Source organism: Lamprobacter modestohalophilus (assembly GCF_016583905.1).
Taxonomy (GTDB): domain Bacteria; phylum Pseudomonadota; class Gammaproteobacteria; order Chromatiales; family Chromatiaceae; genus Lamprobacter; species Lamprobacter modestohalophilus.
This window is the reverse complement of sequence record NZ_NRRY01000013.1, coordinates 57,672-107,485: the sequence shown is the minus strand read 5'-3', so window position 1 is coordinate 107,485 and position 49,814 is coordinate 57,672. Positions and strand designations below refer to the sequence as shown.

Annotated in this window: 34 protein-coding genes and 1 riboswitch; of the genes, 16 read left to right on the top strand and 18 right to left on the bottom strand. The window is 60.3% G+C overall.

What is annotated here, in order from left to right; genetic code table 11:
* Nucleotides 1–243: 243 nt before the first annotated feature.
* From CKO42_RS10130 to CKO42_RS10120, 3 genes are all read right to left on the bottom strand, one after another.
* Nucleotides 244–1,998 (bottom strand): DNA-binding transcriptional response regulator, encoded by a 1,755-nt coding sequence (locus CKO42_RS10130; RefSeq protein ID WP_200243119.1) that lies wholly within the window; start codon nt 1,996–1,998, stop codon nt 244–246.
* Complete coding sequence (locus tag CKO42_RS10125) at nt 1,982–4,627, bottom strand: reverse transcriptase domain-containing protein (RefSeq protein ID WP_200243116.1); 2,646 nt, start codon at nt 4,625–4,627, stop codon at nt 1,982–1,984. The genes CKO42_RS10130 and CKO42_RS10125 overlap by 17 nt, the downstream gene beginning before the upstream one ends.
* A gap of 302 nt (nt 4,628–4,929) precedes the next feature.
* Nucleotides 4,930–5,979 (bottom strand): PcfJ domain-containing protein, encoded by a 1,050-nt coding sequence (locus CKO42_RS10120; protein ID WP_200243113.1) that lies wholly within the window; start codon nt 5,977–5,979, stop codon nt 4,930–4,932.
* 9 nt (nt 5,980–5,988) lie between these two features.
* On the opposite strand from CKO42_RS10120, the gene CKO42_RS10115 reads away from it, so the two are divergent.
* Together CKO42_RS10115 and CKO42_RS10110 are read left to right on the top strand one after the other, a co-directional pair.
* Complete coding sequence (locus CKO42_RS10115) at nt 5,989–6,417, top strand: hypothetical protein (protein ID WP_207148700.1); 429 nt, start codon at nt 5,989–5,991, stop codon at nt 6,415–6,417.
* A 42-nt stretch (nt 6,418–6,459) separates the two neighbouring features.
* A complete protein-coding gene (locus tag CKO42_RS10110; RefSeq protein WP_200243107.1) occupies nt 6,460–6,819 on the top strand; it encodes a hypothetical protein in 360 nt (119 codons plus the stop codon).
* 15 nt (nt 6,820–6,834) lie between these two features.
* On the opposite strand, the gene CKO42_RS10105 is transcribed toward CKO42_RS10110, so the two are convergent.
* Nucleotides 6,835–8,346, bottom strand: a complete 1,512-nt coding sequence (locus CKO42_RS10105; protein ID WP_200243105.1) for a sigma-54 interaction domain-containing protein — start codon at nt 8,344–8,346, stop codon at nt 6,835–6,837.
* A 191-nt stretch (nt 8,347–8,537) separates the two neighbouring features.
* Between CKO42_RS10105 and CKO42_RS10100 the strand changes: the two genes are divergently transcribed.
* From CKO42_RS10100 to CKO42_RS10080, 5 genes are all read left to right on the top strand, one after another.
* Nucleotides 8,538–8,978 carry a nucleotidyltransferase substrate binding protein gene (locus CKO42_RS10100; protein ID WP_200243102.1) on the top strand — a complete coding sequence of 147 codons (441 nt, stop codon included), beginning with the start codon at nt 8,538–8,540 and terminating at the stop codon, nt 8,976–8,978.
* On the top strand, nt 8,968–9,291 hold the full coding sequence (locus CKO42_RS10095; protein ID WP_200243100.1) for a nucleotidyltransferase family protein: 324 nt from the start codon (nt 8,968–8,970) through the stop codon (nt 9,289–9,291). The genes CKO42_RS10100 and CKO42_RS10095 overlap by 11 nt, the downstream gene beginning before the upstream one ends.
* A gap of 79 nt (nt 9,292–9,370) precedes the next feature.
* Complete coding sequence (ispH, locus tag CKO42_RS10090; RefSeq protein WP_200243098.1) at nt 9,371–10,351, top strand: 4-hydroxy-3-methylbut-2-enyl diphosphate reductase; 981 nt, start codon at nt 9,371–9,373, stop codon at nt 10,349–10,351.
* A 2-nt stretch (nt 10,352–10,353) separates the two neighbouring features.
* Complete coding sequence (thiO, locus tag CKO42_RS10085; RefSeq protein ID WP_200243096.1) at nt 10,354–11,442, top strand: glycine oxidase ThiO; 1,089 nt, start codon at nt 10,354–10,356, stop codon at nt 11,440–11,442.
* A gap of 70 nt (nt 11,443–11,512) precedes the next feature.
* Complete coding sequence (locus CKO42_RS10080) at nt 11,513–13,384, top strand: AlbA family DNA-binding domain-containing protein (protein ID WP_242479270.1); 1,872 nt, start codon at nt 11,513–11,515, stop codon at nt 13,382–13,384.
* A gap of 50 nt (nt 13,385–13,434) precedes the next feature.
* On the opposite strand, the gene CKO42_RS10075 is transcribed toward CKO42_RS10080, so the two are convergent.
* From CKO42_RS10075 to btuB, 10 genes are all read right to left on the bottom strand, one after another.
* Complete coding sequence (locus CKO42_RS10075; RefSeq protein ID WP_200243093.1) at nt 13,435–16,602, bottom strand: efflux RND transporter permease subunit; 3,168 nt, start codon at nt 16,600–16,602, stop codon at nt 13,435–13,437.
* Entirely contained in the window at nt 16,599–18,119 is a 1,521-nt protein-coding gene (locus CKO42_RS10070; protein ID WP_200243091.1) for an efflux RND transporter periplasmic adaptor subunit, read from the bottom strand. Before CKO42_RS10070 ends, CKO42_RS10075 begins: the two co-directional genes overlap by 4 nt.
* A gap of 52 nt (nt 18,120–18,171) precedes the next feature.
* Nucleotides 18,172–18,879, bottom strand: a complete 708-nt coding sequence (locus CKO42_RS10065) for a PqiC family protein (protein WP_200243088.1) — start codon at nt 18,877–18,879, stop codon at nt 18,172–18,174.
* Nucleotides 18,876–20,540, bottom strand: coding sequence for a PqiB family protein (locus tag CKO42_RS10060; RefSeq protein ID WP_338034893.1), 1,665 nt, complete (start codon nt 20,538–20,540; stop codon nt 18,876–18,878). Before CKO42_RS10060 ends, CKO42_RS10065 begins: the two co-directional genes overlap by 4 nt.
* 46 nt (nt 20,541–20,586) lie before the next feature.
* Nucleotides 20,587–21,990 carry a paraquat-inducible protein A gene (locus CKO42_RS10055; protein WP_200243082.1) on the bottom strand — a complete coding sequence of 468 codons (1,404 nt, stop codon included), beginning with the start codon at nt 21,988–21,990 and terminating at the stop codon, nt 20,587–20,589.
* 180 nt (nt 21,991–22,170) lie between these two features.
* Nucleotides 22,171–22,977, bottom strand: a complete 807-nt coding sequence (gene cobS / locus CKO42_RS10050) for an adenosylcobinamide-GDP ribazoletransferase (protein ID WP_338034892.1) — start codon at nt 22,975–22,977, stop codon at nt 22,171–22,173.
* Between the two features lie 222 nt (nt 22,978–23,199).
* The gene (locus tag CKO42_RS10045) at nt 23,200–24,126 is read right to left on the bottom strand and encodes a DUF808 family protein (RefSeq protein WP_200243147.1); all 927 of its coding nucleotides are present in this window, start codon (nt 24,124–24,126) and stop codon (nt 23,200–23,202) included.
* 13 nt (nt 24,127–24,139) lie between these two features.
* Nucleotides 24,140–26,341, bottom strand: coding sequence for a thioredoxin domain-containing protein (locus tag CKO42_RS10040; protein ID WP_200243080.1), 2,202 nt, complete (start codon nt 26,339–26,341; stop codon nt 24,140–24,142).
* 195 nt (nt 26,342–26,536) lie between these two features.
* Nucleotides 26,537–27,106: a bifunctional adenosylcobinamide kinase/adenosylcobinamide-phosphate guanylyltransferase gene (gene cobU / locus CKO42_RS10035; RefSeq protein ID WP_200243078.1), complete on the bottom strand. Its 570-nt coding sequence runs from the start codon at nt 27,104–27,106 to the stop codon at nt 26,537–26,539.
* 95 nt (nt 27,107–27,201) lie between these two features.
* Nucleotides 27,202–29,073, bottom strand: a complete 1,872-nt coding sequence (btuB, locus tag CKO42_RS10030; RefSeq protein ID WP_200243076.1) for a TonB-dependent vitamin B12 receptor — start codon at nt 29,071–29,073, stop codon at nt 27,202–27,204.
* A gap of 123 nt (nt 29,074–29,196) precedes the next feature.
* Nucleotides 29,197–29,440, bottom strand: a riboswitch (cobalamin riboswitch).
* A 163-nt stretch (nt 29,441–29,603) separates the two neighbouring features.
* Here btuB and CKO42_RS10025 point away from each other — a divergent pair.
* The 8 genes from CKO42_RS10025 (at nt 29,604) to CKO42_RS09990 (ending at nt 42,020) form a co-directional block, all read left to right on the top strand.
* A complete protein-coding gene (locus CKO42_RS10025; protein WP_200243074.1) occupies nt 29,604–32,555 on the top strand; it encodes a chemotaxis protein CheB in 2,952 nt (983 codons plus the stop codon).
* Between the two features lie 66 nt (nt 32,556–32,621).
* Nucleotides 32,622–36,089, top strand: a complete 3,468-nt coding sequence (locus CKO42_RS10020) for a sensor domain-containing protein (RefSeq protein WP_200243072.1) — start codon at nt 32,622–32,624, stop codon at nt 36,087–36,089.
* Nucleotides 36,090–36,173: 84 nt separating this feature from the next.
* Nucleotides 36,174–37,943 (top strand): sensor domain-containing diguanylate cyclase, encoded by a 1,770-nt coding sequence (locus CKO42_RS10015; protein WP_200243070.1) that lies wholly within the window; start codon nt 36,174–36,176, stop codon nt 37,941–37,943.
* A 334-nt stretch (nt 37,944–38,277) separates the two neighbouring features.
* Nucleotides 38,278–39,801 carry a fumarate hydratase gene (locus tag CKO42_RS10010; RefSeq protein ID WP_200243057.1) on the top strand — a complete coding sequence of 508 codons (1,524 nt, stop codon included), beginning with the start codon at nt 38,278–38,280 and terminating at the stop codon, nt 39,799–39,801.
* Nucleotides 39,802–39,868: 67 nt separating this feature from the next.
* Entirely contained in the window at nt 39,869–40,858 is a 990-nt protein-coding gene (locus CKO42_RS10005) for an acrylyl-CoA reductase family protein (protein ID WP_200243055.1), read from the top strand.
* A gap of 40 nt (nt 40,859–40,898) precedes the next feature.
* The gene (gene yhbY / locus CKO42_RS10000; protein WP_420844285.1) at nt 40,899–41,210 is read left to right on the top strand and encodes a ribosome assembly RNA-binding protein YhbY; all 312 of its coding nucleotides are present in this window, start codon (nt 40,899–40,901) and stop codon (nt 41,208–41,210) included.
* A gap of 34 nt (nt 41,211–41,244) precedes the next feature.
* A complete protein-coding gene (locus tag CKO42_RS09995; RefSeq protein ID WP_200243053.1) occupies nt 41,245–41,535 on the top strand; it encodes a hypothetical protein in 291 nt (96 codons plus the stop codon).
* 77 nt (nt 41,536–41,612) lie between these two features.
* Entirely contained in the window at nt 41,613–42,020 is a 408-nt protein-coding gene (locus CKO42_RS09990; RefSeq protein WP_200243051.1) for a hypothetical protein, read from the top strand.
* A gap of 115 nt (nt 42,021–42,135) precedes the next feature.
* Here the strand turns inward: CKO42_RS09990 and CKO42_RS09985 are convergent, their stop codons facing one another.
* The 4 genes from CKO42_RS09985 to glgC all read right to left on the bottom strand — a co-directional run bounded on the left by CKO42_RS09985 (nt 42,136) and on the right by glgC (nt 47,144).
* Nucleotides 42,136–42,879, bottom strand: a complete 744-nt coding sequence (locus CKO42_RS09985; RefSeq protein ID WP_200243048.1) for a class I SAM-dependent methyltransferase — start codon at nt 42,877–42,879, stop codon at nt 42,136–42,138.
* Between the two features lie 2 nt (nt 42,880–42,881).
* Entirely contained in the window at nt 42,882–44,084 is a 1,203-nt protein-coding gene (locus CKO42_RS09980) for a BtaA family protein (RefSeq protein WP_200243044.1), read from the bottom strand.
* A gap of 199 nt (nt 44,085–44,283) precedes the next feature.
* On the bottom strand, nt 44,284–45,771 hold the full coding sequence (malQ, locus tag CKO42_RS09975) for a 4-alpha-glucanotransferase (RefSeq protein ID WP_200243041.1): 1,488 nt from the start codon (nt 45,769–45,771) through the stop codon (nt 44,284–44,286).
* Between the two features lie 101 nt (nt 45,772–45,872).
* Entirely contained in the window at nt 45,873–47,144 is a 1,272-nt protein-coding gene (gene glgC, locus CKO42_RS09970) for a glucose-1-phosphate adenylyltransferase (protein ID WP_200243038.1), read from the bottom strand.
* 235 nt (nt 47,145–47,379) lie between these two features.
* On the opposite strand from glgC, the gene glgB reads away from it, so the two are divergent.
* On the top strand, nt 47,380–49,782 hold the full coding sequence (gene glgB / locus CKO42_RS09965) for a 1,4-alpha-glucan branching protein GlgB (protein ID WP_200243026.1): 2,403 nt from the start codon (nt 47,380–47,382) through the stop codon (nt 49,780–49,782).
* Nucleotides 49,783–49,814: the final 32 nt, after the last annotated feature.

Sequence of the window (49,814 nt, the reverse complement as noted above, 5' to 3'; positions counted from 1 at the left end):
GCACAGATGGATATTCGGCATGCACAACGACGTAAAGATATTGAGCGACATTACAGAGAAAATGATCCTGATAGCGCGAATGATACTGGTTGAGTCAGGGGCTCGGAATTAATCTAACAAAGTAGTATTAGGATGCAACAATCTTTTCCATTCCGCGCAAAAGCCTGAATCGCTGCGAGAGTATCGTTTTGATTTGCGCTGAGCATCGGAAGATGAGATATCATACGTCATTCCACCCTGGAATTAGTCCAAAAGATTCTTTGGCAATTGCTCATCAGAGAAATCGCAACGAGAATTAACAACAGCCTGTAAGATTCCAAGCATCTCAGATAAATCAAGATCTGAGGCATTTACCGCGTCTGTCCCTGTCCTTGTCTTTGCATCGCTCAAACCATGTGTCAGCGGAAGCGCATTGCGAACATTGTTCTTTAGTTTACGAAATATCCGTGCTTTTTCTACTAGTCCGAGTTGCATCATCAATTCCAGTGATGCATCAGTATCTGGAAAATGCTCGGACGAACTCTGTCTACCAACACACTCAAAGCTATAGAATGGTTGTCCCTTGCGCATCCCTTTCTTTCTTTTACTTAGCAACAACCCGCCCCCGAGATCATTTACAAGAAGCCAATCTTTTTCACCATCGCCAAGATCTACAACCTTGCAACACCAGACGCGCAGATCGTTCATACAAGAAAAAAGGATTAAAAAAGCGACATTGAGTTGTAAACCATCATCCAATTCTCGACTAAAAGGACTAAAAGCCCGATCAAGAAGTGCATGAAGTGACTTTGCTTTATCGTTAAGGATTTTACCTTGCCTTAGATCGCTGTCCTGCACCTGCCGTGCGATAGAGTATAAGCCTTCTATCCACGGTCGTGTTCGATCAGACCATTCCAGAATCACACGCGTCTTTTGAAACAGATCCAACACATTTTGAGCGGCAAGCCTTAAGTTAACTGCTTGCTCTGGAGATTCCTTCACCCAATATCCCTGAATGCCCTCTCTTAGCAGAGGCTCAAGAATCCATGTCTTGTTAGATGCAGTCGCTGCAAGAATGGGGATTGTTGGGGATTCCCTTCGAAACTGTTGTGCCAAAATCACACCCGTCGGAATATAACTACTACCGGTAGCCATCTGCTCATCTTTGGGATTAAGGCGCACATCCAAGACAATTAGTGCTATCTCCTTTGAAAACCTCTCAATAGCCTCATCTACAGATACGGCCCACAGAAGAGACATACGAGGATGCTTGGAATCAAACATTACCTCATAGACGTCACGCCAACCTTCTTCCAGACGATCCTCTACCACGAGAATCTTTCTCTCAAACTGATGATCAAATAATCTATTCTGTAACCAGGATCGCTCAGACCTGAGTGAATCAAGCATTTTTTTTGGTAATTTATCCTCAATATCATTAGCAAGACGCTTGAGATAGGGCTCTTCAAACATTCTTTTCTCTACAGATTCCCGCCGCGTTGCCAAAGAAGGATCAACCTGTTCGAGCACACGGAGAAATACATAGGGACTCCAACGATTTGCTTGGTCGTGCCTCCCTTCGGTGAACTTTGGCCTGCTCAACTCTTTCGCAAGAAATTCCTGTACAGCAATGTCCTTGGGTGCAACTGAAGTAATCCACCCCGGCATTTTGTCTGGAGGAATTAACACCACTCCAATATTCCTGAGACTCTGATCAGTTACTTCAAATTTATCGCAAAATCGATAGTAACGATCTTCGTCAAAAAACCGTATTTTAATCGGCAGCAAATGCAGGCATTTAGTTTTCTCTAAACGTAACTGTAGGAGTAAGAGCCATACTTCGTACTTCAATCCACTTACAAAATCAGGAACCACGATACCATCAGCATTTGGAAACGACTCAACTAACATTCGACATGTTGCATCGTAATAAACAGGCATACGAAAGCCTTTCTTACCTTTAACAAAACTAACTCGATAACCTGGCTCATCTGGCTCATTCTCAAGATAGATCCACACAGTCTTTCTGCCCCTCCACAACAATTTTATCGATTAACTTTGCTAAATTTTTCTGCAGAAATATTGAAGAAACATAAAAAAGCCCTTCATCCGTTACACAGTCTTCCGTTTTATTACCACTAGAGAAAACGATGATGCGTGTCTGATCATCAAAGACCAATTCGTTTGTTTCAACTTCCGGGTTACTTTCATGAATCAGAACCAAATCAAGATCAAGCTTCTCATAACTAGCTCTATCGATTCTCGCAACAGCTTTTATATCAACATTTTTTAAAGCCCGCCATCGTTTAACATTTTCATCGCGTCTTCGATCGTTGTTGTCGATCAACAACACGCGTATTTTTTGTTGCGGAGCGTTTTCCGGAACAGAGTCTATTACTTCAACGCCATGGATTGACTCATCGATTTCGTCATTGTCGTTTGGAAATACGATGATATGTGAGAAACTCAGCTTATGCTCATTCGATATCAGCGCTGCCTTACCGGTAAGCATATCGATGCGATACTCACGGCCATCTTCAAATGTTGAACAGATCCAATATCCTGCTATTCCGAATAGTTCACGCGCAGCGCGGCTCAGCTTACCATGTGCGAAATTCCGACTCGGACGACACAATAGAGGATGATGAAGAGGCCCTGTTACTCGAATCTGAAAACATCTTCGATGAGTTATCCTTGTATCTACACTGATTCCATCGCTTTCACTATTGACGTACATAGAGTGAAAAATATCAATCAGCGCGATCCTTAAAGAAGGAACGACAGTGTATTGCTTGCTTGGCATCTTTTGGTGCATCACCAAGGATAGCGACTTTATTTCTTTTCTATTTGCCTGGCGTTGGCCAGCCTCATGAGCATCTTTGAGAAGCTGAAAAATATACGTTCCATCTGCCGCTCGATCAGAGTTTGACAGTCGAGTCTCTAGCTTAAATGTCTTAATTACAGGCTCAAGCCGAATATCACCAAAATTGTCTAGCGAAGCATTTTCACCATCTTGTAACACTATGTTTCGAAGCGCATCTGATACTGGATCAATAATTTTCCTAAGCCGTATTGGAAGCCAATAGTAGTAGGGTTCGTAATTCTCTGCCAGAACCTCAAGCAACTTTGCTGGAGTGTTTGCATGTCCATCATCTCCGTAATGTGTTAAAATACCAAGATTCTTGCCTTGCGTATTTTTGATTCCGCACAAGACTTGGCGAGTCCACCGATAATCAACTGGCGGATATGACGCGTATTTCAGAGCCTGCTCTTTATCTGTTACAAAATCTCGGCCGCAAACCCACCAGTAGCGAATATCCCTCTTCGATTCGTTTTCAAGAAACACCTTTAGATCTGATAAATTATTAATTCTATCTAGCGCCTTACAAACTTTCCGTCCATCTCCAGATTGCTGCCATGACTCAAGCTTAGATTTTCTTACTTCTTTTATGCGGCGATCCCATTTTGATTCTTGATCAAAAGATGAATACTGTTTCATCATGCGGACGATTGCTCGCGCGCATTTTTTAGGTCCATTACCAAGTCCGTTGTTACGAGGGTCTATAACACAACTGTGAAAGCGTTTTAGCAACCGCTTGTAGAGAATGACACGCTTGAACTTAATTTGACGTTCTTGCTGCCCATTTGCGTTGACTACTTGCCCCACAAAGGCAAAGCGACCAAGCAAATGCCTGAGGAAAAGATCGACGGCCTCATCCTTACTGTAAGCCCGAGACCCAAGACGATATCCCTCGCCTACCAGTTCGAATTCTAGACGTGAAATTTTCGGATTATTGGCACCAAACAGCTTTCCTTTGACGAGCTGCTTTTCAATCCCCTCTTTTTCCATGTTATGCAGAATTGCTCTAAGGCTATTGATGTATTTGCGCGGAACATTGAGCCCATCGTTTACAACAATTCCAGTTACAATTTGGCGATCAGATGGCCTCAGCACTCGAGTCTTTTCACTGTTTACCTTAAATCCTTCGCTTTCAACAATCCCAGAAACCTCAGTGATTAATTGCGGAATTTCTAGCCGGCGAACATCATTTGTTGAAAATGTCAGGTCATCTGCATATCGCGTGAAATTGCATCGATGATTGCGGGCAACGGAAGCAAGTCGTTTATCCATGCGTCGACAGATCACGTTCGCGATGTAAGGACCCATAGCGCCCCCTTGAGGAAGGATTCCAGCTTCCTCTTGTGACAAACATGAAATCTGCGCAAGTGTTTTCGCTACTTCGTAACCGAAGCTAAACGGAGGCTTCTGAAACATTCCGACAACCCGACCATAATGAATGGTCGGGAAAAAGTCCAGCAGGTCAAGTTTTATTACGAGTTTTTTGTTAGTGTGGTGACGGGCGTTGGTAATAATACTCCGCTCAGGCACAAATCCATGCGCACGAGGGCTTGGTGGATAGTCTGTTTGCAACTTATCTAATGCCATCCTCTGCAGCGATTTTAGTTCACCTGAAATAGCATGCAGTTTGCGCTCGCCCCCCGAAGCCTTCGGAATCATTTTTACCTTGTAAAAGCGGCTGCGATTTCCGGCATAGAGTATGTTATTTAGTTCGCCTAATGGCAACCCGATATAATCTGCGAGATCTTTCCTTGAATTTAGACTGCTTGGTGTAGTGGTGAACTCCATTTTAAATATCGGTTGGATTTCTCTGCGTTGAAAAGGTGGAGCTGACCAGCAAGTACTGCTTTCACTGTCGGATGTGTGCTGTGTTGCTGCTTTTGCAGCTTTGTTTTGCAAGACCTGAGAAAAGGTTAGGCTTGCATAAACCCATGCGTTACGTCATGGGCAAGGTCTACTTTCGCTGGACAGCTCCCAAAGGGTGAGGCGAGATTTTGGCAGTTTTCACCGCGCTGTTTTAGTTTTTCGGTTACATTTTAACTCTCCACGTTACGTCATAGCTTTTTATACGCGATAACAGCAAGATCGGTCTAGGCTGTATGCGCAATCTTGACTTGCTCAGCATCAATTCCCGATGTCCGTATAAACAGATTAAGCAATCCTTTGCGTTCAAGGTACCGGCTTACGTCTCTGCGCTGCACCTCTGCGGGATACGTAAATGCAAGCATCTCCGCCAACCTCTGCTGTTCCTGTGCCGTCAGCTCTGACTCTTGTGAATCCGGCGAATCGAGCCGGTGTACAACAGGCGCCCCAGCACGTCGTCGCGCGTCACGAACCGCTGCGATGCGTTGAATCGGGGTCGGCTCCATTACCCGCTTCACGAAGCGTTCCGCAACAGCCTGCAATGCGGGCTTAGGTGTTTGGTTACCTTGGGCATAGTGCTTCACCAACAGGGGTCTGTCACGGCGAAGGTCGACCTCGAAGGTCGACAATATCTTGCCGGTCGCTCGCTCTCGGATCGAGAACAGCGCACTGTCTCCGGTCAAGCACTTCACGGCATAGCTGGCGACACAGTGCTCCTGCTCGCGCCCTTCTAACTCCAGCGCCTGATGGCTAGTCAACTCGATGACCCTATAGTTGCCGTGACTGTAACCTGCTGCTCCCCCGACAACTGGAAGCCAGTCCAAGCTAGCAGCCGCCTCTGCGCCACGGAGGCCCAACCGCTCCAAACTGAACTGCCGATAGGCATCGCGCCACTGCAAGGCCATTTGCGCTAGACGCCGCAAGCCGACTTGACCAAACCAGGCTGCAAAGAAGGCCAGCGGGGGGTCTTCCGCAACGTCAGCGGGCTGACCGCGCTTCGCCAACTCAGCCTTCAACGCTGGATAGACACTATAGCGATAGGTCGCACGGGCAAATGCGTAGATGGCATCGAAATCCAGCGCTGCGCCTAACTTGTTGGCTAACACTCGTTGACCCTGCCCCCAGCCCTGGGCAAACGGCGCTGCGAGTTCAAGCACATCACGTTGAAGTACGCACGCGAGATCGACTAGTGGCTGCCAAAGTTCCTGGAAGACGCGATGGTCGTCATCGCTCTTTGGGAGATATTCCGCTGGAAGTTGATCGAGCTGGCGCAGCATCGTACTGCGATGATCCTGGCCGATCCTCGCGGGCTCGAAATGACGACAATGCTGGATCGTGCGCGGGCGAATCTGATGGACCTCGGCAAGTGTGCGCAACAGCGGCACACCCCGGTCAACCTCTCGACGCAGCCGCCAATCGTCACGCAGTGCCTGACTGAAGAATGGGAAGCTATGCGCTGCCTGAAGTCGGTTGCGATCAGGGTTGCCCGCAGCGTCCAGATAGAAGTTATAGGTCGTCCAATTGCCATGACCTTCATGTCGCAGAATGGCCAAGGTGTCAGCGTTCAAGCCCTTGGAGAACGCCTCAATAGCGGTTTGCAGAATGGCATGCTCGACCCGCGCCAGAAGGCCGAGCGTGGTGGCTTGATGGGTCGATACAGAAGCTCCGCCCTGTGCCTGAGTTCTGAGCACACGTGCAGCAAGGGAGTTGGCTAAAGCGCTTATCCAGTCGGAGTCAGGCTCAAGCACTGGCTTGCCGTGCAACACCGCTCCACCGACTTGAGCCGGGCTGCAACGACGATCTTGTCCGTACAAGAAGAGTTTTCGGTTGTCTTGCTCGACCAGCCACAGTGCTCGCTGCATCCCCAAGGCATCCGCATCACCAACCGGAGATCCGAGGTTGATCAGGAGTGCCTGGCGCACACCGGGAATATCTCCGTTTCGATACAAGCAAGCACGATACTCGCGCAACAGTCCGCTCTGGAACAAACGGCGAAGCAGCGCCGCAGCCGCGCGGTTGCTGGAATCATCACCGATCACCCGATGCGTCCAATGCGGAAAAACGTCGCCTTGCTGATCCATCCTGCACCCATGTTGCTTGCTGTCGAGCAGACATGAGCAGGGACCGTGCCATCATGGCTTGAGGTCATATTTTTTGAGCCAGTTTGTTAGCGTCGTGGGATTTCCGAAGCCGAGCAGCTGGGCAGCGCGGGTCTTATTGCCCTGCGCTACCGCTAAGGCACGTTCCAGATAATGCCGCTTAACATCATCGAGAAGCCTTTCTAGATCAAAGTCTTCGCCAAGTTCTCGCCCGAGGATTGAGAGGCTACCATCAGCACTTTGGGGTCCTGGCAGCAGCGCATCGCGCGCGTCATCGAGATCGATCGTCGGGCCTGGCGTCCAAACCGCAGCGCGGCGCAGTGTGTTCAGCAGTTCGCGGATATTGCCGGGCCAAGCGTGCTCAAGCAAAAGTTTTCTTGCAGTCACCGAAAGTTTCTTTGGCTCATAGCCGGGCTCGGTCTCGCTCTCGCGGTTGATCTGATCCAGAAGACGATCCAACAGTAAGGCGACATCGCCATCGCGCTCGCGGAGTGGTGGCAGGACGATGACCGCAACGGCTAGACGATAGAACAGATCTTCGCGGAAACGACTGCTGCTGACCTCTTGGCTGAGGCTGCGATTGGTCGCGGCGATGATGCGCACATCGACACGGATGGATCGTGTCGCGCCAACGCGAGTGATCTCGCCTTCCTGGAGCGCGCGCAGAAAGCGCACCTGGGCAGGCTTGGATAGCTCTCCGATCTCATCCAAGAACAGCGTTCCGGTATCGGCCGCCTCGAAGACGCCTTGGCGAGCACTGATCGCGCCGGTGAAGGCGCCTTTTTCGTGTCCAAACAGCTCGGACTCGATCAGGTCTGCCGCAATGGCACCGCAGTTCACAGTGACCATGGGCCGCTCGCAGCGTGGGCTTGCCTGGTGGATGGCTCGTGCGAGCAGTTCCTTGCCGGTGCCGGAATCGCCCTCGATCAAAACCGGTATCGAGCGCAGCGCAACACGGCGGGCACGAGCAACGACGCGCTGCATCACCGGACTCTGGTGGATGATCGCATCAAAGGCTGGCGCCGCAGGCGGAAGACCAGCGGTCAAACGTGTCAGCTCGTCATCCGATCGGCGCAGCAAATCCGGAATGAAATCAGCGGCCATCTGAAATGGGATCGAGACAGAACGTACCCCATATCGAATCGATGACTCGATCAACTCAGCGGGAAAGCGAGTCTTGGCGAGGATGATCCAGACTGCGGCCATCGCTGGCGTGCCTGGGCTGAGGTGAAAGGTCAGCTCAGGCGGGCTGGATCGGGCCTTGATCGTCTCGGCAATGATGCGACGAGCTTCCCGATAGATGGCGTCGAAGTTGGTGGGGCTGTCCAGCTTAACCGAGTGCACTGTGATGGGCGTCTGGTTACGCTGCCGAAGCCAATCGAGATAGGCCTGCGCTTCAGTGGCGCTGTAGTCGCAGATCAGCGCCAGGTGGCTGAACCGACTCGTGTCTAGGGCTTGCGCGACCGGACCAGTGCCCACCGTATCGGCTTCCTCAATGGCGCGTAGATCAGTGCGACCAAGCCAGCTGAAAAGGAGTCTGTCCATCTGAGTCTCGTTGGCATCTCTAAGCACAGGATGAGAGCAACGGCCAAACCGTCAAGCAAGCCATGGTCGAGGTGCCTAACTTATTGATGACCGATTTGATGACCGATGGTCTAGTAGCGCGATAGTGTGGACCCATTCCTACACCCGAGTCTCCCCCAACCACAGGGGGGCCCGATCAACGAGGCCGCTCGATGACAGAAAACGCCCGATCCGCCGACATCCGTTGGCAACAACGGCTGAGCAATTATCTGCGTGCGCTGGCACAACTCGAAGAGGCCGTGCAGTTGCGCGAGCAGCGGCCGCTCTCGCGCTTGGAGCAGCAGGGGTTGATCAAGGCCTTCGAATTCACCCAAGAGCTAGGCTGGAATCTGATGAAGGATTACCATGAATATCAAGGCAATCCAAACATCACCGGCTCGCGCGATGCGATTCGCGAGGCTTTCAAGCGCGGCCTGATCCTGGACGGCGATGGCTGGATGGCGACCATCCGCAGTCGTAACCTCTCGGCGCATACTTACGATGAGGCCCGCGCTAATCAGCTGACGCAGATCATCGCAGAGCGCTATCTGGCGTTGTTCCAGACCTTTGCCGAGCGCATGCAGTCGCTGATGGCGAGCCAAGATGACCGCTGACCAACCCTTCGGATTAGCACCCGGTGTCGTTTCCCAGCTCCGCGAACAGCTCGGCCGCACACCAGGTCTGCAACGCGCGGTCGTCTTTGGATCACGCGCCAAGGGCAACTATCGTCACGGCTCGGATATCGACATCGCGCTCTTCGGCCCAGCGCTGACTGAAGCGGATTTAGCGGCTCTGGAAGACCGCATCGACGACTTGCTGTTGCCCTATCAGATCGATCTCTGCCAGGTTGAATCTGTTCAGAATGTGGCTTTGCTCGCGCACATCGAGCGCGTCGGACAGCAGTTCTATCCGGCATCCTCAGGATAACCCGACTGCTCGACTGCGATACGACTGCTAGAATAGCGCCATGTTTGCCTAGCCCGGCCGCAAGGCCCCAGCCCTCCTGATGGACATACTCCTCGCGAATCCCCGCGGCTTCTGCGCCGGCGTCGATCGCGCCATCGAGATCGTCGAGCGCGTGCTCGAGCTCTATGGCGCGCCGATCTATGTGCGCCACGAGGTGGTGCATAACCGCTACGTGGTCGACGACCTGCGCAACCGCGGCGCGATCTTCGTCGATGACATCGGCGCGATCCCGAACGGCGCCACCTGCATCTTCAGCGCTCACGGCGTCTCGCAACAGGTCCGCGAGCAGGCCGCCGAACGCGGACTGCGTATCTTCGACGCCACCTGCCCACTGGTCACCAAGGTTCACCTCGAGGTCGCGCGCCACTGCAAGGCCGGCTTCGACGTGGTGTTGATCGGCCATCGCGGTCACCCCGAGGTCGAGGGCACGCTCGGCCAATGCCAGGCCGATGGCGGCCGCATGCATCTGATCGAGACCGCCGCTGAGGTCGCTGACCTGCTGGTCCAAGACCCGGATCGCGTCGCCTATGTGACCCAGACCACCCTGTCGGTCGATGACACCGCCGGCGTCATCGAGGCCTTGCGCGCACGCTTCCCGAACCTGACCGGTCCGAAAAAGAGTGATATCTGCTATGCCACGCAGAACCGGCAGGATGCGGTGCGCTCGCTCGCTGCCGAGGCCGATCTGATGCTGGTGGTCGGCTCGGCCAATAGCTCGAACTCGAACCGGCTGCGCGAGCTGGCCGAGAAGCAAGGCATCCCGGCCTATCTGATCGACGGTGCCGAGGACATCCAGCGCGACTGGCTGCGCGACGGCGCCCGGGTCGCGCTCACCGCCGGTGCATCGGCCCCAGAGCTGTTGGTTGAGCAGGTGACCGCCAAGCTCCAGGAATGGGGCGCTGGTGACGTCAAAGAACAATCCGGCATCCGCGAGCAAGTGGTGTTCGCCCTGCCTAAAGAATTACAGCCGACGGGTGCCGAGCCTCATATCGAGGCTGATGCCGAGCAGACGAACGTTTGACTATGAAGAAGATATTGATCATTGGTGGCGGTGTCATCGGCCTGATGACCGCGCGCGAGCTCAGCCAAGCCGGGGCCGAGGTGGCCCTGATCGAGATGGGCAGCACCGGCAAAGAGTCATCTTGGGCCGGTGGCGGCATCCTCTCGCCACTCTATCCCTGGCGCTATAGGGGAGCGGTGACGGCCTTAGCAAGCTGGAGCCAGCGCATCTATCCGGAGTTCTGCGAAGCGCTGTTTGAAGAGACAGGGGTCGACCCCGAATACAACCGCTCAGGGTTGATGATCCTGGACCCCGATGCGCCTGATCTGGCGCTGAACTGGGCCGAGACTGAACAGGCGCCGATCGAGGTCCTGGATCGTGCCGCGCTTGCCGAGAAGGAGCCCGGTCTCAACGTGGACACCGACGGCGCGCTCTGGATGCCCGAGGTCGCGCAGATCCGCAACCCGCGACTGACCAAGGCGCTGCACGCGAGCATCAGCAAGCGCGTCGAGATGCGAGAGCGCGAGGAGGTACTGGATCTGCAAGTCGAGGATGGTCGCGTGCGCGGCGTCACCACCACCAGCGGCGCCATCGAAGCCGAACATGTGATCGTCTGCACCGGCGCCTGGACCGCGCAGTTGCTCGAGAAGCTAGGGCGCAAGCCGGACATCCGCCCGGTGCGCGGACAGATGATCCTGTTCTATGCCAAGCCTGGACAGATTCGGCACCTGTCGCTCTACCGTGAACGCTATGTGATCCCACGCAAGGACGGCCGGGTGCTGATTGGCAGCACACTCGAGGAGGCCGGTTTCGAGAAGCGCACCACCGCCGAGGCCAAGGAAGAGCTGTATCGGGTCGCGACCGAGATGTTCCCGCTGCTCAAGCGCACGCCGATCGAGGATCACTGGGCCGGGCTGCGGCCGGGCTCCCCGAGTGGCATCCCCTATATCGGCCCTTACCCTGGCGCCGAAGGGCTCTATGTCAATGCGGGGCACTTCCGTAATGGCTTGGTCACAGGACCCGCATCGGCGCGTTTGATCGCCGATATCGTGCTCGAACGACAGCCAATCCTGCCGCCATCGGCCTACGCCTTGGATAGTCCGCGCACCTAAGGCGCATGGCGCGGCGCCATCTCGGCAGATGAATCGCGCGAGATTCACATTAAGCGCAGGCCGATAGCGTATGAAAAACCGCCGCTTGTTCAAGCAGGCGCCGAGCGACCCGTTGCGCGCACGGCTGTTCCGAGACCTGGTGCTGCTGATCCTGGTCACGGTCGGCGTATTAGCCACAGCCAGTGCGCTGCTCATCAACGACATCAAGCGCGACTTCGCAAAGGCCCGGCTTCAAGACGCCTCGGCGCTGGTGCGCGACGAGGTCAACGGACTGTTGCTGCCTGTCGCCCAGCAGCTGCTGATCCTGCGCGACGGCCTGCGCAATCGCGAGCTGACGCCGGCCGACGTCCAGGCACTGAATGAGCACTTGATGCCCGCATTGGCACACATGCGCCAGATCGCCGGAGCGGTGATGGCGGATGACGCCGGGCGCGAGTATTTCCTTCGCCTCGACGATGGGCGTTGGATCACGCGCGAGCGCCTGTCGACCTCTGATGCCGCAACCGGTAACGCAGCGGCCTCGGGGATCTCAGAGCGGATCTCAGAATGGCGCAACGACGATGACCGCATCAGCTCCCAGCAGCAGCCCAGCACCCACGACCCAAGACAGCGGCCCTGGTTCCAGGCCGCTGTCCAACAGCTGCAAGGCGATGGCGCAGAAGATGCCGAAATCGGAGAGCTAGGAGAACCAGGAGAGGCTGGAGAGGCTGGAGAGGCTGGAGAAGATAAAGAACCAGCAAAAGCGGTAAAAGCTGCAGAAGCCGCAGAATCTAGCTCCCGCCAAGACCAGCGAGCATTCCTCTCAGCGCCGGTGACCTGGAGCCTACCCTACCAATTCATCTCCCTCGACGAGCCGGGTATCACCGTCGCCACCGCCTGGCGTCAGCATGGGGAGCTGTTGGTCCTCGCGCTCGATGTCACCCTCGCCCGCATCTTAGCGACCATCGACCGGCTACATGCGGACGCCGCCGGCTATGGGTTCCTGTTCGACCGCGAGGGTGGTGTATATGCATCCTCACCCTCTTTTGCCTCTTCGCCTCAATATCAGAACGGGACCCAGGTCAGCGGCAACTCAAACCCCACACCGCCCGAAGAACACTTGGGCGTTGGCGTTGCCGCGAGCGGATTCGATAAGGTCGAGCAACGCCTTGGCAGCGCGACGACCTTCGCGGCCATTGCGGCTTGGCGCGCTGCCGGAGAGCCGGAAGATCGGCCAGTACGCTTTGAAAGCGGCGGACGCCATTGGTGGGCAGGGTTCGTCCCGCTGGAGCCGGTGAAGCGCAAAGCCTGGGTCGGGGTTGCCTACCCCAGCGCCGGTCCACTTGGACTGCTGCAACAACGCTGGCCGCTGTTTGCGGGCAGTGCGTTGGCAATCTTGGCGCTCGGCATCGGTCTGGCGCTGCTGGTCGTGCGACGCTACAGCCATCAGCTGCGTGAGCTGCCGAAGCTCAGTATCGACTCGAGCCAACCCGACACTGAGCTCTACGACCTCATCGGCCGCGGCGAGAGTGCGCATCTCGAGTTCAAGTCGACCATGCGCTTGAATCTGCGCAGCGGCAAGAACGACAAGGCGATCGAGCTGGCCTGGCTCAAGGGTGTTGCCGCCTTCCTCAACAGCCAGGGCGGGATTCTGTTGCTGGGTGTCGCCGACGATGGCGAGGTGCTCGGGCTTGCTGGTGACGGTTTCGCCAATGACGACAAGTGCTTGCTGCACTTCAAGAATCTCGTCAACCAGCATCTCGGCGCAGAGGCGATGCGCCATCTCCGCTTCAGGCTGTTCACGCTCGACGACAAGCAGATCGGCGCCATCGAGTGCGAGCCCGCCGAGACCCCTGTTTATCTTCGCCCGGGCAACGGCGAATCGTTCCTGATCCGTACTGGGCCATCGAACAGCGAGCTGCCGATCAGCCGCGCACTGGGCTACATCGAAAGCCGCTTCTGAGGTAGGTGGCTTCCTGACCACCCGCTAACTAGGCGCCTGGGCGCCTTGCCTCAGCTCGCCTCAGACTCAGATTTCGTCTCGGGCGGGATCTGCTGGCGGTGCGGTGCGATCAGTTCGCCGATCTTGTCGCCAATCCACTGGAACATCACATAGAGACCCGGGATCACCAGGATGCCGAAGATGGTTGCGGCCACCATGCCGCCAAGCACGGTGAAGCCCAGGTGAATCCGCGAGTTGGCACCGGCCCCCGTCGCCAATACCAGCGGCAACAGGCCGATGATGAACGCGAGCGCGGTCATTAACACCGCCCGGAAACGCATGCGGGCACCGGCTAACGCGGCCTCGAAGCGGCTCTTGCCATCCTCGCGCTGCTCCTTGGCAAACTCGACGATCAGGATCGCGTTCTTCGCCGCCAAGCCAATCAGTAGGATCAGGCCAATCTGGGTATAGAGGTCGTTATCGAGTCCCACTACCCAGAGCGTCAGCAGCGATCCGAGCACGGCGATAGTCACCGAACTCAGCACGGCAAATGGAATTGCCCAACTCTCGTAGAGCGCGACCAGGAACAGATAGCCGAACAACACCGCAAGCCCGAAGATCGCGGCCTGGCTGCCGGCCCCTTGCGCGGCCTCCTGAAAAGACATCCCCGTCCACTCATAAGCGTAGCCATCGGGCAATGATTGTTTCGCCGTCGCTTCCATCGCCGCCATCGCCTCGCCGGTCGATTTTCCAGGTGGCGCGCTGCCATTGATCGTCGCGGTCAGAAACTGGTTATAACGGAAGATCAGGTCTGCCCCCAACTCATTGCGGATATCAGCCAGCACTTCAATCGGGATCATCTCGCCGCTATTGGAGCGTACATAGGTCGAGCCAATATCAGCAGACGCGGAGCGCGCGTCTTGCTCCGCCTGGAGATTGACCTGGAAGGTGCGCCCCAGATAGGTGAAGTTGTTCACATAGGTGCTGCCGAATACCGACTGCATGGTGTTGAACACCGCCGACACCGGCACATCCATGTACTGAGCTTGGGTTCGATCGAGGTCCAGATAGAGACGTGGTGTATTCGCATTGAAGGTCGAGTAAGCGCTGGCGATATCCGGGCTTTGATTGGCCGCGGCGACATAACCCTTCAGCACCTGCGTGAGATCCTGAGGAGATTGGCCACCGAGTGCCTGCAACTGCAAGGCGAAGCCACCGGCGTTACCGAGACCCGGGATCGGCGGCGGCGGGAAGAGCAGGATATTCGCAGCCGGGATCGCGTTGGCCTGGCCGCCGATGCGCTCGATCAGGCCCCGGATCTGGGTCTCGGGTGTCGTGCGCTCGTCCCAAGGCTTGAGTACGATGACCGCAAGACCGGAGTCCGATGACGGCGAGCTGGTCAACAAGCTATACCCAGCCACCGAGAGCACGCTCTCCACGCCTTCGGTCTTCGCGGCAATATCGCGCACCTGAGCCAACACGTCGCTGGTTCGCGGCAGCGAGGCACCCGCCGGCAAGCTGACATCGACGTAGATGACGCCCTGATCCTCGTTGGGCAGAAAGCCACTCGGTAGCCGATCGAGAATGAACGCCGAGGCGCCACCCGCAACCAAGATGATGATGCCGGCGACCGCTGAACGCCGGGCAATCAGAGAGACCACTTTCACGTAGCCGTCGCGGGTAGAGTCGAGCCCAGTGTTGAACCATTTAAAGGGACCACGGTGCGACTCCTTGGGTGTACCAAGGAAGAGCGAGGTCAGCACCGGCGATAAGGTCAAGGCGTTGAGCGCCGAGATCGCAACGGCGGCCGAGATGGTCACCGCAAACTGCCGGAACAGCTCACCGGAGATGCCGGGGATGAACGCAACCGGAGCGAAGATCGCGAACAGGACCAGGGTGGTCGAGATGATCGGCCCAGTCACCTGTTGCATCGCCTTCAAGGTGGCCGCACGCCGGTTCAACCCCTCTTCGACCATGATGCGCTGGACGTTTTCAACCACAACGATGGCATCATCCACGACCAAGCCGATCGCCAACACCACTGCAAACAGACTGATGGTGTTCGCCGAAAACCCAGCCGCAAGCAACACGATAAAGACACCGATCAGCGACACCGGGATGGTGACCGCAGGCACGATGGTCGCACGCAGATCCTGCAGAAAGAGGTACACCACGAGCAGCACGATCACCGCAGTGATCGCAAGCGTTATGGTGATCTCGTGGATCGAGGCGGTGACGAATAGGGTCGAGTCGTACATGATCTCAGCGCCGACCCCATCCGGAAAGCGTGCCTTGAGCTTCTCCAACTCGGCGCGGACGCCATTGGCCACCCCAAGCGCATTGGCACCAGGCGCCTGATAGATCGCGATGCCCGCGGCTGGCTTGCCATTGAACTTCGTCACCGCCGTGTAGGACTGGGAGCCGAGCTCGACCTTAGCGATATCGGAGACCCGCACAATGGCGCCATCATCGCCGGTCCGCACCACGATCTGGCCGAACGCTTCTGGGGTAATCAACTGCCCTTCGGTGACAATCGTGAACTGCGAGACCTGATCATCGCCAATGGGCGGCGCGCCGACCGAGCCGAGGGCGGCCTGGATGTTTTGCTCTTGAATGGCTTGTTGCACATCCTGCGGCGAGATCCCAAGCGCCGCCATCCGCGTCGGCTGCAGCCAGATGCGCATCGAGTAGTTGAGCGGACCAAACTGATTCGCTTCACCCACACCCGTCACACGCGCCAGTTCATCCTGAATGTTGATGGTCGCAAAGTTCGATAGGAAGAGCGCATCCTTGCTTTCATCGGGCGAGTAGACCGCCACCACCAACAACAGATTGGTTGACTGTGCCTGCACGGTGACACCGAGCGACTGCACCTCGGGTGGCAGCAAGGCCAGGGCTTGCGAGACCCGGTTCTGGGTATTGACCTGAGCAATATCCGAGTCGGTGCCGACCTCGAAGGTGACCGTGAGTGTGTAGGTGCCGGCGCTAGAGGCCACCGAGGACATATAGATCATGTCCTCGACGCCATTGACTTGTTGTTCGATCGGGCTGCCAACGGTATCGGCGATGGTCTGGGCATCAGCGCCAGGATAGCTGGCCGTGACCTGCACCACAGGCGGCGTGATGTTTGGATACTGCGCCACCGGGATGCCAAAGATCGCCAGCAAGCCGGAGATCACCAGCACGATGGAGACGACGGCCGCCAGCCGCGGCCGCTCGACGAAGGTCTTAGAGATCATTTCGAGTCGCTCGCGCCATGACTGTTAGCTGACGCCGCAGAGCCGGATGCGCCAGAAGCGCTCGAGTTCGCTGCGCTCGTTGAATCACCAGACGCGCTAGAACCGTTAGAGGCGTCGCCGCCACTCTGACTGTCAGCTGCGCTATTGCCCTCGGCCGCGCTCTTATTGTTGGCCGCACTCTTGCCCTCGGCGGCGCCCTTACCTCCAGCTTCGCTCTCTTTTACTGGCGTCACCTCCATGCCCGGTTTGACCTTTTGCACGCCTGAGACGATGACGATCTCTCCGGTTTGCAGACCAGATGTGACGGCATAGCCGGTGCCAACCTGAATGCCGGTCTTGATGGTGCGTTGCTCAACGCGATTGTCTTTGCCAACCAAGTAGACCTGCTCGCCATCGCGGGTGCGGAGAATCGCCGAGGCCGGCACCACCGGCTCCTGTTTGGTCTCAGCCGAGCGCACCACCGCGGTCACGAACTGGCCGGGCAGTAGCAGCCGATCCGCATTCGGAAAGTCGGCGTAGATCGGAATCGTCCCGGTGGCCGGATTGACTTGGTTGTCGGCGAAAGAGACCTTGCCTTTCTGGTCATAGGTCTTGCCGGTTGGCAGGATCAGCTCGGGAACGAACAGATCCCGCGCATGGTCGGCTCCGTCGTCAGCAACCTTCTCTTGAATACGCACGAAATCGGCACTTGGAATCGAGAACACGGCGCGGATTGGATCAAGCTGCACCACCGTGGCCAAGGTGCCGCTGCTCGGGTTGACCAGGTTGCCTTGGGTGTACTTGGTCGCACCGATGCGGCCGGCGATCGGGCTGGAGATGGTGGTATAGCCGAGATTGATCTTGGCTTGATCAATCGCAGCCTGCGCCTGTTTGATACTGGCATGAGCGCTCTCAACGTTCGCCTGCGCCTCGTCGCGTTGCGCCTTGGCGCGGTCGAAGTTGGTCTGCGAGGTGTCGCCTTTTTTCACGAGCGCCGCAAAGCGCTCGAAATCGGCCTGTTTGTCTTCCAGGGTTGCCTTAGCGCTCGCCAATGACGCCTGTGCGGTCGCCAACTGGCCTTCGGCACTCGCCAAGGCGGCCTGATACTGATCCTGTTCGATCTGGTAGAGCAGCTGGCCGGCCTCGACTGTGCGCCCCTGTTCAAACGCGACCTGATCCAAGAAGCCCTCGACCCGCGCCCGCACATCGACCGACTGGATGGCCTTGATGGTGCCAATGTAGCGACGCTCGTCGGCGACATCTTGCAGCTCGATAGCCGCAACCACGACCGAGGGCGGTGGTGCCTTTTCCGCACCTGCCTTGTCGTCCTTACCCCCCTTGCTCGAGCTGTCGTCGGTGGCAACAACGGCTCCAGTTGCAGCCAGAAGCACAGTTCCGAGAAACAACGACCAGACCAGCGAACGCTTCCGCAGCAGGCCTCTGATCGCGATCAATGGACGATCGCCTGGCTGTTTGTCATCCCCATCGATCAGCGCGCATCCGGCGCCTGATCCAGGTTGCGATTGCGTCCGACTCATCAGTGCTGACTCCTCAAGATAGAAACTGTAGCAAGGTCGAAGAACGAGGCGACTAGAAGCCCTGACTCGAAGGTGGCGGTGGCGGCTGCGGCTTGGGCAGCGCCTTCAGTACCGCAGCCACATCACGGCTAAAACGCCCCAGACATCGGCTCATCGCGGCCACGATGGCCTCGGAATCCTGCCCAGCATCGGCCGTTTTCATCAGCCCACCGACGGATGGCGCTTGAGCGCCAGCCGCGTCCGCAGGCACGGATTGGATCGGACAGCGGTAGAGATCATCGCGCGAGGCCAAGGTCTGCTCCAGGCGCGGGTCCATCACCGCCCAGCGCACATTCAGCACCGCCTCCCCACCCTGGCGTCCTTCGAAGTTGACGACCTCCGCGGTGATGCGGAAATCGAGCGGTGCCCGCGACTCGGAGGGAAAGATCAGGATACGGCTGGTGTCGAGCAGATGGCCCAGGTTTTGGCCCCAGACGCGAAGAAAGTCATCCTGTAACGTGCCGCCCCAACGGTTGAACTCTTCCAGGTCCAACCGGTTGTAACCGTCGCGCACCACCAGCTGCGGGCGATCGAGAAACTGCGGGAAGACCACCGGGCCGATCCCAATCGACAGGTTGCCACCTCGGATATCGCTGTTGCGGCTATCCGCCTCAGGCAACGGCGTCAGCACATAGAAGCGCGACGGTGGGGAGGTGGCGCAGGCGCCCAGCAGCCCAAGGCACAGCAGCATGAGCAGCCGGATTGTTATTGAATACCTCATCGCTGCATGCCCCCTTTACCCCGAATCAGGGCCTCTGGATGTCGGTCCAAGTAATCCGCGAAGGTGCGGATCGAGCGCGCCGCGGCGCCGATGTCGCGTATTGTACGCACGCTTTCGACGCTCAGGGGGGCCTCTGCCCCGATCAGTTCGTTGATATTCGCAACCATCGCTCGGCTTTGGCCCAAGATCGTCGTCAGCTCCGGCGCAATTCGGCTGTTCAACTGGTTGGCGATCGAGGTTAGATCGGTGATCGCCTGCTCGAGCTCTTTGAGCGCCTGCTTAGTCTCGGTGGAGTCAACGAGCCCGCGCGTGCTGCCAAGGATGCTGCTGAGATCGTCTCCAATCTTCGCCAGCGGCAATGCGTCGATCTTGGTGAGGATGTTCTTCACCTTTGTCGTCACCTCCTCAATCGGCGCCGGTACTGTCGGTAGCACACGATAGCCATTCTGCTCACGCAGGACCGCATCGGGGGCGTCTTGGTGGAAATCCAGGTCCACGTAGAGTTGGCCCGTCAGCAGGCTACCGGTCTTGAGCTGGCCGCGCATACCCGCCGCGATCAGGTTGTTGAGGAGATCCGGGTCATTGACCAGGGCCTTTTCGACCCCGTCGGCCACAGTGATCCGCTCAGGCTCGATCTCGATCAGCACTGGGATCGAAAACGCGAGCTGACCGGGATCGAAACGCAATTGGATGTCTAACACCTGCCCGATCTGGATGCCCTGCAGCACCACCGGCGCACCGACGCTGAGCCCGCGCACCGAGCCCGTGAAGACCATCAGGTAGCGTTGCTTGTTCAGGTAGATACGCTCATGCGCGTCGGCACGACTCGCATACAGCGGGAAAAACTCATCGGCCGTTGCCGGCGCCCCCTTGGTCTCGAGGGTGTCGGGGGTGTCGAAGGCAATACCGCCGAGCAGCACCGAGACCAGGGATTCGGTATCCAGGTTGACACCATCAGCGGTGAGCGATAGATCGATGCCACTGGCGTTCCAGAACCTCGTGTTCACGAACACCAGGCGGTCGTGTGGCTTGGTGATGAAGATATCGATGGTCACCGCATCACCGTCCGCATCGAGCGCGTAATTCACCACCTGTCCGACCTGAATGTGTCGGTAATAGACCGGCGAGCCTAGGTTGAGCGAGCCGAGCGTCTGCGAACGTAGCCGAAAGCGCGTGCCTGGCTCATCGGTCGTGATCACTGGCGGCTCAGGCAGGCCTTTAAACTGGCGGCTCGGCTTGCCGTCGGTGACGGGATCGATCGCGATGTAGGCGCCGGAGAGCAGCGTCTCCAGACCCGACACCCGGCTCGCGGTAATGCGCGGCCGCGCGACCCAGAAGCGGGTCTGGTCGGTCAGATAGCGCTCGGAGCCGCTGGTCAACTGGGCCGTGATCTTGACAGCTTGCAGGTCTTCGGTGACATGAATGGCCGTCACCTGGCCGATATTGACGTCCTTGAACTTGACCTTGGTCTTGCCGGCCTGCAGCCCCGAGGCATCCTTAAAGCTGATGCTGATGGTCGGACCCTGCTCCGACCAGGTCTTGTAGGCAAGCCAGCCACCCACGATCAAGGCCAGGATCGGCAGCAGCCAAACCAGAGAGAGCCGGTCGGCCTTGACCACCTGAGCCTCGGGGAGTGCCGAGGTGTCGCGCTCGCTCAGCACCTCGCTCGCTGGGCCCCCCGTGTGGCCTGATTCTGTGTGCGCTGAATCAGTTGGCATCGGACAGGGCCTTGCCAATCGAGTGCCAGGCGCGGGCCTGCTCGCGCCGCGCGCCGTCTGGCGTCTCGTCGCGAGAGCCGCCCGTCTGCTGCGCCTGAATCCGGGTTGACAGCTCACCCGGGCCCTCGGCGTTCTGACCGGCGGCGTCCCAAATCAGCCGCGGGTCGAAGGCCATGGCCGCGAACATGGTCAGGATGACCACCGCACAGAAGAACACCGCGCCTGCCTCGGCCTGGATACTGGCCAGATTGCCCAGATGCACCAGCGCCACCAAGATCGTCACCACGTAGACATCCACCATCGACCAGCGGCCGATGGCCTCGGTGATCCGATAGAGCCGGGTGCGATCGCGCGGGCGCCAGCGCGAGCCGAATTGCACCGAGAGCAGGAGGAAGATCAGGATCAACAGCTTTAACAACGGCACGAAGATACTCGCAATGAACAGGATGGCAGCCAAAGGCAACATGCCGTGATCGAGCAGGAAGACGACACCACTCAAGATGGTATCCGATTGCGTCTGCCCGAGGCTGGTAACCGTCATCACCGGATAGACATTGGCCGGGATGTAGAACGCGAGCGCAGCCAGCACCAGTGCCCAGGTACGCTGAAGGCTCATCGGCTTACGATGATGCAGGATATCGCGACAACGCGGGCAGCGCAGGAACTGCACCCCAAATGTCGAACTGATCCTGTCGTCGCGCAGCGCCTCCTGTTCCGGGACCACCAACTCACAGACATCGCAGCCGAGCACCGGCTCGCCAGCGCGCGGCGGCCGCCTCACCCGCTCTGGCAGCGGCACCCGTTCCCAAACGATATCCGGATCTAACGAAGCCTGAGCCGCAGCCAGCACGAAGATCAGGATCACGAAGGCGAACAGCGAGGTTCCAGGAACGATGGTCGCCATATCGGCAAGCTTGACCACCGACACCAGGATGCCGATCAGGAATACATCCATCATGCCCCAAGGCACCATGGTCTTGAACCAGCGAAACAGCGTCGGATAGCCCGGCGGCAGCCCGCGGCCGAGCTTCAACGGCGCCAATACCATCAGCAACAGCAACAATTGAAGCCCCGGGGCGAGGATGGCGGTGAAGAAGACCACCGCGGCCACCTCCCCTTTACCCTGCTCGGTGAGATCGGCGACACCGCTGAAGAGCGTGGTCTCAGTGCGCTGCCCCTGCATCTCGAACGAGAGGAACGGAAAACTGTTGGCGACGATGAACAGGATTAGCCCAGTCAGGGCGAAAGCTAGGGTGCGATCGAGGCTCGCCGGCCGATGTCGATGCAGTTGGTGACCGCAGCGCACACAGCGTGATGATCCACGCGGCGGCAGCGGCGGGCTGCGCTGTAGCAGATCGCACTCCTCGCACAGGCTGAGATGGGTGTCACACATGCGTTTGATGTTACGTGATGCTCGCGAGTGCTGGGCGAAATCGACACGCCTCGGGTCGAGATGAAGGTTTTCGCGGTCGGGCTCGCTTGGCGCAGAGCCGTCGCGGTAAGCGGGCGACAGCAGTTCATGCTGCCGAAATCGCTGAGCAAATCTGGGCGAAGCTAAACCAAACTGAACCAATCAGTCCGCGATCAGCAGCACAGCGGCCAACAACAATGCGGCTTCGGTCAGTTCGACCAAGGCACCCGCCGTATCACCGGTGAAGCCACCAAGACGCTCCAGCATGCTGCGCCGCCAGACAACCAGCAACAGTCCCGCAGTGACAACCAGCGCGACGCCAAGCGCCCAATGGCCAGCGCTTGCAAACAACAGCAGGGCGAGCAACCCGCTCAGAACGAGCACGAGGCTGGCGCCATGGCGTGGAAGGCGTTGCTGCAGCGCAGCGCCCAAACCATCGGGGCGCGCCGAGACGGTGGTCAGCGGTAATGCGAGCAGCTGCGCCCGCGCCAGCGCCGGCGTCAGCAAAAGGACCAACGCGCCCGCTAGCCCCAGCGGCAAGGAGGCAAGCGCCGCGAACTTGACCAACAGGATCAGCACCAGCGCGACCACGCCCATCGAGCCGGTCAGCGGGTCCTTGAGGATCTTCAGGGTACGTTCGCGGCTGCCAAGCCCACCCACCCAGGCATCGGCACAGTCGCCGAGCCCGTCTAGGTGCAAACCGCCGGTGCTCCAGACCCAGCCTGCGAGCAACAACGCAGCAGTCGCCAGCGGCGGCGCTTCGGCAGGCAGGCTGCTCACTCCGAGCCAGAGCAGAAGCAACAATGCGCCAAGCAACAGGCCGACGAGCGGATAGCAGAGTGCCGAACGGCCCAGGGTCACCGGGGCCACCTCGAGCGGGCTCGCATCGCTCGTCGCGGGCAGTGGTAGTCGCGTCAGAAAGCGCATAGCGACCAGGCAGGGAATCAGGAGATCCCGAAGCAGCTTCACCCTGTGCCCCCCATCATCTGAGGCAAGCAGCACGGCCGGTCAGTCCACGCTCAAACCTTCGCCTCCGGTTAGCCTGCTCTCGTTGCCAACCAAGAGCACTAACAGTGGGAATCACGATCATTGTCTTGCGCAAGCGCGGCGAATCCTTGTACTAAAGTGAATCTCACGCGATTCATTATCCGGCGTTGCGCTGCGCCATGAGCCTTAGGACTCAACAAGCACTCAGGCACTGGCGGAACGCCAACGCTGAACCCAAGTCACCACAGCAACAGCCGCGGCGCCGGCAAGGACTCCGACGAGGCCGTTGATGAGCATCGGCGTCAGCGCACCAAGCATGCCACCGAACCCCTCCGCCAAGTGCTCGAGCCCGTGATGCAGTGCCGGGATGCCATGGACCAGGATACCGCCACCGACCAAGAACATCGCGATCATCCCGAGCACCGACAACAATTTCATCAGGTAGGGCGCCACAAACAGGATCGCACGCCCCAGCGCGCGCTTAGCCCGATCCGCCACCGCCTCGCCTTCGGTCTCGTTCAGGGCCATCCCGGCATCGTCGAGCTTGACGATGCCGGCAACGAGTCCGTACACACCAACGGTCATCAGCAGCGCGATCCCAGAGAGCACCAGCACGCGGGTCAACAGTGGCGCGCCGGCGACGGTACCGAGCGTGATCGCAACGATCTCGGCTGAAAGGATGAAATCGGTGCGGATGGCACCCTTGATCTTGTCTTTTTCCAGCGTCTTGAGGTCGAGCTGAGGATCGGCCAAGGCCTCGGCGATCTCTTTCTGATGGGCCTGCTCCGCCCCGGCGTCGTGGAGGTACTTGTGCGCCAGCTTCTCGAAGCCTTCATAGCAGAGGAACAGGCCCCCGGCCATCAGCAATGGCGTGATTGCCCAAGGTGCGATCGCGCTGATCAGCAGGGCTGCCGGCACCAAGATCAGCTTATTGACGAGTGAGCCTTTGAACACCGCCCAGACCACCGGCAGTTCACGCTCGGCGCGCACGCCAGTGACCTGCTGCGCGTTCAGCGCCAGGTCATCACCGAGCACGCCGGCGGTCTTGCGCGCGGCGACCTTGGCGAGAATCGAGACATCGTCAAGGACGCTGGCGACGTCGTCGATCAGAGCAAGCAAACTGGTAGCGATCTTAAGGACTCCTTCAAACCGGGGTAGATGATGATATCAGCGCAACCTCGAACTGATCCAGAGCGTCGATCGGTGCGTCGCACTGAGTACCGCGGCAGCGATAGGCTCGTACGCGTTCGCTCGGATGCATGGCCGCCAAGGCTGGCGGTAGCTCACTGAACTCAGCTGGGATCGCCAGTGTTAACCGACGCGGCGCGTAGTCGCGTTGCGCGAGCTGTTGCCATCTGTCGATCTCGTCGTAGCCCACCCCCTTTGAGCCGAACCCTGCTTCCGGCTCAGTGCCCAAGAGACCGCCACGAATCACGATGATCTCTGGCGGACTCAGCTGCTCGTCCAGCGCCATCAGCAGGGTGCCATGCGCATAAGGTAGGCGCCGGATCGCATCCGCGGCCGCGCCGAGGGTGCGCGCCGTGGCATCGAGATACCTCGGCTCGCCGAGCAGATGCCCAAGCCGCTGCAGGCTGAGCGCGGCGATGCCATTACCAGATGGCGTCGACTCGTCGGCCATCGGCTTTGGCCGCAGCAGGAGCGCCTCGTGATCGGCCGCGGTAAAATAGAAGCCGCCGTTGGCCTCATCCTGAAACTGGCTCAGCAGCACCTCGGCCAGGGCTTGGGCCCAGTCCAGATCAGCCGGCTGGAAGCGCGTCTGCAGGCGCTCCAGCAAGGCATCGAGCAGGAAGGCGTAATCGTCCAGATAGGCGTTCAGATGCGCCCTGCCGTCCTTGTAGACAGCGAGCAAGCGTCCATCGCGCCAGAGCGTCGCCTTGATGAAGGCAAGCGCACGATCCGCCGAGTCCAGATAGTCCTCCCGCCCCAGCAACCGGCCAGCACGCAGCATGCCCTTGATCATCAGCGCGTTCCAAGCCGTCAGCACCTTCTCGTCGCGCCCGGGACGCACACGCTCCGCGCGCGCCGCGAGCAGCTTGGCCTTGGCGCTGGTCAACAGCCCTTTGGCGACCTCGAGATCCTGCTGTCCCCGCTCGGCAGCGACCTCCTCCAAACGGCGATAGCCGTGCAGATGCCAGCGGCCCTCGAAGTTGGGCGCCCGATCCAGCCCGAACAGCGGACGGATCAAGGCCAGCTCATCGGCGTTCAGCCGCGCGCCGATCTCCGCGAGATCCCAGACATAGAAGCGTCCCTCCTCGCCTTCGCTGTCGGCGTCAAGCGCCGAGAAATAGCCACCCTCCTCCGACTGCATCTCGGCGATGACCCAATCGGCGGTGCCGAGGGCCGCGTCGCGAAATACCTGATCGCGAGATATCTGATCGCAAGAGACCCCATCGCGAGAGACCTGATCGCCGCTCAGCTGCCAGGCATCGCAGCAGAGCGTCAGCAACGGGCCGTTGTCGTAGAGCATCTTCTCGAAGTGCGGAATCATCCACTGATCATCGACCGAGTAGCGACAGAAACCGCCGGCGAGCTGGTCGTTCATGCCGCCTCGAACCATCCGCTCCAAGGTAAACAAGGCCATCTCGCGCGCCTGCTGATCCGGGCTGCCGGCCGCCGCTGTCGCTGCGTGATGGCGCAGTAAGAGTTCGAGATTCGTCGGATGCGGGAATTTCGGCGCGCGCCCAAAGCCACCATTGACCTTGTCGAAGCTGCCGGCCAACTGTCGACGCGCCTGATCGAGCGGCGTCAGGTCGGAGATCATCACGCCCGGCGCCGGATCAAGCTGCGACAGGGCCTCGCGGAGCGACGCATTTTGCTCGCGGATCGCCTCCGGTTTCTCACGGTAGGCGCGCTCGACGCCGATCAGCAGCTCTTGGAAGGACGGCAGGCCATGGCGCTGCGTCTTCGGAAAATAGGTGCCGGCAAAGAACGGCGCCAGGTCATCGGGCGTCAGGAACACCGTTAGCGGCCAACCGCCAGTGCGCTGGGCCAGCAGCTGATGCGCGGTCTGGTAGATCTTGTCGAGATCCGGCCGCTCCTCACGATCGACCTTGATATTGACGAAGAGCCGATTCATCAACTTTGCGGTGGTCTCATCCTCGAACGACTCGTGCGCCATCACGTGGCACCAATGGCAGGCCGAGTAGCCGATCGAGAGCAAGATCGGCTTCTGCTCGGAGCGCGCCAGCGCCAACGCTTCCTCACACCAAGGCCACCAATCGACCGGGTTCTCCGCATGCTGCTGCAGATAAGGGCTAGTGGTCTCAGCAAGCCGGTTGCGCGGCTGCTGTGAGCGATCAGCAGCGCTGTGGTCGATCTCAGACATCAGAAGGGCCTCGGACGGTCATCAGGTTCAGGTGACCACTGACAGTGGCCCCACAAGCGACGATATCCAGCCGAAGCCGTTATCCACCGGAGTGACCGAGCCGCCTCATCGTCCTGAGGTGGCGACACGCGATGGGCGTTGAAACCGGTCCGCCGAGGGCGCTAAGGACCGCCTCGCTCGTCGAGGCGCAAAATTTCAAAGAGGTGGTAGCGCCGGCCCCTTCAGCACCAACGGCAGACCGGCAACCGTCAGCACCACCTGATCAGCCTGGGCAGCAATGCGCTGATGCAGGCTGCCGGCGAGGTCGCCGTAGCGCCGTGCCAGATCGTTGACCGGGATCACGCCCATATTGACCTCGTTGCCAACGAAGATGACCTGACCCGGCAGTCTGGGCAGCAGCGCATCCAAGGCCGCTAGCTCGGCGTCTAGGCGCTCGGGCTGCTCGGCCCAGAGCAGATTGGCGAGCCAGAGGGTCAGGCATTCGACCAGCACACAGTGGCCAGCCGTGCAGCTGGACGCCAAGGCTGCTGGCAGCGCCAAGGGCTCTTCGATCAGCGCCCAATTAGCCGGCCGGCGCTGCCGGTGCGCAGCGATGCGCTCGCGCATCTCGCCATCACTCGCGGTGGCCGTGGCCAGATAGGTCACCGGCAGCCCCGACTCGCGCGCCAGCCGCTCGGCCAGCCGGCTCTTGCCGGAGCGCACCCCGCCCAGGATCAGACCACAGCGGGGCTCACTGAATCGGTCGTTGGACTCTCGCTTCGGCATCGCCGACTCCGGTGGGCAAGATCAGTCTCGCTGTTGTGCTCAGGGACGAGTAGGACGCGCAGGCCGAGCAAAGGGCCGACCTCTCATGGCTGGCATCAGGGCTGATAGAGCAGCGTCAGCATCAGGGTCCGGCCAGGCTGATTGTAGTAGGCAACGGTCTCGTACGCCTCATCGAACAGGTTCTCGACCCGCGCCTGCAGCCGCAGCGCGTCGCTGAACGCGTAATCGGCGCGCAAATCGATCAGGCTGAAGCCATCGAGCCGGGTGCGATTGGCGGCGTCATCGAAGCGGCGCCCGGAAACGAACAGCGAAGCGCCAACACCGATGCGACCCAACTGGCGATCGGCATCGAGCCGGAAGGTCTGCTCCGGGCGGCGCGGCAGCAGATTGCCCTGGTTTGGCCCACTGGACTCATTGCGCGGATCGAGCAGGGTCAGATTCGCATCCATGATCCAGCCCCCCAGCTCAGCGGTGGTCCAGAGCTCAAGGCCGCGAATACGCGAGCGATCGACGTTCTCGGGCAGGTACAGGTTCGGCGCCACCAGCGTGGTCGCGATCAGATCATCGATGTCGGTCTGGTACAGATTGGCAGCCCAACGCCCCCAAGGATGGGCGCCTGAGAGGCCAAGCTCGGCGCTCCAGGACTGCTCGGGCTCGAGATCCGGGTTGCCAAAGCCGGGATAGTAGAGCTCGTTGAAGGTCGGCGCCTTGAACGCCGTTCCATAGCTCGCGGTGAGTCGCAGCCCATTGGCGAGCGTGTAGCCCAGGGCGGCATTGCCAGTGCCATGCCCACCGAACTGCGAATCATCGTCCTGACGCAGACTCAGCTGCAGGTCAGCCGGGCCGAAGCGACCCAGATACTGACCATAGACGCCGGTATTATCGCGTGAATCTTCGGCAAAGGTCGGTTTGGTCGTCACCTCATCGCGCTGATAATCGATGCCCAGCGTCAGTTGCTGGGCGGCCCCGAGTTGGATGTCGTTCTGCCAGCCAAGACGATCACGCCGCGTATCGAACCGGTTCAGAAACTGGTCGTTGAAAAAGACCCGTGACTTGTCCCAGTTGCGGCCGACATCGAACGTACTGGTCCAGGCATCGACGGGCTGCGCCTTCGCCTGCAGCCGCGCGACCTGAAGGAGCGTCTCGTTGCGATTGCCAGCAAAGAGACTGCCGTCGTAGTCGACACTGCCCTCGGAGCGCAAGAAGTCGGCCTCCAGCGAGAACTGATCGGACAAACGCCAACCGCCGCTGACGCCACCGTTCTTGTTCGTGTAGCCGTCGTCGTCCGGCTCATCGACAAAGCAACCGCCGACGAACGGCTCGCCGTTGCAAGCGTTGAAACCCGCCGTCTGCTCGAAGCCCAGATGGGCATCGAGCCAGCCGCGCTCGTTGCCGACCGAGAGCCCACCGTTGGTGCGAATCGTATTGTAGGAACCGGCCCCCAGGCTCAGCCGTGGCGTCAACGGCCCGGCTCGACCGCGCCGTGTGAAGATCTGGATCACGCCGCCGATCGCCTCCGAGCCATACAGACTGGAGCGTGGGCCACGCACCACCTCGATGCGCTCGATCTGATCGGTCGGGATGTTCTGCCAGGGCGTCGAGCCGATGGTCGCTGAGCCGACCTTGATGCCATCGATCAGCACCAGCGTATGATCGGACTCGGTGCCGCGTAAGAAGACGGAGGTCGGCTGACCAGGTCCACCGCTACTGGAGGTCGCGACACCAGGGAGCCCGCGCAGGATATCGACCATCGTCTTCGACTGGCGCCGGTCGATCTCGGCACGGTCGATGACGGTCACCGAGGCCAGCGTCTGATCGGCGGTCTGGGCGGTTCGGTTCGCGGTGATCACGATCGGATCAAGGTTGGCGACAGCTTCAACCTGAGCGGAGAGCGGAGCCGTCCATAACAGGGCCATGGCGCAGGGCAGCAGCGGCTGCCACGCCGTCTTGGAAGTCGAGCAAGTCATTGTTTGTCCTAGTTGGTCTCACCACCCGTGAGACACGTTGAGCGAAAGGCCCGCTCGAGGACAAAAAACGGCAAAGCGCTGTACGCGGCAACAACCCTTTCACCGCACCCCGCCCTCCGCGGCACCCGCGTGCTACAGAAGGCCGGTCTCCGGGCTCACGAGCTGGCGTCGATCGCTTCGACGCCGAGAGACGACGCCTTCCCATGACCCATTCGGGGCACAGTGGCATCCGGTCGCCTCTCAGACTCGCCTACCGTTGCGGGGGCAGCGTCGGCTTCACGGAGACATTGAGCATCCGCCTGACCGACTTCCCGTTTAACCTCGCGCCCATCGACAGTCGCGAGGCACCTACTGCATTGCGCAGCGACACTAGGTCTAGGCGAGCGCCGGGTCAATCAGGAAAGGCTGAGCGAATGACTTATGTCAGACCCCTGCCGACGATTCGATGGCATTCCTGAAGAAGTCAGATAAGATTCGGCTGATCACTGTTCGCATCTATCGCTTTTCGCATCTAAAAAGCAACAGCCCCCATGCTCGATCAAGAACAAAACGCCAATGACCTTCCCGCGGCCAGCGAACATGAGGGCACCCAACTGCCTTATGTGATCGCCGTCGGTGCCTCAGCAGGCGGTCTCGATGCGCTCGAACGGTTCTTCCAGTCGCTGCCGGTGCAAACCGGCGCCGCCTTCATCGTGATTCAGCATCTCTCGCCGGATCACAAGAGCATGATGGGCAACCTGCTTGGCCGTTATACCTCGATGCCGGTGCTCACGGTCGAGGACGGGATGCTGATCGAGCCGAACCGGATCTACCTCATCCCCCCGGCGAGCATGATGAGCGTTTCCGCAAACGAGCTCCATCTGCGGCCCAAAAGCCCGCGTGGTCTCGCCCTGCCGATCGACTTCTTCTTCAGCTCGCTGGCCCGATCGCATGGCAACCGCGCCATTGGCGTTGTGCTGTCTGGGACCGGCTCCGATGGCACCCGCGGCGCTGTCGCGATCAACGACGCCGGCGGTCTGCTGCTGTCACAAGACCCAGAATCGGCGAAGTTCGATGGCATGCCACGCAGCGTCATCGCGACCGGGCTGGTCGATGCCATCCTGCCACCCGAGGAGCTTGGGCCGCGCATCCTCGATCACATCAGCCATGCGCCTATCGATCGCGGCCCACGCCGTAGCGCGTCGGTCAGCTACGATCGCGAGAGTGCGCTCGAAGAGGCTTTGCACCTGCTGCATCATCAGGGCGGCATCAACTTCCGCGATTACAAGCCTGCCACCGTCTTGCGTCGCATCGAGCGGCGGATGCAGGTCCGGCACGTACCGGACCTCGAGAACTACGTCCGGCTGCTCGACGGCGACACCAGCGAGCTGTATGCGCTGCGCCGAGAACTGCTGATCCCGGTGACCAATTTCTTCCGCGACCCGGAGGCCTTCGAGACCCTGGCCGAAAAGGTCATCTTGCCGATCGTGAGAGATCACAGCGAGAACCAGCCGATCCGTGCTTGGGTTCCGGGGGTGTCGACCGGCGAAGAGGCCTACTCGATCGCCATCCTATTCTCCGAGGCCTTCGACAAGCTCCGCCGCTGGCCAGATTTCAAGCTGTTCGCGACCGATGTCGAACAGCACAACGTCGATACCGGCAGCGCCGGCATGTTCTCGGAGTCGATCGCCGCTGAGGTCTCGCCCGAGCGCCTCGAGCGCTTCTTCTACCGGCGCGGCAACCACTTTGTGGTCAAGAATGACATCCGCCATAACATCGTCTTCGCCAAACATAACCTGCTCGAAGACCCGCCCTTCACCCGCATGGATCTGGTGTCTTGCCGCAATCTGTTGATCTATTTTCGCAACGATGCGCAGGAGCGGGTCATGCGTCGCCTGCAGTACGCCCTGGCACCAGGCGGTTACCTGTTCTTAGGGTCGAGCGAAACGGCGTCTAGCGTGCAACAGGACTTCAGCGCGGTCAGCTCCAAATATAAGCTGTATCGCATTCTGCGCCATGGCACACCGCCTCTGGAGCCGCATTCGCCGGTCGGCGCTCTCAGGCCCTCCGGCAACCGCAGTGGCTCAAGGCGGCTGCGTGCCCATAGCGACGCGGCGGCCATCGACGCCGGCCAAGCGGTGCTCCTGCGCGGGTATTCACCGGTCAGCCTGCTGCTGAACTCACAGCAGGAGCTGATGCATGTGTTTGGCGATGTATCGCGCTATCTAAGCATCGGCGAGGGCAGCGCAACCCTTGACATCAGCAAGCTGCTACCAGGCTCGATTGCGCCAGTTGCGCAGGCGCTGCTGCATAAGGTCTCGGTCAGTAAGGAGGCGATGCGCTCCGATATCTTGCGCATCAAGCTCAGCAACGATGAGACCGAGCGGCTTCGTCTCGTCGTCCGTCATGTCCCGCAGGATGGCGGCGATGCCTGCCTGATGCTCTCGTTCGAACTCGAGCCGGCGCTGAATAGCCCGTCGGGCGACGAGTCAGTCCAGGTCATGGACATGAGCGCCGAATCGGCCGACCGGCTTGAAACCCTAGAGCGCGAGCTCGCGGTGACGCGCGAGAGCTTGCAAGCCACCATCGAAGAGCTCGAGACCGCGAACGAAGAGCTACAGGCCACCAACGAGGAGCTGATGGCCTCGAACGAAGAGCTGCAGAGTTCGAACGAAGAGCTGCAGTCGGTCAACGAAGAGCTTTACACGGTCAACTCCGAGAACCAGGAGAAGATCGAGATCCTCAACCGCCTCAATGCCGATCTCGACGGCATGGCCAAGGCCGCGGCGATCGCGACCGTGTTTGTCGATCATGACCTCAAGCTGACCCGGTTCACACCCGAGGCCACCAAGCTGTTCAAGATCCGCGAGGCCGATCTCGGGCGTCGGATCGACGACTTTACCAACCTGCTCGATTACCCAGACTTTTTTGCAGAGCTGAAGAAGACGATCCACGACGGCGTGATGCTGCAACGCGAGGTTCCCGCCGCCAACGACCGACTGTATCTCGCGCGCGTGCTCCCCTACTCGGTCCGTCCCGGCACCCCACGGGGCGCCGTCGCTACCTTCATCGACGTGACCACACTGCGCGATATCGAGCGCATGCAAGCGGTGTTGGATTCGCTTCCGGAGCATATTGCCGTGCTTGACAACAGCGGGCGTATTACAATGATCAACCATGCCTGGCGCGATTTCGCCTGCAGCAACGGCGACTCGGAGCTCACCAACAGCGGCCTCGGCAGCAGTTATCTCGATGCCTGCCAATCCAGCGCCGGCACCAGCGATGCCGAATACGCCATGGCGGCGGCCGATGGCATCCAATCATTGATCAACGGCGAGCGGTCGCAGTTTTCGCTCGAATACCCTTGCCACTCACCCGAGGTTGAGCGTTGGTTCGTGATGCATGCCGCACCGATCCAGCATCCATCCGGAGGCGTGGTGGTGAGTCACATCGACATCAGCGCTTGGAATCGACAGCCCGCTCCCAGCGACAAGGAAACCTAGACTCGATGTCTGCTGGCAGCTGCGGCTGAAGCAAGCAGCTAAGGCGCAGACAGCGATTGAGTAACCATGCACGAGTCCCAAACCCCTCCATTCGCCCCCCCAGACGCTGTTGACTCTGACGACCAGCGCGCGCAGCGCGCGGAGTTTCGCGAACGCGCGCTGGTTGCACTGCGCCGGGGCCGCTTCGATCTCGCCGAGGATCTGATCGCGAGCGGCGACGTCAGCCTGAGCACGCTGATCGAGAACGTCCGCATCTACCAGGCCGAGCTCGAGATCCAGAACGAAGAGCTCGTCCGCAGCCAAGAGAGCACCCATGAGGCACTGGAACGCTTTACCGCGTTGTTCCAGAGCGCTCCGGTCGCCGTCCTCGTGATCGACCGTCATGGTCTGGTGATTTCGGCGAACCCGTCCGCCAGTCGGCTATTCGGACTGCGTGATCTGCGCGTGCATCACCATTTTCTGTTGCGCCTGGTCAGCGAGCGAGACCGCAACGGCTTCCTGGCACTCTTAAGGCAGCTCACACTCGGTGAAGAGCAAGAGATCGGACGACCAGAGCTGCGCTTCGAGACCACCGATGGACGCGAGTTCATCGGTGATCTGCATGGCGCCCAGCTACCGCCAACACCCGATGGCGAGCCGCGCCTGCTCTGCGTTGTCGTCGACCGTACCGCGACGGTTCATCAACAGCGCGAGTTGCGCCATGCCTATGACCGTTTGGCCAGCAGCCAGGAGGCCTATCATGTCCTGGCCGAATATAGCCTGGACTGGGACTACTGGATCAACCCTGAAGGACACTTCGTGCATGTCTCCCCGGGCTGCCGGCAGATCACGGGTTACAGCGCCAGCGCGTTCCTCGATGATCCGAGCCTGGTTGGCCAGCTGATCCATCCCGAAGACCGGGAGCAATGGCGCCAGCATCTTGGCGGGATTCAGGCGCATGGATCAGACGATAATGGGGTCCTGCTGCTGCGCATTCAGCATCGCGATGGCCACTGGCGCTGGATCGAGCACGAATGCCGCGCGGTCCTGGCCGATGACGGACGCTATCTCGGCCGACGCGGGGTCAATCGGGATGTCACCACACGGCGCAACATGGAGGAATCGGTTCGGGAGCTGCGCAATATGCTCGTCGATGCCGAACGCATCGCCAAGGCCGGCGCCTGGTCTTGGAAGCTCAGCGACGACCTGATCCAGGTTTCACCAGGCTGGCAACGCATCCACGGTGCCGACAAGTCTGCCTACTCCCGCGCCGAGCTGAGTCGCACGTTCCCCCATCCCGAGGATCGCGAGCGGCTCGAGCGGTTGTTTGAGCGGGCGCTCAACGACGGTACAGGCGATCAGCTCGACCATCGCATTCGACGCGGCGATGATGGCGACATACGCTGGGTGCGCACCCAAGCCGAACCGATCAAGAACGAGGCCGGAACGGTCGAGGCCATCCGCGGCACGAGTGCGGACATCACCGCTGAGATCGAAGCAACGTTCCGGCTCGAGGAGAGTGAGAGACGCTTTCGGGCGCTGTTCGAATCGGCAGCGGAAGGCATGCTGGTGATGCAGTCCGGACGCTTAACCGAGATCAATCAGGCCGCTCTGCGCATGCTCGGGTATGCCGATCCTGCTGCCGTGGTCGGCAAACAACCTCATCAGCTCTCCCCCGCGGTACAGCCCGACGGTGAAGACTCCGAAGCCAAGTCCAAACGCCTCATGACAGAGGCGGCAGGCAATACCCAGCGCTTCGAATGGCTGCACCAGCAGGCGGACGGCTCGCCGCTTCCGGTCGAAGTGACGCTCGTGCCGGTTTTACTCGATGGGGATTTCGCCTATTTCGTGCACTGGCACGATCGCACTGAAGAGGCCAAGGCGCGCCACCGCGAGCGCCAGGCCTCGACCGTGTTCGAAAATTCCAGTGAGGCGATCATGGTCACCGATGCTCAGCAGTTGGTGCTCGCGGTCAATCGCGCCTTCAGCGACATCTCGGGCTATGAGGAATCCGAGGTGATTGGGCGTCGACCCGACTTGCTCAACTCGGGTCACCATGACGCGGCGTTCTTTAAGAGCATGTGGCTTGCGATCAAGAACACCGGCTCGTGGCGCGGCGAGATCTGGAACCGGCGCAAAGATGGCGAGATCTATCCGGCGCGGATGACCATCACCGGCGTCCGGGACGATCACGGACAGCTCACCAACTACATCGGCATCTTCAACGATATCAGCGACGCCAAACGCTCTGAGGAAGAGCTCTACCGGGTCGCCCATAGCGATGCCTTGACCGGACTCCCGAACCGCGCCCTGTTGCGCGCGCGCATGGAGCAATCACTACAGCGTGCCAAGCGTGAGAAGCGCATGCTGGCACTGCTGTTCATCGATCTGGATCTGTTCAAGAACGTGAACGACAGTTTGGGTCATTCGGTTGGCGACGAACTGCTCCAAGATGTGGCGACAGCGATCCAAGCCGAAGTCCGAGATGCTGATACTTTGGCGCGGCTCGGCGGCGATGAGTTCGTGATCCTAACAGAGGCAATCGATGATCCCTCCACCGTTGCGCACTTGGCCCAACGGCTCTGTGACAGGATCTCGCAACCCTTTCAGGTTGGCGACCGCGAGCTACGCGTCACCGCGAGCGTCGGCGTCAGCCTGTTCCCGAACGATGGTGAGAGCATGGACATCCTGCTCAGTAATGCCGATATGGCCATGTACCGAGCAAAGGATCACGGCCGCAACACCTATCGGTTCTTCGAGGCCGAAATGACGGAACGCGCAATCCAGCGCCTCCACCACGAGACGGCGCTACGCGGAGCCCTAACCCGCGGTGAGCTGAGCCTGCTCTATCAGCCACAAGTCGATCTGAGCACGGGTCGAATCCAAGGCGCCGAGGCGTTGCTGCGCTGGACACATCCGGAGCTCGGTGCCGTTTCGCCGTTTGAGTTCATCCCGATCGCAGAAGAGATCGGTCTCATCAGTGAGTTCGGTAAGTGGGTGCTCGAGCAAGCATGCTTGCAGCTGCTCGCCTGGGATGCCGAGGGTTTTAGGGTGCACCGGCTGGCCGTGAACATCTCGGTGCAACAGGCTGAGCGCATCGATCTCGTTGATGAGATCCGTGAGATCTTGCAGCGCGCCGGCGTCGCACCTGAACGCTTCGAGCTCGAGGTGACGGAATCCATGCTGATGCGTAACGTCGATCGGGTTATCGCAAATCTCAGCGCCCTGCGCGATCTCGGCATCACTATCGCCGTCGATGATTTCGGCTCGGGATTCTCGTCGCTCGGCTATCTCAAAACGCTCCCGATCAGCCGCCTGAAGATCGACAAGACCTTCGTCGACGGCGTGACCATCGACGACAACGACGACGCGATTGCACGAGCCATCATCGCCCTGGGCAAGGCACTTGGCCTTGAGGTCATCGCCGAGGGTGTCGAGACCCCAGAGCAAGCCGCGTTTCTGGAACACGAGGGCTGCAATGAGGCACAGGGCTATCTGTTTGGTCGCCCGATGAAGCCCGATGCACTGCGCCAATTATCCTTGGAACGGGGATAACGGGAGCGGCGATAACGCATTCAACGCCTTGCAGACGATTCGATCAGGCCACCGGCACTGCCGCCGACCAAGAAGGAAGCCGAAATGGATGAGCACGGACCCCTAGGGCAACAACAAACGTCCAGCCTTGAGCAGTTTCAGCAGATACTCGATGCGGCCGAACGGATTGCCCATCTTGGCCATTGGTGCCTGGATCTTGAGACCCAACAGATAGAATGGTCGCCCCAGATCTTCAGTATCTTCCGCCGTGAGCCTGGGTTAGGAGAGCCAACATTCTCCGAGCACGAGCACTATCTGTACCCAGAAGACTGGTCAAGACTGCAACACGCAGTCACAGACTGTGCCACCTATGGCAAATCCTACGAATTGACCCTGCACATTCATCGCGACGACGGCACCGATGGCCATGCTCAGGTCTACGGCACGGCGCTCACCAAGCCCGATGGCTCGATCTCTAAGCTGGTCGGCTTCGTGCAGGATGTGACCCAGAAGCTGACGCTTGAGGCGGCCTTGTGTAAGCGTGAAGCCGATTATCGACTCTTGGTCGAGCGCCAGAACGACCTGATCGTCAAGGTCGATGCCGAAGGCCACTTCCTGTTTGTCAGTCCGGGCTATTGTCGAACCTTTGGCAAGCGTCAGGAAGAGCTGATTGGTCAACGCTTCCTGCCGCTGGTGCATCCAGATGACCGCGCCTCCACCGAGGCCGCAATGGCTGCACTCTATCAACCGCCCTATCGCTGCTATCTGGAGCAGCGAGCCATGACCAGCCAGGGTTGGCGCTGGTTTGGCTGGTCGGATTCGGCGGTGCTCGATGGCAAGGGGCAGGTCATCGGTATCATCGGCTCTGGCCGCGACATCCACGTGCGCAAGCTCGCCGAGCTTGAGCTCTTGCGCACGCAACGCATGCTCGAGCTCGCGCTTGAATCCGGTAACATCGCCACCTACACCATCGATTTCACGACCGGAGATGTCTGCGTTGACGAGCGCTATATGGCCCAACTCGGCTATGAATCCCGCGAGCTCGCGGTGACCTATGACTGGTGGAAAACGCAGGTGCACCCACAAGATCTAGCCGCCTTCGGTGAGCAAAGCCAGCAGGTACTGCATGGCGAGCTGGACGACTTCCAGGCCGAATACCGTTTTCGACACCACGACGGACACTGGATCTGGCTGCAAGACCATGCACGCGTCTATGACCGCGATCCACAGGGCATGGCGCTTGCCGCCAGTGGCCTGCGCATCGACGTTACCCAGCGCAAAGAGGCCGAGCTGAAGCTCGCTTACCATGCCGAACACGACCCACTGACGGACCTACTCAACCGGCGCGGCATGTGGCGCGCCATCAAGCGCATCCATGCACAGAGCTTGCGCGCGAGGCGGCCCTACTGCGTCGCCATCTTCGACCTAGATTGGTTCAAAACCATCAACGACCAGTATGGGCACCTGGTGGGCGATGGCCTGCTCCGAGAGGTGGCCCGTCTGTTCCGTGACAACACCCGCGAATCCGACTGGATTGCGCGTTGGGGCGGCGAAGAGTTCTTGGTCCTGATGCCGGATACCGATCTCGAACCGGCGGTCGGCTTTGTCGAACGGCTGCGGCATCGAATCGAGGTCACCGACTTTTGCATCGAACAACAGTCCGTGCGCATCACCACCAGCGCTGGCATCGCTCGCTGCCACTTCGACGCTGAGAGCCATGACAAGCACAGTCAAGACAAGCCCGCTCAAGACAAGAACACTCAAGACGAGATCGTCAATCGTGCGGACCGAGCCCTGTATGCTGCCAAGCACGCTGGCCGTAATCGGGTCTGCACCGACAGTGGCGGACTCTGCACCGACAGCGACGGAGATTGATGGCCGCTACGTTTTGACAAGCCACGCCTGCGCATCTGCACATCATTGACAGCAAATGGCATGGATGGCCGCTACGCCGCGGGCGTTAAGGCGATTGCCGGAAAAGCTCATACCGAATTGCGCAGGATTTTCGTTTGTCTTCGAGGAGCGTCGCCGGGAGCATAGCCGGGCTATGTGACCGGCGGCGCGACGAAGAAGACGAGCGAAAAGACCAGCAAGGCGGTATGAGCTTTGACAGAAATCGCCTAATGGCCTCGATCTCCCGTCAAGGCTCGACAAGCGAGACCTGCTACCGCGAACGCATTGAGATGAGAACGATTGTGAGAACGATTGCATGAGCCACATCCGCGAAGACGACCTCATCACCAGCATCGCCGACGCGTTGCAATACATCTCCTACTACCATCCGCCGGACTATATCCGCGCGCTGAGCGCGGCCTATGAGGCGGAGGAATCGCCGGCGGCGAAGTCGGCGATGGCCCAGATCCTGATCAACTCCAGGCTCTGCGCCGAAGGTCATCGGCCGATCTGCCAGGACACCGGCATCGTCATCGCCTTCTTCAAGGTCGGCATGGCGCTGCGCTGGGACACCAACCGCAGCCTGCAGGAGCTGGTCGATGAGGGTGTGCGCGGCGCCTATACGCATCCGGACAATATCCTGCGCGCATCGATCGTCGACCCGCCGATCGGCGCGCGTCGTAACACCGGCGACAATACCCCGGCCATCGTTCATACCGAGCTGGTGCCCGGCGACAAGCTCGAGGTGCGCCTGGCAGCCAAGGGCGGCGGCTCCGAGAACAAGGCGCGCTTCGCGATCCTGAATCCAAGCGCCAGCGTCGTCGATTGGGTGCTCGAGCAGCTCCCGAGCATGGGCGCCGGTTGGTGCCCGCCTGGCATCCTCGGGCTCGGCATCGGCGGCTCCGCCGAGAAGGCGATGCTGATGGCCAAGGCCGCGCTCAGCGAGCCGATCAACATCCATGAGCTTAGGGCGCGCGGGCCGGCGAACGCCATTGAGGAGATGCGCCTCGAGCTGTTTGAGAAGGTCAACGCCCTCGGCATCGGCGCTCAGGGCCTCGGTGGTCTCACCACCGTGCTCGATGTGCAGATCAACAGCTTCCCGACCCACGCCGCTTCGTTGCCGGTCGCGCTGATCCCGAACTGCGCCGCGACCCGCCATTGCCATTTCACCCTCGACGGCTCCGGCCCTGCCCAGCTCGAGCCACCCGCACTCGACAGCTGGCCCGAGATCGCCTGGGACCCCACCGCAGGCGCCCGCCGGGTTGATCTGAACAGCATCACGCGCGAGCAGATCGCCAGCTGGCAACCCGGTGAGCGTCTGCTGCTCTCCGGCAAGCTGCTGACCGGCCGCGATGCTGCGCACAAGCGCATCGTCGAGCTCCTCGACCGCGGCGAGGCCTTGCCCGAGGGCGTCGACCTGAGCAACCGCTTCCTCTACTATGTCGGCCCTGTCGATCCAGTGCGTGACGAGGTCGTTGGTCCCGCCGGGCCGACCACTGCCACCCGCATGGATCGTTTCACCGACCAGATCCTCGAGCAGACCGGCCTGATCGGCATGATCGGCAAGGCCGAGCGCGGACCCGCGGCGATCGACGCCATCCGCCGCCACCACGCGGTCTACCTGATCGCGATCGGTGGCGCCGCCTACCTCGTCTCAAAGGCGATCAAGTCGGCACGGCTGATCGCCTTCGAAGACCTCGGCATGGAGGCCATCCGCGAGTTCGAGGTCGAAGACATGCCGGTCACCGTCGCCGTCGACAGCCGCGGTGTCTCGGTCCACGAGACCGGCCCGCAGCAATGGCGCTCGCGGATTGCCGAGATCCCGATTAAGGTTGAGTAAGTTCGACGACATCGTTTCGTCGTCGAGGCCGCATGATCCAGCAGCAGCCAAACGATAGGAGTTCAAGTTGACTCAGCAACAGGTCTTCCGGATTCATCAGGACGACGACGGGCATCGCGCCGGCGTTGAAGCAGTCGCGATCGTGCAACCGACGCAGGGCGAGGTCCTGGTGCGGGTGAGCGCCTCTGGCGTCAACTATAAAGACGCCCTCGCCGGTACTGGAAAAGGCAAGGTGATCAAGCGTTTCCCGATCACTGGCGGCATCGATGCCGCCGGCATCGTCGAGCAGTCCGAGCATCCATGTTGGAAACCCGGCGATGCGGTCATCGCCACCGGCTTCGGCATGGCCTTCGATCACGACGGCGGCTATGCGGAGACCCTCTGCGTCCCCGGCGACTGGCTCGCGCCGACGCCACAGGGGCTCGACCCGCGCCAGGCAATGATCCTTGGCACCGCTGGTTTCACCGCAGGATTGGCCGTGCATCGCTTATTGGTCAACGGCCAGCATCCCGGACTCGGCCCGATCCTGGTCACCGGCGCCAGCGGCGGTGTTGGCAGCATCGCCATCAACATCCTCGCTAAGCTTGATTTCGAGGTCGTCGCCGTCTCCAACAAGCAGGCACTGCACGACTGGCTCACCCAACTCGGAGCCAGCCGCATCATCGGCCGCGATGAGCTTCCCGGGGGTGACCGACCGCTCGAGAAGGCAGTCTGGGGCGGCGCGGTCGATAATGTCGGTGGGGCGATGCTCGCGCAGATCACGCGCACCCTGGCCCCCAATGGCAACATCGCCAGCATCGGCCTCGCCGGCGGCACCGCGCTCGAGACCACGGTGATGCCCTTCATCCTGCGCGGGATCGGCCTGCTCGGCTGCAATTCAGTTGATGTCCCCTTCCCGCTGCGCGCCGACCTCTGGCGCCGCCTCGCGACTGACTGGCGACCTAGCGACCTGGACGCCTTGGTCAGCGATCAGGTCGATCTGGATGGCTTGCCTGCGGTGTTCGAGCGTATGCTCGCTGGCAAGACCCATGGTCGCATCCTGGTGATGCCCGCATAGGCGCCGACGTCTCACCGACCCAATCAAAAAGTACCCAATCGTGCCTCAAACCATCCCGATTACCGACCATCAACGCCGCTGGCTCAAGAAGCAAGCCCATCACCTGAAACCGGTCGTCCTGCTCGGTGCCGCAGGCCTCAGCGACGCCGTGCTCGCTGAGGTCGAGCTTGCGCTCGAGCATCACGAACTGATCAAGGTGAAGGTGCCCGGCGGCGACCACGATGAGCGCGATGCTATCGTCGACGCCATCGCCGAGCGCACCAACGCCGACCTCGTGCAGCGCATTGGCAACACCGCCAGCTACTTCCGCGCCAACCCCGAGCGTCGCGAGCGCATCCTGCTGCCGCTCTGAACATGACCGCTCCAGCGAAGGATGCGGCCTCGACATGATGTCGCGTGATGTTGTGACGTGGCAAGAAGAGGCTCGCGCAGAGACGCAGAGGCGCAAAGGAAAAAAGAGCTTGCTCGATGTTCCCAGTGCGCTTCTCTTGTTCTTCTCTTCTTCTCTTCTTCTCTGCGCCTTTGCGTCTCTGCGCGAGATCTCTTTTTCTTATGTCATCTACGCGACATGGCACCATCTGATTGACATTATGCGGAGGCCGCACCCCCAGCGAATCAGAATGAAACGACAACCGACACCGATCGAACAGGCGCCGCGCTTCCAGCAATCGCGCTGAATCGACAATCAATGGAATCATGCCAAATGCAACAACAGACAACGAAGCCAGTCGCGTCGCGCCCAGCGACCCTGCTCATGAGCATGCTCATCGGCAGCAGCATCCTGCTGGGCTGCGCCAACCCAGGCGAAGACGTTCGCGTGCGACTCTGTAAAGACCTGGTCGTCGGGCAGTTGGGAACCAGTCAGCTGACCTGGACCCAGGTCAGCACCCGCACACCCGGCTATAGCGACGCAACCGTGAACCTGCGTTGGTCAGCGGCAGCAGGCGACGGCAGCGCCAGCTGCGCCTATCGCTACAACGCCGTGGAAGATACCGCTCAGCAACTCGCCGATCCGCTCAGCGCCTATGCCACCTCACCCAGCCAGGTCGTGATCAACGGCGCAGCCCTGAGCGGACAAGCCCTTGCGACTGCCATTGCTCAGGCAATGCAACGACAAGGTCGCGAGCTGATCGACGCAGCAAGCAAGGCAATCGGGCAGTAAGACGGCTTGCCGAAAATGCGCTAAGGCGATTGCCAGACAATGAAGCGCTTGTTTAACCGTCAGGTTCGTGGCGCATCGCCATCCCGGACGAGAGCGCCCTTACTGGAGAGTAACGTCAATTGTCCCTACGGCCGACGAAGCGATAGTAAGGCACCCGCAAGCCAGGCAGATAGGGTACCGGCGCCATCGCCTCGGTCAAGCAATGATCGGGCAGAGACTGGCGCAGATAGGCCAAACGCTCGGGCTCCAGATGCACGCCGTCATGGCGGAACCAGCGCGGCCAAAACGCCCGCGCGAATGGCGAGTGGCGCACCAGGCCGGGCGCTGGCTCTGGCGCTGAAACGTAAAAGTCGACGACACCGAGATGACCGCCTGGCTTGAGCATCGCAATCGCGTTGTCGATCGCCGCGCGCCAGTCCGGAATCATGGTCAGTGAATAGGCCAGATAGACCGTATCCACCGGCGCCTCGGGCTGCCAGCGGCAGGCATCGGCCTCATGGATCTGGACATTCGCCATGGCTGCGGTCCGCTGCCGCGCTTCGCTGACCAAGGATGGGCATAGATCGACCGCATCGATCCGTGCCAGCGCCGCGAGTCGGTCACCGAAGAACAGCAGATTGCGCCCAGTGCCCGCCCCGAGTTCGACCAGATGACCGCCGGGTGGAACCGCCTGCGCAACGATCAGATCGGCCACCAACTCGCCCCGCCCATGCAGCAGGCGCTCGCGAAAGGCATCGTAGCGACCCGCTTGCGGCGCATAGAAGGCCTCCAGTCGCTCGGCATGAGAGCCGGCGCGCGGCTGCCCCCGCAACAGCGCCAGCAGCACCTTCAGCTCCGCGGTGACGGCAGCGACCGCCATGCTCAGGCCGCCAGGTCAGCGATGTGGAAGCCGGCATAGGTGTGCACCCGATCCAGCGGCTGCATCTGCGCTGCCAGCTCCGGATGAAACTGCAGACAATCTCGCAATCCACCGTGCGCCGGACTGACCTCAAGGTCTTGCAGATAGCTCGGCGCCGCGTGCGCACTACGGAAGATGATGCGCGCATCAGCGCGTGCGCGCTCGAGGATCAATGCCCATTCCTCGGCCAAGGCCTGAGGCGCATAGCTGCTCATCCAGTCCATGTGGTCGAGGAGCACATACTTCGAGAAACGCTGCTGGCTGCTGGCGAGGAGCTCTGAGACCGTGGATGTATGCAGCTCAATGCAGTCGGCCCTGCCCTGCTTGAGCGCGGTGAAGTTATTCGGTTTCAGGTATTCCGGGCAGCAGTCTGGCGTATAGCGCCCGTTCACATAGACCGCCCAAAAGTAGTTGGTCCAGACCGGCAGTTGCCGGAACACATAATCGATCGACTCGCGCACGAAGCCCGCGACACCACGCTCATGCTGCTCCTGGACCTCCTTGCGCTGCGGATGCGGTACACCGAGCATGCTCATGGTCAGCTGCCGGGAGAGCGTCCAGTTGATGGTCGGCGACCAGATCAGCGGCTGCACCCGGGTCTCATAGACGTGGCGCTGATCGTCGAGCGAGCGGGTCTCGAACAGCTCGGAGATGCTCGCCGCGAGCCTTGGCCGCACCCGAAGATAGGCGTGGAAGCTCTTCGCGACAATGCCGGATAGCCCATGGAAATAGAAACTGCCGCGCGGATGGCCAAACCAGCGCACGCGCTTGTCCCAGAACGCTTGCGCGAACGGGCTCAGCTCAGCGCGTAGCTCCCGCCGATAGAGGCGCTCGAAACCGGGGTGGTGGCCGTGGCCAAAGGCGGCGAAGAAGTCTTCGAACTCAAGCCGGCGGATGCCGGCCAACTTCAGCTCCAGCAGCGCATTCTGGCGCGGGTTGGCGTCGACCGCATGGATTGCCGCCGGCCCGACCAAGGCATAGTCGAGAACATTACATCCAGCGCTGGTGATGACCAGGATGCGGTCATCAGGGCCGATGTTGAGCACTAAACGATCGACGGCCGGGTCTTCCCAGCAGGTGTTGTAGACCAGTGCGCGCGAATAGATGGCGTCGAACACCTTCTGATCAAAACGATCAGCGAGGCTGGGTTTGGTCGTCACGAGCATGGCAGGGTCGCCTCGGTGGCAATGAAGCCGAACAAGACTATCAAGCCAAGGTGACGATACCGTTGCAGCCTCAAGACGATGCGATTGCAGTCGCTTGGCAGGCCAGCGTCGAAACGCTGCTCGAGTCTGATCAGGGAGAGAGCCTGATCAGGAAGAAACTCCGATCAGGACGTCAGAAACATCGCCGGCCACTTCGCGTCTAATCAACGCTCTGAAGACGCCCATAGAGCGCGATCAGGTGCTTGATCCGATGCGCGAGCTGCGCATCGAGCTGATCCCACTGAAAGCGCCAACGCCAGTTACCCGTCGGCACTCCAGGCCGGTTCATCCGATGCTCGCCATCAAGCCCCATCAGATCCTGCATCGGCACCACTGCTAGGTCAGCCCGCGAGGCCAAGGCGGCACGGGTCATCGGCCAGGGCATCGGCTCCTGCGAATGCCCGAGATAGTCATCGACGTGCTGACGCAGGCTCTCATCGATGGACTTATACCAGCCCAGCGAGGTGTCGTTATCGTGAGTCCCGGTGTAGCAGACTGAATCGCGCCCGTGATGGAATGGCAGATAGGGATTGGCAGCACCCCCTTCGAAGGCGAACTGTAGCACCTTCATGCCGGGCATCCGGTACCTGCGTCTCAAGGCATCGACCTCATCGGTGATCACCCCCAGGTCCTCGGCAATCAGCGGCAAGACCCCAAATTCGTCTCGCAAGCGCATGAACAGCGCATCGCCCTTGGCCTTGACCCAGGTTCCGTTCATCGCCGTCTCTTCCTCGGCTGGCACCTCCCAGTAGGCCTCAAAGCCGCGGAAGTGATCGATGCGGATCATGTCGAATAAGCGCAGCTGGGTGCGCATCCGATCCAGCCAGAAGCGAAAACCGTTCTTCTCCAGCTGATCCCAGCGATAGAGCGGGTTGCCCCAACGCTGGCCGGTCGCTGAGAAGTAATCCGGCGGCACGCCGGCGACCACGCGGCAGGTGCCGTCCGCGTTGAGATCGAAGTCCCCAGGTCGGGCCCAGACCTCAGCGCTGTCATGGGCAACGAAGATCGGCATGTCGCCAAACAGACGCACCCCGCGCTCGTTCGCATGCGCGCGCAGCGCGTCCCATTGGCGGAAGAAAACGAACTGCTCGAAACGGATGTAATCAATGGCCTTGCCCAGCCGCCGGCGAGCTTGGCCAAGGCTTCGGCCGTCGCGGTTACGCAGGCCTTTCGGCCACTGCCACCATGGCGCCTCACGCTCCTCGTGGATGGCGCGATAGAGCGCATAGTCGTCGAGCCAGAAGCGCTGGGAATCACAGAATTGGGCGAGCTCTGCGCGTTCTTCCGCAGAGGCCGCTTCCAGGAAGCCCTGATGCGCTTGACGCAGGCGCTCGAGCTTGGCTGCGTCGCTGTCGGCCGCGCCCGCATCGGCGGGCAGCCAGCCCCAAGTCACCAATGGCCCGAGCCCGATCAGCCGCGCGCTGCCGGCATGTGCCGAGCTGGTCTGATAGGGCGAATCGCCGGCCTGCGGTGGACCAACGGGCAGCATCTGCCAGACGCTGACGCCGGCGTCGGTGAGGAAATTGACAAAGTTAAAGGCCTCCCAGCCAAGGTCACCGCAAGGTCCCTCGCCAGGCAGCGATGTCAGGTGCAACAAGACGCCGGCACGGCGCTGGTCGAGGCAGTCGGTGGCGGAGACTTCGTGCATAGCAATACAGCTTGGACATGATGACTAAGGTGAAGAGAGCCGCTAGCTTGCCCGCAGCATCGGATCAGCCAGCAGCGACCAGCCGTGCAGTGCGCGCAGCATCAGCGCACCCGATTGACAGTTTGGCCTAGCAACTCCGGGGTGACTAAGGTGACGCCACCTTCGGACACGTAGAGTCCGGCCGCAACGTCCTCGGCGCGATCGCAACCAATCCGCATACCTTCCGGGAGCCGGCACCAGTGGTCAACGATGGCACGGCGGATCACACAACCGCGCCCGACATCCACATTCGGCAGGATCACGCTGTCTTCGACATGCGCAAACGAGTGCACCCGCACATTTGAGAACAGCAGCGAGTGGCGCACCAGCGCGCCAGAGATGATGCAGCCGCCGGAGACCATCGAGTCGACCGCCATCCCGCGGCGGATGTCGTTATCGAACACAAACTTGGCCGGCGGCAGCTGCTCCTGATAGGTCCAGATTGGCCACTCATCGTCGTACAGACTGAGCGGCGGGGTGACGCCGATCAGCTCCAGATTCGCCTCCCAGAAGGCATCGATGGTGCCCACATCACGCCAGTAGGCCTGGGCTCCACTGTGCGGATCACGGAACGGATAGGTCATCACCCGATAGCGCTGGATCGCGCGCGGGATCACATCCTTGCCGAAATCATGGCTAGAGCCCGGCATATCGGCATCGGCGACCACCTGCTCGAACAGGAAATCACGGTTGAAGACGTAGATGCCCATCGACGCCAAGGCGATATCGTCCCGACCCGGCACCGAGGTCGGATCGGCCGGCTTCTCGACAAACGCTTGCACGCGCTGTTGGTCATCGACGCTGATGACGCCAAAGCCCGAGGCCCGCTCGCGCTCGACCTCGATGCAGCCGATCGTCATGTCAGCGCCAGATTCGACGTGCTGGGCGATCATCGGCCCATAGTCCATCTGATAGATGTGATCACCAGCCAGCACCAACACGTACTCGGGGTCGTGGCTGCGGATGATGTCGAGATTCTGGAACACCGCATCGGCGGTGCCGGCGTACCAAGCGTTCTCAGCCACCCGTTGCTGCGCCGGCCACAGCTCGACGAACTCGCCGAACTCGCCGCGCAGGAAGCCCCAGCCCTTCTGAATGTGTAGGATCAGCGAATGCGCCTTGTACTGCGTCAATACGCCGATACGTCGAATACCAGAGTTGATGCAGTTCGAGAGCGGAAAGTCGACGATGCGGAACTTGCCACCAAACGGCACCGCAGGCTTCGAGCGCCATTGCGTCAGCTGACGCAACCGAGAGCCGCGGCCGCCGGCGAGGATGAGCGCCAAGGTGTTTCGCGTCAGACGACTAACGAAACGTGGGTTCTCTTCTGCCATGCTGAACCTCCGGGCGCGAGCGCCGATTCGAGGTGAATGCAAGGGGCCACTCAGTGCGTAAGAGGGCAACCAAGCGGCTCGGCAAATCGTCGAGCAGCGGCCGCCAGCGGCATTGGCGCGGATCGTTGGCGCTGACCAATCGCGCGGACCGTTAGCCGGCAACCAACCAAGCCGGTGAATTTCCGACGCTATGGTAACATCGTCGGCGTAAAGAGCCTCAGGATACCGACACACCATGCCCGAGAGTCAGCTTCGCTACCCCAACCTTCCCGAGCCGTTGTTGCGGATCGTCGAGGCCCGACATCACGACCCGTTCGAGGTCCTCGGCCGTCACGATCAAGGCGACGGCAACACCGTCGTCCGGGTGCTTTTGCCGCGCGCCGAGCGGGTGCGTATCGGCAAGGGTGACGTCGAGCTCAGCCGCATCGACGGCACCGACCTCTTCGTCTGGGAGGGGCCAGCGAGCGCCGTCGACGAGCGCTATCAAATCAGCTGGTACGACAAGCAGGGACAGGTGCATACCCAGCACGATCCCTACAGCTTCGGCACCCAGATCCCGGACTTCGATCTGCATCTTTTCGGTGAGGGTCGCCACTGGCACGCCTATCGCTTTCTCGGCGCCTACCAACTCGAGATTGACGGCATCACTGGCTTCCAGTTCGGCGTCTGGGCCCCAGGCGCGACCCGGGTCAGCGTCGTCGGCGCCTTCAACAACTGGGACGGGCGTGAGCATCAGATGCGCGTTCGCCCCGGCTCTGGCGTCTGGGAGTTGTTTATCCCCGGCCTGGCTGCCGAATCGCTGTATAAATTCGAGCTGCGCTCCGCCGAGGGCGTGCCGATGGTCAAGATCGACCCCTACGCCAGCGCCTTTCAAGAACGCCCTGATAACGCTTGCATCCTGCACGCACCGAGCGACTTTGCCTGGACCGACCAAGACTGGCTCGAGGCCCGCGCCAAGATCAACTGGCAGCAGCAGCCGATGTCGGTCTACGAGGTGCATCTCGGCTCCTGGCGCCGCGCCGAGGACGGCAGCTTCCTTAACTACCGCGAGCTGGCCGAGCAGTTGGCCACGCACTGCAAGGAGCTGGGCTTCACTCACCTCGAGCTGCTGCCGATCACCGAGCATCCACTGGACGCCTCTTGGGGCTATCAGGCGACTGGCTATTTCGCACCGACGGCGCGTTTCGGCACCCCTGAAGATTTCCGTTACTTCGTCAACTATCTGCACGAGCAGGGCATCGGCGTGCTGCTCGACTGGGTGCCGGCGCATTTCCCGCGCGATACCGTGGCGCTGGCGCGTTTCGACGGCACCGCGCTCTACGAGCACGCCGACCCGCGCCAGGGTGAGCACAAGGATTGGGGCACGCTGATCTTCAACTACGGCCGCCACGAGGTGAAGAACTTCCTGCTCTCGAGCGCCCTGTTCTGGCTCGATGAGTACCATATCGACGGCCTGCGCGTCGACGCGGTAGCCTCGATGCTCTACCTCGACTACTCGCGCAACGACGGTGAGTGGATACCGAACAAGTACGGTGGCAACGAGAACCTGGACGCGGTTGAGCTGTTGCGCCAGCTCAACACCGTCACCCATGAGCAGCATCCTGGCTCGTTGATGATCGCCGAGGAATCCACCTCTTGGCCACAGGTGTCGCGCCCGACCTATCTAGGCGGTCTCGGCTTCAGCATGAAATGGAACATGGGCTGGATGCACGACACCCTGTCGTACATGGAGAAGGACCCGATCTATCGCCATTACCACCATGACCTACTGACCTTCGGCCTGCTCTACGCCTTTACCGAGAACTTCGTGCTGCCGTTCAGCCACGACGAGGTGGTGCACGGCAAGAAGTCGATGCTGGATAAGATGCCCGGCGACGCCTGGCAGAAGTTCGCCTCGCTGCGCCTGCTCTACACCTTCATGTTCAGCTATCCGGGCAAGAAGCTGCTATTCCAGGGCTGCGAGTTCGGACAGGGTCGGGAGTGGAACTTCGATGCTGCGGCCGAGTGGGAGCTGCTCGAGCGGCCCCAGCATCAGGGCGTGAAAAAAATCGTCGCCGATCTCAACCATCTCTACCGCGCTGAGCCGGCGTTGTACGAGGTCGACTTCGAGAGCTCAGGCTTCGAGTGGATCGACTGCCACGACTCCAGCCAGTCGGTGTTGAGCTATCTGCGCAAGTCCAAAGACGGCAAGCATCTGGTCGCCTGCGCCTTCAATTTCACCCCGGTACCGCGCGAGAACTACCGCATCGGGGTTCCGGTCGAGGGCTATTATCGCGAGGCCGTCAACTCCGACGCCGAGCTCTATGGCGGCAGCAACGTCGGTAATCGCGGCGGCGTGCATTCAGAGCGCAGCAGTTGGATGGGCCGCCCGTACTCGATCCCACTCGCCTTGCCGCCGCTTGCCGGTGTCATCATGGTGCTCGAACCAAGCTCGGTTGCCTCCGATGATGTCGATGCCGCCGACGCGTCTAGCCTTGCCGCGCCCATCTTGGCCGAGGGTCGAGCCGCACGGAACACGACTGACACTGATCAGAGCGGTTCCGATAGCGAAGCCGACTCGCCAGCAGCAGGGACTGGCTCGCAAGCGACAGGTGCCGACTCGCCAGCGGCAACCGATGCCGATAGCAGCAAAGGCTGAGCCAACGCCAGCGGCGGCGAGCGCAGGGTCCG

Excerpts from the sequence above, each read along its gene's own strand:
- CKO42_RS09985 (WP_200243048.1), bottom strand. The coding sequence starts at position 42,879 with ATGGCGGTCGCTGCCGTCACCGCGGAGCTGAAGGTGCTGCTGGCGCTG.
- CKO42_RS09980 (WP_200243044.1), bottom strand. The coding sequence starts at position 44,084 with ATGCTCGTGACGACCAAACCCAGCCTCGCTGATCGTTTTGATCAGAAG.
- CKO42_RS10105 (WP_200243105.1), bottom strand. The coding sequence starts at position 8,346 with ATGGACAGACTCCTTTTCAGCTGGCTTGGTCGCACTGATCTACGCGCC.
- cobU (WP_200243078.1), bottom strand. The coding sequence starts at position 27,106 with ATGCCGAAGCGAGAGTCCAACGACCGATTCAGTGAGCCCCGCTGTGGT.
- CKO42_RS10080 (WP_242479270.1), top strand. The coding sequence starts at position 11,513 with ATGAAAAACCGCCGCTTGTTCAAGCAGGCGCCGAGCGACCCGTTGCGC.
- CKO42_RS10015 (WP_200243070.1), top strand. The coding sequence starts at position 36,174 with ATGGATGAGCACGGACCCCTAGGGCAACAACAAACGTCCAGCCTTGAG.
- btuB (WP_200243076.1), bottom strand. The coding sequence starts at position 29,073 with ATGACTTGCTCGACTTCCAAGACGGCGTGGCAGCCGCTGCTGCCCTGC.
- CKO42_RS10010 (WP_200243057.1), top strand. The coding sequence starts at position 38,278 with ATGAGCCACATCCGCGAAGACGACCTCATCACCAGCATCGCCGACGCG.
- CKO42_RS10100 (WP_200243102.1), top strand. The coding sequence starts at position 8,538 with ATGACAGAAAACGCCCGATCCGCCGACATCCGTTGGCAACAACGGCTG.
- CKO42_RS10075 (WP_200243093.1), bottom strand. The coding sequence starts at position 16,602 with ATGATCTCTAAGACCTTCGTCGAGCGGCCGCGGCTGGCGGCCGTCGTC.
- CKO42_RS10070 (WP_200243091.1), bottom strand. The coding sequence starts at position 18,119 with ATGAGTCGGACGCAATCGCAACCTGGATCAGGCGCCGGATGCGCGCTG.
- glgC (WP_200243038.1), bottom strand. The coding sequence starts at position 47,144 with ATGGCAGAAGAGAACCCACGTTTCGTTAGTCGTCTGACGCGAAACACC.
- CKO42_RS10125 (WP_200243116.1), bottom strand. The coding sequence starts at position 4,627 with ATGGAGTTCACCACTACACCAAGCAGTCTAAATTCAAGGAAAGATCTC.
- CKO42_RS10115 (WP_207148700.1), top strand. The coding sequence starts at position 5,989 with ATGATCCTGGCCGATCCTCGCGGGCTCGAAATGACGACAATGCTGGAT.
- thiO (WP_200243096.1), top strand. The coding sequence starts at position 10,354 with ATGAAGAAGATATTGATCATTGGTGGCGGTGTCATCGGCCTGATGACC.
- CKO42_RS09990 (WP_200243051.1), top strand. The coding sequence starts at position 41,613 with ATGAGCATGCTCATCGGCAGCAGCATCCTGCTGGGCTGCGCCAACCCA.
- CKO42_RS10020 (WP_200243072.1), top strand. The coding sequence starts at position 32,622 with ATGCACGAGTCCCAAACCCCTCCATTCGCCCCCCCAGACGCTGTTGAC.
- CKO42_RS10040 (WP_200243080.1), bottom strand. The coding sequence starts at position 26,341 with ATGTCTGAGATCGACCACAGCGCTGCTGATCGCTCACAGCAGCCGCGC.
- CKO42_RS10025 (WP_200243074.1), top strand. The coding sequence starts at position 29,604 with ATGCTCGATCAAGAACAAAACGCCAATGACCTTCCCGCGGCCAGCGAA.
- CKO42_RS10120 (WP_200243113.1), bottom strand. The coding sequence starts at position 5,979 with ATGCTGCGCCAGCTCGATCAACTTCCAGCGGAATATCTCCCAAAGAGC.
- CKO42_RS10055 (WP_200243082.1), bottom strand. The coding sequence starts at position 21,990 with ATGTGTGACACCCATCTCAGCCTGTGCGAGGAGTGCGATCTGCTACAG.
- CKO42_RS09995 (WP_200243053.1), top strand. The coding sequence starts at position 41,245 with ATGATGTCGCGTGATGTTGTGACGTGGCAAGAAGAGGCTCGCGCAGAG.
- CKO42_RS10065 (WP_200243088.1), bottom strand. The coding sequence starts at position 18,879 with ATGAGGTATTCAATAACAATCCGGCTGCTCATGCTGCTGTGCCTTGGG.
- CKO42_RS10095 (WP_200243100.1), top strand. The coding sequence starts at position 8,968 with ATGACCGCTGACCAACCCTTCGGATTAGCACCCGGTGTCGTTTCCCAG.
- malQ (WP_200243041.1), bottom strand. The coding sequence starts at position 45,771 with ATGCACGAAGTCTCCGCCACCGACTGCCTCGACCAGCGCCGTGCCGGC.
- ispH (WP_200243098.1), top strand. The coding sequence starts at position 9,371 with ATGGACATACTCCTCGCGAATCCCCGCGGCTTCTGCGCCGGCGTCGAT.
- glgB (WP_200243026.1), top strand. The coding sequence starts at position 47,380 with ATGCCCGAGAGTCAGCTTCGCTACCCCAACCTTCCCGAGCCGTTGTTG.